The organism is Hymenobacter segetis (genome assembly GCF_054776495.1).
On sequence record NZ_BAAHBV010000002.1, the window covers coordinates 692,057 to 747,274 of the forward strand.

The following is a 55,218-nucleotide window of genomic DNA, read 5'->3' on the forward strand; positions in this document are numbered from 1 at the left end:
TGAGAAGCCGGTGGATTCGCCCAAACCCATTCGCACCCTGCACCCTACGCAGGATACGGTGTATGAGTGCGACGTGCTGGTAATCGGCTCGGGCGCGGGCGGCGGCGTGGTAGCCGGCGAGCTGGCCGAGGCCGGCCATGATGTATTGGTCATCGAAAAAGGCCCTTACTGCCACGGCTGCGACTTTACCCAGCGCGAAGTCGACATGCTGGGCAAGCTCTACGACGCCAAAGGCACCCTCTCAACTCAAGATGGCAGTATCGGCATCCTAGCCGGCTCCTGCCTGGGGGGAGGCACCACCGTGAACTGGGCCGGGGCCTTCCGCACGCCCGATTATGTGCTGCAGGAATGGGCCCGCGAGCACAATGCGCCCCACTTCACCACTCTCGAATTCAAGGAAAGCCTCAACGCCGTGGCCCGCACCATCGGCGTGAACACCAACTACACCCGCCACAACGGCCAGAACCAGGCCCTCTGGGACGGCTCGACCAAGCTGGGCCAGGAAGTAAAGCTGATTCCGCGGAACGAAAAGGGCCTAACTGATTCGGACAGCCACTTTCGCAGCCTCGGCTACACCACATTGGGCGATGCCTACGGCATCAAGCAGGGCACGCTGAATACGTATTTGCTCACCGCCTTCGAGCACGGAGCCCGCATTCTGGCCGATACTAAAGTCGACCGCGTAACTATCAGCCAAGGCCGCGCTACCGGCGCGGCAGCCGTACATACCACTGCCGACGGCCGCGCCATCCATATCACCGTGCGGGCCAAGCGCGTGGTGGTGGCAGGTGGGGCCATCCAGACGCCCGCGTTGCTCCTGCGCTCCGGCCTGAAGCACCCGCACCTGGGCCGCCACCTGCACCTGCACCCCACGGTGGTGGTGGGCGCACGCTACCCGCAGGCCATGAACTCCTGGCACGGCCCCAGCATGAGCGTGGTGAACGACACCTACACCATGCTGCACGGCACCAATTTCGGCGCGAAGCTGGAAACGCCGCCCACCCACCCCGGCCTGCTGAGCATGGTGCTACCCTGGCTCTCAGGCAAGCAACACCACGAGCTACTGCGCGATGCCGACCACCTCGGCTCGTTCATCGTCCTCACCCGCGACCGCGACGGTGGCCGCGTCAGCATCGACAAAAACGGTGCGCCGCTGATTGACTACACCCTCTCAGATTTCGACCGCGCCAACATGCTGGAAGGCGTGCGCGCCGCCGCGCAAATCCACATCGCGGCCGGAGCCGAAAAAGTATATCTGCCCCACGGCACCCTGCCAACTTTAGAAGCTAAAAACGGCGTTTTACTCAATCCCGAAGTGCTCGACAAGCTGCCGCATCTGAGCTGGAAACCCAACCAGTTTGGCCTCTACAGCGCCCACCAGATGAGCACCTGCCGCATGGGCGGCGACGCGGCGACGCACCCGCTCAAGCTCAACGGCGAAACCGTGGAGGTGCAAAACCTCTTCGTAGCCGATGGCTCGGCCTTCCCCGCGTGCAGTGGCGTGAACCCTATGCTGACAATCATGGCGCTGGCCCACTTCACGGCCCAGGGCCTGAAAGCCAGCCGCGCAGTGGAAACACCAGCCGCGGCCCTGGCATGATGCACCCCGCCGGAGGCTACCTTTGAGGTCGATTTTAGGCACTTCATGGGGAAGATTAACGATAAAAACAGGCGGATAATAACCGGCCTGTTTTTCGGGATTTTATTGTTGCTCGGCCCGCTGCTGGTGCGCGACTACGGCATGGGCTGGGACGAGCGCGCCGACCGTATGGTGGGCTACATGAGTCTGCGCTACATGGCGCAGCTGCTGGCCCCGCAGGTGCTGGCCGCCGGCCACTTCACTGGCATCCACGAGCTGGCCACCCACGGCGATGCCGACCACGGCCCGGTCTTCCAGATGCTGCTGGCGGGGCTGGAAATTGCCTTCTTCCGCCACGACCCGCGCGGGGCCGGCTGGATGCGGCACCTGCTCACCTTCGGCGTATTCGTAGCCGGCGTGTGGGCTGTGTACCGGCTGGGGCGGGCGCGGTTTTCCAGCTGGCGTTGGGGCTTGGTGAGCGCGGCCCTGTTGGTGCTCTCGCCGCGCATCTTCGCCGAGGCGTTTTATAACTACAAGGACATTGTGTTCCTGAGCCTGTTTGCGCTGGCCATCCTCACGCTCACACGGTTGCTGCACCGGCCCACGGTGCGCGGGGCGCTACTGCATGCGCTGGTCTGCGCCCTGGCCACCGATGTTCGCACGATGGGCATTCTGTTGCCGGGCCTCACCGTCGCCTTTGGGGCGCTGGAAATGTGGGCGCGGCCGGCCCGGCGGGCGGCCCTTCTGCGGGCCGGAGCGTGGTATTTGGCGGCGCTGGGCCCGCTGGTTGTGCTGTTCTGGCCGTTTTTGTGGGAAGCGCCGGTGGCGCGGTTCTGGGCGTGTTTCGGCAGCTTCCGGCGATACCGGCAGACGATGAAGGTGTTTTATCTGGGCGAACTGATATCCTGCCAGCGGCTGCCGTGGCACTACCTCTCGGTGTGGCTGCTGGTGACCACGCCGGTGGCCTACACCGCACTGGCCGTGGGCGGGGCCTGGGCGGTGCTGCGCGGGCTGCTGGCCCGGCCCACGGCATGGCTGCGCCACACCACCAACCGCCAGGGCCTGCTGTTCGGAGCCTGGCTACTGGGGCCGCTGGTGGTGATAGTAGTCATTCAATCAGTAGTATACGATGGCTGGCGGCACGTATATTTTATCTATCCGGCCTTCGTGCTGCTGGCCGTGCGGGGGCTGCGGGCGGGGGTGCGGGCCTGGCAGGCGGCTCCCCCGGCCTCGGCGGCCCGGCGCATGTGGTGGTTAGCGGGTGGGATGCTGACTTTGGGCATTGCGCACACGGTTTTCCGGCAGGTGCACGACCATCCATATCAGTACGGCTACTTCAGCTTTCTGCCCGGGCCGGTGGCGCAACGCCTGTTCGAGCGGGACTACTGGGGCGTATCGGGCCGCGACGGGCTGGCCTGGGTGCTGGCCCACGACCACAGTGCCACGGTGGCCATCAGCGACACGCTGCCCCAGAAAATCACCCTGCACAACAATTCGCTGCTGCTACCGGCCGCGCAACGGGCCAGGCTGCGCTTCGTGCCCCATGCGCAGGCCCGGTATTTTCTGGGAATTTACCGCTGGCATCCGGGGCCGTATGAGCCGCAGTTTGGCACGCCGGTACACGACATTCGGGTTGATGGCATGACGATTCTGACGGTATTTCGGCGCTGAATTTTTGCGGCTGAATGGACCTTACGGCCCTTTCTTCCGTACTGGTTGGAATATTGCTATTCCCGCTTCTTATGCGTCCAGTTCGTTTTGCCGTGGTGCTGTCATTGAGCCTGACCGCCGCCAGCTGCTCCATCTTTCATCACCGCGACAAGGCTGCGCCCGTGGTCGAGACCGTGCGCACCGCCGATTCGCCCACGCCGCCCACCGCCGCCCGCGACCTCGCCGACGTGATGGCCACCGACCTCCAGCTCACCCCCGAGCAAACCGGCCGGGTCCGCAGCATCCTCAGCAATACCGTGGCCCAGGCCAACGCCGCCAAGGAGAAATTCCCGCCCCAGTCGCCTCAGCTGCTGGCCGAGCAAAAGCGCATCAACGCCGCTTCCCAGCGCGAGCTTCAGCAAACCCTCGGCCCCGTCAAATTCAAGCAATTCATCGCCAACCAGCGCAAAATGGCTGCTGAGATGCAACAGCGCCAGAAGTAGCAACGGAGTAAATTGGACAGCGGCCAAGCACCCGCCAATAACCGGCCAGATAACCGCTACAAGTACTTCACCAGCAGCGCCACCAGCTTCTGTACACGGTCGGTATAAGGCGGGTACATGGCCTTGATGCCGGTGAAGCCCACGCGCTGCCGCATCACGCCCTTCTCGTTGCTGAACGCCAGGAAGCCCGCGTGGCCGTGGGCCTTGCCGAGGCCGGAGTTGCCCACGCCGCCGGTGGGCAGCTCGGGGTGGGCGAAGTGCAGCACGGTTTCGTTCACGCCCGCGCCGCCGGCCGAAACGTTGTTGAGCAAGTAGCTGCGGTTTTCGGCATTGGTGCTGAACACGTATTGCGCCAGCGGCTTGAGGCGGGCGTTGATGTAATCCGTCGTTTCGCTCAAGGTTTTGAAGGTGAGTACGGGCAGCAGCGGGCCGAAAATCTCCTCCTCCAGCACGCGGGCCGTGGCCGGCACGTTGGTCAGAATGGTGGGCTCGATGTAGTTCTGGGTTTCGTCCACGGTGCCGCCGGCGGCTACGGTAGCGCCTTTGGTCTGGGCATCTTCCAACAAGCCGGCGAGGCGGGCGAAGTGCTGCGCGTTCACGATGCGGGCCAGCGAATCGGACTGCTCGATACCCGCGCCATCGGGATTATAGGCCCGTTGGATGGCTGCCGTGAGTTCGGTGAGCAGCGCGGGCTGCACGCTTTCCTGCACCAGCAGGTAGTCGGGGGCCACGCAGGTCTGGCCGTTGTTGAGGAACTTACCCCACACGATTTTCTCGGCGGCATCGCGCAGGTCGGCAGTTTCGTCTACCACGGCGGGGTTTTTGCCGCCCAACTCTAGCGTGATACCTGACAGATGCTCGGCAGCGGCGCGCATCACAATCTTGCCCACTGCCGGGCTGCCGGTGAAGAAAATGTGGTCCCAAGGCAGCTTCAGCAGCTCAGTGGCGACTTCTTTGCCCCCTTCGAGCAGCAGTACTTCATCGGGCCGAAACAGGTCTTCGCACAGTTGGCGCAGCAGCGCGGAGGTGGCGGGCGTTTGCTCGGCGGGCTTGATGACCACGGCGTTGCCGGCCGCGATGGCCGAAATCAACGGCCCTACGGCCAGGTAAAACGGGTAGTTCCAGGGCGCGATGATGAGCACCACGCCCTTGGGCTCCACCTGCACCCAGGAGCGGGTGCCCAGCAGGGCCAGGCTCGCGCCCACTTTGCGCGGGGCCATCCACTTTTTGAGGTGGCTGCTGGTATGCTTGAGTTCGACCAAAGAGGTCCAGATTTCAGTTAAATCAGTTTCGGTCGCGGGCTTGCGGAAATCGGCGTAAAGGGCTTGCTGAATGTCGGTGCGGTGCGCGTGCAGCCAGCTGCTGAGCTTTTGCAGGCGGGCGCGGCGGGCCGCCACGCCTTCACTGCGCAGGACGGGCGTGCGCAGTCGCAGCGCATCGAACTGCGCCTGAAACTGGTTGCCCGGCTTCGCAGCGGCAGCTTGGCCTTCGCCACCATCATTCACTAAAACAGCAGGTTGCATAATAAGCGTCATTAGCTCTGCCGGCCTTCGCGACCAGCCTCGCAGAAAGATACGCGGCGTGCACAACATTTCCCGGAGCTGTGCGTCTGCACACTCGGCTGTGGCCCGCAGGTTCATCCAACATCAAGTAGGTGTTACCTTTGCAGCTTGCTATTTGGGCTCCGGCCCGCGTTTTTTCATCCTATACCACCCGCCGGGCCGGCGCTAAAACCGGCTCAGCCCGCTGATATTACTGGTACTTTTTTTTCGTGATTTCTCTTTATCCCCGTCGCACTTCGCGGCTGTTTGTTGCGCTTCTGGTTCCCTTGCTTGCTACTTCCACCGGCCTTACGCAGGCCCGGGAGCGGCGCGCCGAGAACCCTGACTCGCTCATTGCCAATACCCTGCCCGCCGACACGCTGGCTGTGGAAGCCCAGAAGCCCAAGCCGACCCGCCTGACGCCCCTGCCGATGGACTCGCTGCCGCACATCCACCCGCGCGACGCCAAAGGCCGCATCACCGACTATACCGTGGCCCCGGGCGTGACCTGGCACTACGACAAGCCCAAGCCCTTCGAGTGGGCCTACCACATTCCGCGCGATTTGGGCCAGTTTCCCGGCTTCGCATTCCGCAAGGAGAATAAGGAGACGCTGATTGAGCTGGCGGCGGGCTCGGTGGCGCTGTGGGTGGCCGACCAGGCAATCATCGACTGGAGCCAGGATTTCGGCAAATTCATCGGCCTGAAAGCCGCCAGCACCCAGAAAACCCTGATTCACATTCCGTTCAGTGTAGGCTCGGCCAACCTGCCCTTCGAGTTCAACGTGCCCGATAACCTCAACAGCACGTTTTACTTCCTCGGCGATGGCTGGACGCACCTCACCGTGGCCAGCAGCTTCTGGATTTACGGTGGCATCAAGAAAGACAACCGCGCCCTGCGCACCTCCAGCCAGCTCGGCGAGGCCATTTTCAGCACCGGCCTGGTGGTGCAAACCATGAAGCGCCTCACCGGCCGCCAAAGCCCCTACGTGGCCACCAAGGACCGCGGCGAGTGGCACCTGTTCCCGTCGTACAACACCTACCAGAACTTCGTCCCGAACTACGACGCCTTCCCCACCGGCCACCTGGCCACGGCCATGGCCACGGTCACGGTCATCGCCGAAAACTACCCCGAATACCACTTCATCCGTCCCGTGGGCTACGGCCTGATGGGCCTGCTGGGCTACTCCATGCTCAACAACGGCGTGCACTGGGCCAGCGACTACCCGGTGGGCATCGCGCTGGGCTATGCCTTCGCCAAAATTGCGGTGCGCAACGGCCGCACTCGCGTCGAACAGCCCGAGTCCACCGACCCGGCCGCCCACGGCACTGGCTTCCAGGTGCTGCCGCACCCCAAGCCGTGGTACCGCCGGGGCCTGTTTTCGCCCTACACCTACGGGCCGTTCACGGGGGCCAGCTGGTCGCTGCGCCTCTAAGTCGCGCAATCCTACCGAGGGCTTTTATCGTTGATTAGTTGACCCGGCACGGGCCGGAGGTATGTTCAATCCGCTATTCTATGCCTGATTTGCGCTCCGATTTCCCCAATCCGGACTTGGCCACCTGCCAGTCTGAGCTGACCCGGCAACTGGCCTTGCTGGGCCAGCACTGGCCCACATTTTCGGAGGCTGAATTGGTCGAATTGCCTGGCCCCGGCCGCTGGAGCCGCAAGGAAATTCTGGGACACCTCATCGACTCGGCTACGAATAACTACCGGCGCTTCGTGCTGGCACAGCTCGCCCCTCCCCCGTTGCGCCTCCAGCCCTACGACCAGGAGGCCTGGGTTCGCATCGGAACCTATCAGCACCGCTCGGCTGCCGAGTTGCTCACGCTCTGGACCGGCCTCAACCAGCAGATTCTGCACCTGCTGGCCCGCTTGCCCGAGGCCCTGCTCGACCACGAGTGCCTCACGCTCAACGCCAACCCCGTCACCCTGCACTGGCTCATTGCCGACTACGTGCTGCACCTGGAGCACCACGTCCGGCAGATTATTCATCATTAACCAAACACACAAAAAAGCCCGCTCCAAACTTGGAGCGGGCTTTTTTATGAATTGTCGGAATGACAGTTTAGGCTTATTTAAACAAGCCCTTTTTCACGGTGCGGTTGCCGTTTTCGTCAATTTTAATCTTCGTGCCGTCGGCGCGCTTGATTTTCACCGAGCCGTCGTCGTCACGCTTGATTTTAGCGCCGTTTTCGTATTTCACTTTGTGGTCGCCATCGTTCTGGTTTTCCATTTTCTTCACGCCCGAGCCTTGGCCCACGCTGCCGGTGCGGTGGACAGTGGTGGTCGTGGTGGTTACCGTGCCGGGGGCCAGCGAGTAAGGACCGTCGCCGTAGTTGGCGCGGTTGGCCGAATAGGTGTTGTAGTAAGCCGGGTTGTTCAGGTCGGTGCGAATGGCGTTATCGGCCTCGTCGTTAGCCTGGCGGATGGCGGCGTAACGGCCAGTGGTGTCCGTAGCGTACTGGGTTTGCAGCGCGTTGATTTTGCGGCCGCGGGTGTAGTAGGTGTGCTCAATGCGGCGCACCACCGTGGTGTCGGTCAGCTTGAGGTCTTCGGCCACGCGGGCAGCCATGCGGCGGGCGTCGTCGTAAGCGGCCATCGTGTCGACGGTGGTCGTAGTGGTTGTAGTCGTGGCTTCCGGCGTAGTCGTGGTAGTGGTTTCGACTTTCTTATCCTGCGAGCAGGAGGCGGTGGCCAGCGCGGCGGCGGCCATCAGGCCGAGCAATTTGAAATTCATGGAATCAAAAATTAAGGAATTAAAAACGGCCATGTAGCCATTTTTAGGGGCTGATACGGCGGCGCTTCGCCGGAAGTTGTGCCAGCCGGCACGGTGGGCGGCACTTTTGACGGGCGCAGGGTCCCGTTTTTCAGCGGCGTACCTTTGTCGGGGCGCTCGTGCGCCGCGTTTATTCTTTTTGATTTTTTGCCCATGCCTGCTGCCTCGTACACGCGCCTCAATAAATTCATCAGCGAAAGCGGTCTGTGCTCGCGCCGCGAGGCCGACCGCTACATCGCGCAGGGCGCGGTGCTGCTCAACGGCAAGCCCGCCCAGATTGGCGACCAGGTGGGCCCGCGCGACCGCGTGAGTGTGAACGGCCACAAGCTGGAGCCCAAGCAGGCCGAAGATGCCGTGTACCTGGCCTTTAACAAGCCGGTGGGCGTGACGAGCACCTCAGAGCCGGGCGTGCGCGGCAACATCGTAGACTACGTGAACCACGCCGCCCGCGTGTTCCCCATCGGGCGGCTTGATAAGGACTCGTCGGGCCTGATTTTCCTGACCAGCGATGGCGACATCGTGAACAAGATTCTGCGGGCCGGCAACCAGCACGAAAAGGAGTACGTGGTCACCGTCGACCGCATCCTCACCGACCGGATGCTGGACGAAATGGCCCACGGCATCCCCATGCTGGGCGTGGTCACCAAGCGTTGCGTCATCGTGAAAGAAACACCCTACATCTTCCGCATCACGCTGGTACAGGGGCTGAACCGTCAGATTCGGCGCATGGTGGAGCACTTCGGCTATGAAGTGACAAAGCTGGAGCGCGTCCGCATCATGAACATCAGCCTCAAAGGCCTGCCCGTGGGCGACTGGCGCGAGCTGACCCCGGAAGAAGTAGCCGGCATCATGAAAATGGTGTCCAAATCGAGCGGTACCGAAGAAGCATCCGGCGGCCGCAGCCGACCCAAAACGGCCAAAGCCGCGCCGCAAGACCAACCGATGAGCGAAGGCCGTCCCGCCCCGCGCCCCCGCAAGCCCGGTCCACCCACCATGTTCAACCCCTCGGGCACCGGCTGGTGGGGCCCGCGCCCCGAAAAGCCAGGCGCATCCGGCACCAAGCCCGGCCTGGGCGGCACCAAGCGCCCGGCCAAAGCCGGCCCGGGCGGTGGCGGCTCGCGCCCTAAAAGCGGCGGCGCAGGCGGCCCGGCCCGGCCCAAAACCGGCACGCTGGGCACGCGCCCGGCCGCCAGCGGCAAAGGCAAATCCGGCGGGGGCCGCAAAGGCCCGGCCCGGCCGCGCTAGTGCGGCAGCGGAATTATCACTCCCCGGTTTGCCGTTAGCCTTCGGATGAAGCATTTTTCCCTGCTACTCTGCCTCTGGCTGCCCGGCGTGGCCGCGTGGGCTGGCCCTGCGCCCCTGCCGCCGCTCGTCATTGCTGAGCAGTTTGTGGCCCCCGCCGGATGGCCCGCCATGAAAAGCTACCTCTGCTGCGAGGTGGCCGGCCAGGCCAAACGCCAGACCCTGGGCCAGCAGATTCCGCCCCGTGTGCAGCGCGCCTGCCAGCTGGTGCGGCAGGACTCGGCCACGGCCGTAGTGGCCGTGGAGCTGCGCGATTCGGTAAGCCGGCGCGATTTCTACCTGCACTTCCACCGCGAGGCCGAGGGCTGGAAGCTGAGCGCCATCCGCAACCTGGCCATGACGCACCTGGGGCCGCCCATGGTGGCGCTGCTCTCCGCTATGCCGCCCGCCGAAGTGGCCGACTACAACCGCAAGCACCCCGATGCCAGCCACGACTTCACCATCGGCAATCTGCGCCTCTGGACCAGCGCTGATGCCGACATTGCCGCCCACTTCTACCAGCACCGGGCAGCCTTTCAGGAAGTCCTGAGCCGGGTGCAGAGCGGCCGATTTTTCGACCCCACCATTGGTGCCGACGAAGCCACCGACGAGCAGGCCGCCAACGCCGACCCGGCCGTACACGCCCTGCTGCGACAGCTCTACCTGGGCCGTGTGACGCGGCGCGCCACCGCCTGCGGCAGTTGCCTGGAGTTTGTCATCGGCGGCAAAATCGACAGCACGGTGGGCCTGCTTTACCAGCCCGAGGCGGCCCTGCTGCCCGCCATGCAGCCCGATGGCCTCATCGTGCTCCGGCCGCTGGGCGACGGCTGGTACCTCTACAAAACGACGTAATTATTCCTATTAATGAAGCCCGACGCCACCCCTCCCCTCGCCGAAAAAGACCAGCTGCACCCGCGCAACCCGCACCGCGCGCCCTACGATTTCCCGCTGCTCAGCAAAGTCAGCCCGGAGCTGGCGGCCTTCGTGCGCCCCAACCCCCACGGCAGCCTGTCGATTGATTTCGCCAATCCCGCCGCCGTGAAGGCCCTGAATCGCGCCCTGTTGCGGCATTTCTACGGCATCGAGCACTGGGACATTCCGAAGGGCTACCTCTGCCCGCCTATCCCCGGCCGGGCCGACTACGTGCATTACCTGGCCGATTTGCTGGCCGAAAGCAACGGCGGCGTGCTGCCGCCCGGCGAAGAAATCACGGTACTGGACGTGGGCGTGGGAGCCAACTGCATCTACCCCATCATCGGCCGGCGCGAGTACGGCTGGCACTTCGTGGGCTCCGACATCGACGGCGTGGCCGTGCGCGCCGCCCAGCAGATTGAGGCCGCCAACCCCTCCCTGGCCGGGGCCATCGAGGCGCGCCTGCAACCGGCCCGCACCCGCATTTTCGACGGCCTCATCCAGGCCGGCGAGGTGTTCGATATGACGATGTGCAACCCGCCGTTTCACGCCTCGGCGGCGGCGGCGGCAGCCGGCTCACAGCGCAAAACGGCCGGCCTGGGCACCGGGCGCGGCCCCCGGCCAGTCCTGAATTTCGGCGGCCAGAACAACGAGCTGTGGTGCGAGGGCGGCGAAGCCGGCTTCATCCGGCGCATGGTGCAGGAGAGCGGCCGGCGGCCCCGGGCCTGCTACTGGTTCACCTCTTTGGTTTCTAAAAAAGAAACCCTGCCCGGCGTGTACCGCGCCCTGCAAACGGCCGGAGCTACCACCGTCCGCACCATCGAAATGGCCCAGGGCCAGAAGAAAAGCCGCCTTGTGGCCTGGACTTTCCTCTCGCCCGCGCAGCAGGATGCCTGGCGAAAAACCCGGTGGGCAGATTTGCAATAGCGTTACCTGCCCACGGCCTTTGTATATTGCGTATCTTCGTAACAACACACCTGTCCGTGCTCTTCTACTGCTCCAGAAGCAAGGGCCGGCCACAACAGATTTAGCAGCACAACACTATGGGTAGGTCTCAAGAGACATTTGGTAAGAAAGACAACGAGAAGAAGCGCGCGAAGAAGAAAACCGAGAAGGAGGAGCGCAAAGTTGAGCGGCAGGCCAACGCCAAAAGCGGAGCGGCCCTGGAAGAAATGTTTGCCTACGTGGACGAAAACGGCAACATCACCTCTACCCCACCCGACCCCACCAAGAAGCGTGTCATCAAGGACGAGGACATCCGCATCAGCATAGCCAAGCAGGAAGACCGCGAGCCGGAGGACACCATCCGCACCGGTTCGGTGACGTTCTTCAACGATTCGAAGGGCTACGGCTTCATCAAGGATTCGGTGACGCAGGAGAGCATTTTCGTGCACGCCAACGGCCTGGCCGGCGGCCCCATCTCGGAAGGCGACAAAGTGAACTTTGAAGTAGAAATGGGTGCCAAAGGGCCCAACGCCGTGCGCGTGAAAAAGGCCAGCGCTACGCCGCCGCCTGCCGCCGCCGCACCGGCCGCCGAGTAGCATATCGACTTCTACAGATACAGAAGAGCCCCGTTTCCAAAGCTATTGCAGCTTCGGAAACGGGGCTCTTCTATGAGCAATTAGTTTTAGGCGTTGCCGTCCAGCGCGGCCAGGTTTTCCTCGGCAGCGGCGGTGTCGGTGCTGGTGGCTTTGCCGTTGCGTTTCGCCAGCATGCCCAGGCCCACGGCAGCGAGCGCCGCGCCCGCTAACACCTTCTGGGTGGTGGTGAGCTTGCTTTTGCGCAGCTTTTTGAGCGATTTGGCGGCCCCACCGAGCAGGGTTTGCTTTTTGGCGGGCTTGTTTTTGGCGGCTTTGTCCTTGGTCTTTTTCATAGCGCGGGTTGGTTGAAGGTGACGCGGGAGCGGGCGGGCACTTGCCGCCGGCTATTCTTCGGAAAAATGCTGATGATGCCTAGAGGCTTTGCGGTGGTGGCTGGGCGCATTCGCTTCATTGAGCAGCGCTGGGGTGGCGTGCTCGTTGGGCGCGTCGTCGGTTTCGCGGGTGGCCAGGTAGACCAGGCCGGCAGCGGCCAGGACCAGACTGCCCACCACCTTCTGGCCGGTGCTGAGCCTGGAAATCTCCTTCGTCACCTTCCGAAACTTCTTGAGCGACAGAGCCACAGCATCCAGAATATCTTCCGAGGCCTTGTCCTTTTTCGAGTGCTTCTTTTTATCCTTGCCCATAAGAAGTTGCGGTAAAACGGTTTCCAGCAGGAATTGGAGGGGAAAAGCCATGGCGATAAACAGCAAGCGCAGAACCCGATGAAACCGGTGGCGCAGCTAGCTTAGGGTATTCGCAAGGAGCGGCCCGAAGGTTGCCGTTTTTTGAGTTGATTACACAGGTAATCACAACAGTAGCACATCAATTTTGTGCGCGTGCACCTGCTGCAAGTCGTCGGACCACGCGAAGACCGTGAAAAACCCATCGACCGACGCCACCAGGGCAATGGTATCGTGCTGGTCGTGCACAAACTGGGCGGCGGCCAGGTGGCGGGTGCCGCCGTTCTGAGCCGGGTGCAGGTTGCGCGGCTCGCTGCCCACCACTGGCTCGGTAAGCACCATGGTTTCGACGGGCGTGCTGGTTTTGGCCCGCGCCACCTTCGCCCCAAAGGCTAGCAGGGTGTACTCCTGGGTGATGACGGTAGCCCCATCCACGGCCGTGAAGCCGCCCACGATGCCGATGTTGCGCCGCAGCGCGGCCTGCCACTTGCGCTTCGACTGGCCCGGCCGCTGCACCGCCCGGATGCCGGTGTAGGCCGGAGCCACGGGGTAGTTCAGGGGCTGCACGATGGATTTTTGCCACTGCTCGGAGCCGGGCGGCACCACCAGCACCAGGCCGCCCCGGCCGTGGGCGCGCATGGCGGCGGCCAGCTCCAGCAGCACGTTGTCGGTTTCGCCGGTGTCGGGGGCGGGGAGGCTGCGGCCGGGCAGGAAGGCTTGCAGAGCCGCGCAGTCGTTGAGGCCGCCGTGCTCTTCGTCGATGAGCTGGAGGTGGTCGCCGCGCAGCACGGCCACGTTCACAAACTTGCCGAAGCCGCCGGCGCGGCGGTGCTTCACCACCAGCAGGCCGGGCTCCACCACTTCGAGCACGAAGCACAGCGGCGGCACCCGCGTGGCCGTGCCCCACACGTAGAGGCCGTCGGCATCGTGCCACACGCCGAGGTGCAGGCCGGGCTGCTCCACGGCGGGAGCCAGCTTCAGCAGGTTGGCGGGCGTGAGGCGGCGGCGCTGGCCAAACACCAGCGGCTGCCGGGCCTGCTCCAGCGGGAGCAACGCCAGCGAAATGCGGGGCGGGTGTCCCTCCTCCCGCCGCAGACTGGCCCAGAAGGCGGCGTCAATCACGGCTTCCACCCACTGTGCTTCGGGCGGGGCAGCAAGACGGGCTTCGTCCTCCATGCTGGCCGCCCGGTGCCGCGCAAAGTGGGCTTCAACCATGGGGGCGGCCATACGGGCCGTGAGGTAGGTGGGTTCGGAGAGCATGGGGCAAAGATGGGATAGATGGCGGGAAGCTATAACCCCAAAAAGGCCGAAGCGCTTATCGCCTCGGCCTTTTTAAATTTCTGCCGCAGGGCATTCCGTTATGAAGCTGTTCCGTCAACGGCTCCAGACACCTTCACCCAATGCGAAAGCGAATAGTAAAATGGCTTCCTTCGAATAACCAAATCGCCCAGCGGCGGTAGCGGCTAAAGCAAGCAGCGGTGCTATTCCGGAGGGCTGCGGGCAGCTATTTATTTGTTTGACGAGCGGGCCAGGCGGCGCGCCCGGAGTTGTTTGAGGCCGAAAGCAACCCCACCAGCCAGCAGCAGCGAAGCGCCACCGTCGATGGGCGTTTCGGTGGGCTGGACGGGGTCTGGCACCGGCGTGGGGCCGCCTGAGTTGGGCTGGGCCACTGCGGGCGAGCTGGTTAGCGCACAAAAAAACAGCAGGCTTGCCGCGGAAAAGAGAATGGATTTCATGAGCAGGAAGGCGTTAAGGATAATACCGGGCCGGCCCATAAAGGCCGACCCGAATCAGTTATTGAATCACTACGCGCTTGGCCAGCGTGGCCGCGCCAACCTGCAGGCGCAGGGTGTAGACGCCGGCGGCCAGGCCGTTGGCATCCACAGTCAGACTAGCGCCGGTGGGTGCCAGGACAGCATTCTGACGGCGTACTACCTGGCCCAAGGTGTTGAGCAGGTCGGCGTGCAGCTGCGTAGCACCGGCTACGGCCGGCACGAGAACCGTGAAGGCATTGTGGGCCGGGTTAGGGTAAAGCGTCACCTCGGCGGCCGTAAGCGCCGACGCGGTGGCCAGGGCGGTGCGGGCGGCAAAGTGCAGCGTGAAGCGGCCCGTCATCGTTGCGGCGGCCTGTGCGCTGGTCACACTAAACGAATAGGCCGGCTGCAAGCGCAGGTTCACGGTTTGGCCGGTGGTAGCATCGGTGAGCATGGCATCGAGGCTGGCCGGCAGGTTCCTGAGGGCAGCGGCGGCCAGCATATAGGTGCCGGCGGCGGGCACGCCCACAGACAGCGGCAGCACGGTGGCCGTGGTAAAGCTTGGGCGACCATCAATGGCCAGGGCTTCGCTGGTGGTGGCCACGCTGGTCAGGTTCAGGCCCGAGGGGTTGGGTAGCTTCTGGGCATCGTACTGGGTATCGAAGCCGGCGGTGGCGCTGGTTTCGGCGTAGGCGTAGAGGGGGTCGGCGGCACCGTTGGCGGCGCGCAGCTCCAGTTGCACCAGGGGCCGGGTGTCGGCCGTGGCGCGCTGGAAGGTGGTGTTGTTCAGCGTGGTCAGGCGCTGGCTATTGCGGAAGGTGAGTGAGCCGGTGGTCTGGCCGGCGCTCACGCGGGTAAAGAAGCCTTGGGCCACAGGCAGCACGGGGTTGCCACCTACGCCGTTGACATAGGCGCGATAGGCCCCGACGTACGGGCCGGTGCTGGCGTACACGTAAATGGCAGCATCGAGGCCGGTGCGGTCGGCGGGAGCCACCAGGCTGTAGTCGAGGGGCGCGGGATAGGGGTTGCCCATCAGCTGCCAGCCGGCATCGGCGGTGTTGGCCGAAGCGGCGGCGTTGCGGCTCAGGCTCAGGGCCTGAGTGCCCGTGGTGAGCGCACCCACGAAATCGACCAGCGCCGAGCCGTTGATGTTAACCGTGTAGCCAAGGCCAACGGCCAGCGGCGTAGCCAGGCTGGCGGGCACCACAAAGCCTTTGTCGAAAGCCGGCAGGTTGTTCGTAGTCGTCACCAAGCGGGTTTGGTCGTAGCCAAACACGGTGGGGAAAGGCGTGGTAGCGGCCGGCGAGGCAGCCGTGTTGTAGCTCTGGGTGAGCACCGGCGCGAAACCACTGGTTTGCAGGTCGGCCACGGTGCTGCCCGTAACCGGGGCGCTGTAGTGGCGGTAGCCCTGGCCCGGGTTGCTCGAGGCGATGTAGCGCTGCACGGTAGCCGTGCCGTTTACCGCACCGGTGCCGGTGTTGTCGACCAGCGCCGTGCCGGCGGCATCTGACAACAGCGTCAGCGTGCGGCCGTTGGTGGTGAGGTTGCCGCTGGCGGGGGCCAGCACGCCGTGGATACTCAACGGGCCGCTTTGGATTGCGCCGGAAGCATTGGTAATGGTGAGGCCCCAGAGCTGGGTGCTGCCGCTGCCGCCGAGGAGCTGCGTGGTGGTGCCGCTGAGGCTGGTGGTGCCCGCCGTGGCGCTGATGGTACCGCTGTTGCTCAGCGTAGACTTCACGTCGAGGGTGCCGCCGTTCATGGTCAGGCTAGCGCTGGTACCGATGGTGAGGCCGTTGGCCACGGCGTTGCCGGTGGCAATGATGGGGAAGGGCGAGCGGCCCGTGCCCACGATGGCATCGACCGTGCTAGTGGGCACGCCCGCCGACCAGTTGTTCGAATTGAACCAGTCGGTGTTGATGCCACCCAAAGCGGTGCCCAGCCACGAGGTGGCCGTGATGACCGGCACCACGGCCGCGTTGGGCAGGCTGGCGGTGTTGCTATCAATACTAATAGAGCCGCCGCGCGAGAGGCCGCGGCCAATCAGCGAAGCCCCCTGAATCATGTTGATGGCCCCATCCACCAGCAGGGTACCCCGCATCACGGAGTTCTGGCCCATCGTGACCAAGCCGCCAATCTGCCAGTACACGTTGGCGGGCGTAGCGCCGTTTTGGGTAAGCACCACGGAGTTGGCACCCGTGGTTAAGGCACCCGATACCCGGAGGAAGAACTTCGCGTTGGGGTCGCCACCGCCATCCAGAATCAGGGTACCGGCCAGCGTAGTAGCTCCGCCCACGCAGTACGAGCCGGGAGCCAAGGTCACGGCCGGCGTGCCGCCGTACACGGCCAGCGGCGTCACGCACGGAATGGTCGACATGTAGCCGTAGGCCGTCTGCACGTCCGTGGCGGCCTGCGTCGAATACGTATCGGCTACGTGGATGCTGCCGTTCACGACCACGCCCAGCGGGAAGCCGTTGAACGCGCCGGCATTGGTACCGATGTCGCCGTTGATGATGGTGGGGCCGTTGTTATCAACAGCCCCAACGGCCGTGAACAGGGCAAAGCTGGCGGCGGCTCCCAGGGCTGGGGCCACCTGCGCGGCACCGGCTTGCGGGAAAGCCAAAACAGCTACCGAGGTTAAAATAAACAGGAAATGTTGCTTCATAGGGGGTGGACATTGCGGGTGAATTAGTTCACGTTGCAAAGCTCACGCGCCGCACTTCCAGGGCATTTACACGATTACAGAAAACATTTACATCATTCACACTTTCAGGCTCTATGGTGAGCCTGCCGTCGAGAAGCTTAAACAACGAAGGCGTTAACCCCGTCACTTTCTTGAACTGGTTGGACAAGTGGGCGACACTACTATAGTTGAGTTGATAGGATATCTGGGTAAGGTTGAGCTCGCCCGCCAGGAGCAGCTCTTTTACCCGGTTAATCTTGAACTCAATGATATACTGCTCGATGGTGCTGCCCGTGTTTTCCGAAAACAGGTTGGCGAGGTAGGTGTAGTCGTAATCCAGCCGGCGGCTGAGGTAGTCGGAGTTTTTCGTTCTGGTGGTTTGGCCGGCCACCAGCACGAGGTCGGCCACGGCTTGTTTAATGCCGCTAATCAGCTGGGCCTTTTTGCGCTCCCGGTGGCTGAGGCCATCCGTGGCCCGGTTGCTCATGGGCTGGGCGAAGGGGTGCGACGCGGAGCCCGCGTCGCTTCTGTTTCCGGCTGCTGCGGCTTCGTATCGAAGCGGTTGGGCAGTGCCTGCTGTTGAACCTGTCATGTTGCGGCAATTACTTGCCAGTGTTACGGCATATAAATTCAACGATTGCGCATAAGCACCCGGCAGTTCCTGACAAGAACAACAGCTCGAATTAATTAGAACTATTCTAATAACATGAACGAACAATCTGAATCTAACTATCCAAACGGGGTTTATGCTTAAGAGTTCGTCAATTCCCAATTATGGAAAGCAGCTTTGAGCATTTATCACCTCACAAGCCAATAAACGCACAATTAAAAGTGCGGATTCTCAAAAAAAGAGTTGCAAATAACCTGTACTGTTGTTAAAACATCTCTTACCTGAGTCTTCCCGCACGGTCGAATAATGCAAGTCAGACAATTATAAATTTTCAAATACACCTCGCCATGACTTTGATTCAACAGAATCCCCTGCATACTCCCCCATCGTGGCTTGTATCCTTTCTACTGCGCTGAGCCAATACCTAGATAAGGATTCGCTGCCCACTTATTCCCGGTCGAAGTTCGCCCGCTTGCCTAGCGCGGCCATTCGCACGGCTTAGGCTACGCGGCGGGCACGGGTTTCGGGCTGTTTGGCACCTAGTACCCAGGTCAGAATCTGCTTGCGGGCCGAGGACGAGAAGGCGGCGAAGTGCCGGGCGGCAGTTTCATCAATAGCTAGGGCAGCGGCTAAATCTTCGGGGATGTGGCCGGCTTCGGCGGCATCCAGGCTTTCCCACGCGCCGTTTTGCTTGGCGCGGGCGATGGCGGCCAGCCCGGCGGGCATCAGCAGCTGGGCGGCTTCGAGGCGCTCCAGTCGCTCTTTGTTCACCTTGCTCCAGCCGCTGCGGGGCTTGCGCGGGGTGAAGAGCAGCTGCGTGCGCTCGGCGTCGAGCTTGCGGGGGTGCGAGTCAATCCAGCCGAAGCAGAGGGCTTCTTCCACGGCTTCGGGGTAGGTGACGCTGGGCTGGCCGCTGGCTTTTTTGAAGTAGACCAGCCAAACGCCGGGGGCGGTGGCGTGGTGCTTGGCTAGCCACTGCCGCCACTCGGCGCGGCTGGCGGGCTGGGCCTGGGCGTAGGTATCGGTGCGGGACATAGGAGGTGACTACGTTTAAATTTAGAAGCTGCGGTGGGATTGCAAGGCCGGGGTAGAGACGCATATTTGCGTCTCGCCGTTGGCTGGTTTTGTTCAACGACGAGACGCAAATATGCGTCTCTACATCTTTCCAACCGCTTTCATGTATGCGTAGCACCATTGCCACCCTCCTGCTGCTTTTCGCTCTTTCGGCCACTACCGCCCACGGCCAAAGCACGCCGCGCCAAACGGGGACAACCAGTCCGCCACCAGCGGCTGCTCCAAAGCCCCTTACCAAAGAGGAGCTATACCAAACGGTGGCCCGGCTGGACACGGAAATGTTCGCCGCCTTCAATGCCCACGACGTGAATAAGCTCATGGCCTACTTTGCCGATAACCTGGAGTTTTACCACGACAAAGGCGGCCTGGGCAACTTCGCCCAAACCAAGGAAGGCTTCACGCGCCTATTCACCCAAAGCCCCGACATCACCCGCACGCTGGTGGCGGGCACCCTGGAAGTGTACCCCGTGAAAAACTACGGGGCTATGCACATCGCCACGCAGCGGTTTTGCCACGTAGAAAACGGCCGCGAGGACTGCGGCAACTCCAAGTTCGTGATGGTGTGGCAGCAGCAGGCCGGCACCTGGAAAATCACCCGCGTCGTGAGCTACGACCACTGAGGAAAGGTTTGTTGTCCGGATGGAAGGTTTGTGGTCCGGAGCGAAGGTTTGTTGTCCGGGCCGAAGGTTTGTTGTCCTGAACGAAGGTTTGTGGTCCGGAAACGGTTGGCGGGCATCCGGAAGCGTTTGGCGAGGCTCCGGACGCCAAGGTTTGTGGTCCGGAAGCGTTTGGCGGGCGTCCGGAAACGGTTGGCGAGGGTCCGGAAGGAAAGGTTTGTGGTCGGGAAGCGGTTGGCGGGCATCCGGAAGCCGCTGGCGGGGCTGGGGAAGCGGTGGGCGACTGCGCTGTACGAAACTTATGCAGCAGAAACGTAGCGCTATCCATAGTAGCGGGGGGGTGGGCCTGCGCCATGGATGGAAGCTTGAATTTATTCCGTACTTTTCTCCGACATAGTGAAAGCTCTCTCGGCTTTTGCAGTGGTGGAGTCCAGAACCCACTTTAAAAAACGGGGCGTTACCGAAAAGCCTTACGAGTAGGAACTGCTACCCCAGATTGCAAATGGAATACTTTTTACAGGTTTTAAAAAAATATGCTGTATTCAGCGGCCGCGCTCGCAGAAAAGAATACTGGATGTTTGTATTGTTTAACCTCCTTTTCTCGATTGCGGCAGGAGTGGCCGATTACGTTTTGACTGGCACTGGTAGCGGCGCTATCTCTGGTCTGTACGCTATTGCGATGCTCATTCCCAGCTTGGCTGTAGGAGTCAGGAGGCTCCACGATGTAGGCAAAAGCGGCTGGTTCACGCTGATTCTTTTCGTGCCGCTGGTTGGCGTTATTTGGCTGCTGGTATTAGACTGCACCGAAGGCAATGCAGGCGAGAACGAATATGGTCCCGACCCGAAGGCGATGTTTGCTTATTAGTCACTAGGACATAATCCTCAAATAAAAAGAGGCTGAAGCTACCGTAGCTTCAGCCTCTTTTTATTTCTGCCGCAGGGCGGCTATTTCCTGATTCGAATCATCTTGCCGTGGCGGTAACGGTAGGTTCCGGGCGGTACCGAATGCAATGCGTACTGGCCGTCCTCAACAGCAGGCTCAACTACGATAAGCTGATTGCGCACCTTTATCGACTGCGATTGAACGACTTCGAAGGAATGCTCTTCGCGTTGGGTGTCGGTGGAATCAGTTTCATCATCGCCAGTGTAGCCACCTTCGTGGCTGGCGGTTCCTGCTTTGAGTAATAGTACCGGCTCTGCGGATACGTCGATAATGTTGATGCCCTCGTTGGAAATGGACCAATGATGCAGGCTCGTTTCGGAACTGAACTTCAGGAGCACCGCTGGTGGCCCGGTGGGTGCCAGTCGCACCGTGTCTAGGGTCACTGCGCTATTCCAGAGCCATTCCCCTACCAGTTCCAGCCGTGTTTCTATCCAGCCGTTGGGGCAGCTAGGCGACCGATAATAGAGGAGCGTGGGCTTGTGCCATTCAGCACTTATCAGAAAGCGCTGCTGCAAGGTGTCGACCATGATGTTGCCTATCGCAATTTCCTGCTGAAAATCCTCTTCGCTGATACACCGAAACTGCATTGGGCGCGCCTCTACGCTGCCTTGCGATGGCTCGCGTTGAATCGCCTGCTCGGCTTGTTCGTGGGTAGCAGGCGTGGCTGTTCGCGCAACAGAATCTTTCGTCTGCGGTGTCACCGGGGGTGCTACAGCCGTGTTGCGGGCTGGTTTTTCTTCCGTTTTCGGCTGGGTTCCGCAAGCAGTCAATAAGGCCAGTAGCAAAAGCGGTAATGTGTATCCTGGCATGAGCTACATAAAAAAAGAGCCTAAAGCTATGCAAGCTTCAGGCTCTTTTTCAGCATGAAATAACAACCGGCAATTACATGTGAATGGCGCGGTTCTCCGTGGCGGCGAGGCAGGCTTCTTTCATGGCCTCGGCGTAGGTGGGGTGCGAGTGGCTCATGCGGGCCACGTCCTCGGCGGAGGCGCGGAACTCCATGGCGGTCACGGCTTCGGCGATGAGGTCGGCGATGCGCGGGCCAATCATGTGGACGCCCAGGATTTCGTCGGTGGTTTTGTCGGCCAGCACCTTCACGAAGCCGTCGGTGTCGCCGCTGGCACGGGCCCGGCCGCTGGCTTTGAAGGGGAAGCTGCCGATTTTGTAGGCCTTGCCCTGCTCCTTGAGTTGCTCCTCGGTGTAGCCCACGCCGGCCACTTCGGGCCAGGTGTACACCACGCCGGGGATGAGCAGGTAGTTGATGTGCGGCTTCTGGCCCACGATGGTTTCGGCCACGAACACGCCTTCTTCCTCGGCCTTGTGGGCCAGCATGGCGCCCCGAATCACGTCGCCGATGGCGTAGATGCCGGGCACGTTGGTTTGCAGGTGGGCATCGACCTTGATGCGGCCGCGCTCTTCCATTTCCACGCCCGCAGCTTCCAGGTTGAGGCCGGCGGTGTAGGGCACGCGGCCCACGGCTACGAGGCAGTAATCGCCCTCAAACTTCACCTCCTCCCCTTTCGGGTTGAGGGCGGTCACGGTCACGCTGTCGCCTTCGCGGGTGGCACCGGTCACTTTGTGGCTCAGGAAAAACTCGATGCCGATTTTGCCCAGCACGCGCTTCAGCTCCTTGCCGAGGCCGCGGTCCATGGTCGGGATGAGCGAATCCATGAATTCCACCACCGAGACTTTCGCGCCGAGGCGGGCGTAGACGGAGGCCATTTCGAGGCCAATCACGCCGCCGCCAATCACAATCATGTGCCGGGGCACTTCGCGGATGTTCAGGGCCTCGGTGCTGGTGATGATGCGCTCCTTGTCCTGGGCGATGAACGGCAGTACCGTGGGCTTGGAGCCGGTGGCGATGATGACGTTTTTGGTTTCAATCTGCTGCGCCTCGCCGCCCGCAGTGGGCGCGATGCTGATGTGCGTTTTGTCGATGAACGAGCCGACGCCGGTGATGACGTCGATTTTGTTCTTCTTCATCAGGTAGGAAATGCCGTCCACGTTGGCCTTCACCACGCCGGCCTTGCGGTCAATCATGCGGTTCATGTCGACGGTCAGGTTGTCGAGGCCGATGCCGTGGTCCTGGAACACCGAATGGGCGTTGTGGTAGTGCTCGGAGGAGTCGAGCAGGGCCTTGCTGGGGATGCAGCCCACGTTGAGGCAGGTGCCGCCCAGGGTGGGGTATTTCTCGATAATGGCCGTTTTGAGGCCAAGCTGGGCACAACGGATGGCCGCTACATAGCCGCCCGGGCCGGAGCCGATGACGGTGACGTCGTATTGATTCATGAGGAAGTATTCTATGATTGTACGCTCGTGCGAAGGTAAGGCACAGCGGCGGCGGGTGAGGCGGTTTTTTGCGGGAAAGCGTGGCGTGGGTTCAGATGGCGCGGGCCTGCGGCCCGTGCCGACTATTAGCGGGCCTCTGGCCCGCAGTCGCCCGCGCCATTCAAGTATTATTCAACGATTGCAGGCCTGGAGGCCTGCTAATAGTCGGCACGGGCCGCAGGCCCGCGCCATCGCCTTAATCAACCAGCACGCCGATGTAATAGTTGAACGTGTCCACCTCCAGCGTCTCCTTAGTAGCCCCGGCCAGTTCCTTCATCTCCGCAAACCGGGTGGTGGGCTTGATAAACTGGTATTCGCCGCCTTTCAGCCGCACGCGCACCGGCATGTCGAACTTGTCCACATCGGCCACCCAGCGGGCCAGGGTTTTGCCGTCCTCGAAGCGGATTTCCAGCGTGGGGATGTTGCGGTGGCGCTGGTACTGAGCGAATATTTTGGTGAAGTCGCGGCCGCTTTCCTGGTTGAAATAGTCGATGACTTGCTGGCCGGTCACGGTCTGGTGGTAGAATTTGGCGGAGAGGCCGCGCAACAGCTGCCGCCACTTCGCGTCGTCGTTGAGCACGGTGCGGATGGTGTTGAGCATCATGCTGCCCTTGTCGTACATGTCGCCGGAGCCTTCCTTGTTCACGCCGTAGGCGCCGATGATGGGCGAGTCGTTCGAGATGTTGCGGCGCTGGCCGTGGATGTACTCCTGGCCGGCCTGCTTGCCAAACTGGGTTTCCACAAACAGCGCTTCGGAGTACGTAGTGAAGCTTTCGTGCACCCACATATCGGCAATGTCCTGGCTGGTGATGTTGTTGCCGAACCACTCGTGGCCGCTTTCGTGGATGATGATGAAGTCCCATTTCAGGCCCCAGCCGGTGTTGCTGCGGTCCTTGCCGAGGTAGCCGTTCTGGTATTTGTTGCCGTAGGCCACAGCGCTTTGGTGCTCCATGCCGAGGTGCGGGGCGTCCACCAGCTTGTAGCCGTCCTGGTACCACGGGTAGGGGCCGAACCACGATTCCATGCTCTTGAGCATGGGCTTCACGTTGGCGGCAAACTGGGTTTTGGCCTTAGCGAGGTTCTCGGGCAATACCCAATAATCAAGGGTCAAAGGCCCTTTTTCGCCTTGGTACTGGTCGGAAAAATGCTGGTAGTCGCCCACGTTCAGGGCCACGTCGTAGTTGTTAATGGGGTTGCGCACGGCCCAATCGAAGCGGGTGTAGCCGTCTTTCAGCTTAGTCGTTTTGCGCAGGCGGCCGTTGGAAACGTCTTTCAAACCCTGCGGCACGCTCACGCTGATGAGCATGGAATCGACTTCATCGGCCTGCTGGTCCTTGGTGGGCCACCAGATGCTGGCCCCCACGCCCTGGCAGGCCGAGGCCACCCAGGGCTTGCCGGCAGCATCGGTGGTAAAGACCAGGCCACCATCCCAGGGCGCTTTTTTGGCCACCGTAGGGTTACCGGAATACTGGACGGTGAACTCATCCTTACTGTCCTGCTGAATGGTTTTCGGAAAGGTTACGAATACCGCGTTGACCTCGCGGGTGAACGGTACGTCCTTGCCCTTATACATCACCTTATCCACTTGCAGGTTGGCAAAGAGGTCGAACTGCAGCCGCGTAAAATCCCGCGTGGCGGTGAAGCGGAAGAGGTTGGAGCCGCTGATGAAGCGCTTGGCCGGGTCCAGCTTCACATCGAGGTGGTAGTAGTTGATGTCGTAGCAGGTGCGCAGCGGTGTGGTGAGGCTGCCGCGTAATGTGTCGGCCCGGGTGAAATCGGCCTTGGGCTGGAGTAGCTGGGCGGCGGCGGGATTCAGCAGCGCTAGCGAAGCCAGCAGCAGCAGGAGAAATTTCGCTTTGTTCATCATGCAAAGCAACAACAGCAAGGCGCAAGGCCGGCGTTTCCGTGGCGCGAACTTTAGCTGCGCTGGCCTTCGCGCTACAAGTCGGGCGTAATTTTGCGGCAGTTCTTCGTGATTTTATGTCTGACTCTTCTTCTACCGCCGCGCCTTCACGGGCTGCGTTGTTCACGGCCTTTGCGCTGGTTTACCTCATATGGGGCTCCACTTATCTGGTGATGAAATTTGCCGTGGCCAGCATGCCGCCGCTGCTCATGGCCGGCACGCGCTACGCGATGGCGGGCGGGCTGCTCTACGGCTTCATGCGCTGGCGGGGCGAGCCCGCGCCCACCCTGCGCGGCTGGGGCTATGCGGTGTTTATCGGCGTGTGCTTGCTGGGGTTTGGCAACGGCGGCACCACGCTGGGGGTGATGTACCTGCCCAGCGGTATCACAGCGCTGCTAGTGGCCACGGTGCCCATGTTTCTGGCGGTGCTGGGGTGGCTGAGCGGCATTTCGGCCCGGCCCACCAAGTGGGTGGCGCTGGGGCTGGGCGCGGGCATGACGGGCATGTACCTGCTGGCCGCCCACCCCACGGCCACGGCCGTGAAGGAACCGGGGCACCAGGGCCTGGGCATGGGCATCGTGCTGCTGGCCTCACTGGTGTGGTCCATCGGCTCGCTCTACGCCAAGAACCACCAGCCCGCGCCGTCGCCCTTCGCCTCGGGCGGCATACAGATGCTGTGCGGCGGCGTGGCCATGCTCATCGTGGGCTTCGTGCGGGGCGAGGCCGATGGCTTCACGCTGGCGCAGGTCACCACCAAGTCGTGGGTGGCGTATGTTTATCTGGTCACGTTCGGCTCCATTGTGGCATTCACGGCCTACATCTGGCTGCTACGGGCCGTGGAGCCGGCTCTGGCGGGCACGTATGCTTTCGTGAATCCGGTGGTGGCGGTGCTGCTGGGCTGGGCCTTCGCTGGCGAAAGCCTGAACCCTGAGATGCTGGGCGGCGCGGCGCTCATCGTGCTGGCTGTAGCGCTGGTGCTGCTGGGCGGCCGGAAAGTAGGGGCGGGGCCTGCCCCCGCCCGTCATTGAACGGAATCGTTGCAACGGTGCGAGCGTCCGGGCGGGGGCAGGCCCCGCCCCTACATCGTATACTGAGCACCGCTCTAAAAAGCACTATCATGCCCCTCCTCCCCGACCTGCATAACGAAGCCGATATCATTCAGTTGGTCGATGCTTTCTACGCCCGCGTCGATGCCGACGACCTACTGCGGCCCATCTTCCACGACGTGGCGCAGGTGGACTGGCAGGCCCATTTGCCCAAGATGTACGATTTCTGGAGCAGCGTGCTGCTGGGCACCAGCCGCTACAAAGGGCGACCCATGGCCCGGCATTTCCCGCTGCCCATCCAATCAGCCCACTTCCAGCGGTGGCTGGCGCTGTTCACCGCCACCGTCGATGCCCTTTTCCTCGGCCCCAAAGCCGACGAGGCCAAAACCAAAGCCCAAAACATCGGGGCCATGTTCGAGCACCGCATGACGCCCAACCCGCTGTCGCTGCTCGGCGGCTAGAGTTTTACAGCGGCCGCCATTCGCCGTGCGCGGGCTGCACGCCGCGCAACAGCGCCGCGCCGCCGCCCACCACTAACGCATCCTCGCCCACGCCCACCAGCGCGATGGGCGTATCCGTCTGCTGGCTGATGCCCGTGCGCAGCGCGTAGCTCACAAACGTGGCAGCCACGGCGGCCAAACCGCCCAGCACGCCGCCACTCAGGGCGCTGCCGTGGCGCGACTTATACCAGGCCGCCCCCACCAGCGCACCCGAAAGCAGCCGGCCCAGTAGCACCGGCGGAGCCGTGCGGTTGGGCGTGGTGGGCAGCTTGTCCATTACCATTTCGCCAGCGGCCAGGGCCTTCAGAATTTGCGCAGTCACGGGCTTTTGCAAAAAACGCAGTGGCGACCTCTCCAGGCCGGCATGCGGCTGCCGCGAGAAATAATGGCTGAGGAAGGCCGGTGCGCTCATGCTGCGCATCCCGGCGATGGTGGCGAAGCCCATCACGGGCCAGAATTTAGCGGAACGATGCTTAGGAGCTGGGGCTTGGGGCTTTCTTTTCATCAGGCAGGAGAATGGCGAAATCGCATGAATTCAGCTTAACGAAATTGCCCAATCAAAGGCCACCACAGCCCACAAAAAAGGCCCATCCAATACCGGACGGGCCTTTTTGAAAAGCAGCGAGTGGCGCTTAGTTGATTTCGTCAACGTGCGTGCGCAGTACCTCGCGGGCGATGGCCAGGTTGGTTTCGCGCGAGTTCACCACCAGGTAGATGAATTTGTTGCCAGCCGAGTTCAGCTTGAGCAGGTGCGACTGGTTGGTAAGCGTAATGAGAATATCCTCGATTTTTTCCCCGGTCAGTTTCAGGGCCGACATGGCTTTTTGCTTTTGCTTCACCACTTCGGTGTTGTAGGCAGCGGCCGTTTCGGGATTGATGCTCGGCGAGTTCGAATGCGAAGCCAGCGCCATGCCCGAGGTGATGTCGACTACGGCCACAGCCACCAAGCTGGGCAAATCGTTGATAATTGCTTCAACTGCCTTGCCGGCAGCGGTGTTATTAGAATAGGCCATGTTGGCTGAGGGGGAAGGAGAAGTGGATAAAGAAGATTCTTGGAGCTTATTCGCAACGTGCTTTCGGTAGGTCCTTGCTTTCACTTAGGATAACCCGGATAGACAACTAACAAACAATGAATTAGAAAAACAGCCAGTGCTTGCGCTTGGTGGCGCGGGGCTGCAGGGTCACGCCGTGCTGGGCGGCGGTGCCGGCCTGCACTTCCTGGTCCTGATAGCCGGCGTAGCCGTATTGCAGCGTGGCCGAAGCGGCTTCGGCGGCGGGCACGCGCAGGGCGTAGTTGCCGCTGGCATCGGTGCTGGCCCCGAAGCGGGTGCCTTTGCGCAGCACGGTAGCACCCACCAGCGGCTGGCCACTCTCGTTCAGAATGCGGCCCGATACCGTGACCATGCGCGTGGCGCTGGCTTCGGCGGCGGCGGCACTGGCGGTTTCCAGGTTAGCCAGGGTAGTAACTGAGGTGGTGGGCAGCACCACGGCCTCGTGCGAGGGCAGGCGGGTGCCGGCCATCGACACGCCGGCCACCAGCGCGGCGCCGGTCACCATGGTCAGGGCCCGGCGGCGGAACCGCTGGGGCTGCTCCCGGATAAACAGCATCTGCTTCTGCACCCAATTGGTGGGGGCGGCGGCATCGGCCTCCTGGGTGGTCATTTCGTGCCAGCGCGTCACGGTGCTGTGGGCCTGCGTGGCATCTTTGCGCAGGTAGTCTTCCACGGCGCGGGCCGAAGACCGGGCGAGGTCGCCGCGCAGGTAGGCGTCGCGATACACCGGCAGCAGTTCGCCGGTCTGCGGGTCGAAGGGAGTAGCGGTAAGCTTCATGGGGGTTGAGAAAAAAAGGGTGAAAAGTAGATTTGTGGCTTAACCGGCCAGCCACGGGCCTTACTACTCCGCTTCGGCGGGCTCGGCCCGAGCCATGCCGCCGCGCATCACGGCCCGGGCAATGCCCAGGTTGGTATCCCGGCAGTCCACGGCCAGGTACACAAATACCCGCCCGCTGGGCACCACCCCCAGCAAATGCAGCTGCGAGGGCAGCGTAAACAGCATTTCTTCCAGGCTTTCGTGCGCCGCGCCCTGGGCCGCCAGCGAGGCCTGCACCTGCCGCACCGCTTCGGCATTGAAGCCGGCCACAGCCGCCGGGCGCAGCTCGCGGGCCGTGGTGTAGGTGGCCAAGGGCTTGCCGGTTGCCACTTCCACCACGGCCGCCATCAGCAGGTCGGGCAGCTCGGCCAGCAGGTGTTGCATGGCCTGCTCAATGGGGCCATTGGCCGGCCCCGCCGCCAGCTCTACTTCATTGGCCACCGGCCCCGTCAAGCGCTGTAAATGCTTGAGAAAGGGAATTTTCATAGTATTCGGCGTGGCCCCGGCCCGGCCCGCTGCCAAGCCTCGTATTCAGGACCTCCTTAGTTAAGTTGGTCGGCGCTGGCGCGCAGCACTTCGCGGGCAATGGCCAGATTGGTTTCGCGCGAGTTCACCACCAAGTAGATAAACTTGGTGCCGTTGTGGGCCAGCTTAATCAGGTGCAGTTGGTTGGTGAGGGTGATGAGGATGTCCTCGATGTTCTCGCCGCTGAGTTTGAGGGCCGACATGGCTTTCTGCTTCTGCTTCACCACTTCGGTATTATAAGCAGCGGCCGTTTCGGGGTTGAGGGTCGGCGAGTTGGTGTGCGAAGCTAGGGCCATGCCCGAGGTGATGTCGACCACGGCAATGGCCACCAGGCCGGGCAGGTCGTCCATCACGCTCTGTACTACTTTGCCGGCGGGGGAATTGGTTGAGTAAGCCATTATCAATAAGAAAAAAAGGTTGGGTTGGGATTGATTAAAATTTGCTAGTCAAGGAATTATCGATTTCAGAATTTCGCGGGCCAGCGCCAGGCTGGTATCCTGCACTTTCACGGCGAGGTAGCCAAACCACTGCCCGTTTTTGGCCAGCCGAATGAGGTGCAGCTGCTTGCGAAAGGGAATCAGAATGTCTTCCAGCCGCTCGCCGCGCATCTTCAGGGCCGCCATGGCCAGCTGCTGCTGGCGCACAGTTTCGGCGTTGTGAGCCGCCACTGTAGCCGCCCTAAAGCTGCGCGAATGGCTCCGGTGCGCTAGGCACGCGCCCGTGGTTACTTCCATCACCGCCACGGTAATCAAAGCCGGCAGCTAAGCCGATACACTTTTTATCACTTTTTCTATCACCGAAACTGATACACCAGCTGTTGTCGGCGTATCACCCCAGACAATTCTGGCCTTGCTACCGGCGCGTTCTGCGGGCAACTCAGTGGAAAAAGCCAGGGTATTCATCCGGTTAAGCTGGGGGATTAACTAACTTATAAAACACGTTAACCGGCCTTTATGATTAATTATCACGGCCTATTATCTATTACAAAGCTCCTCCATCCCACCCCCTATTAAAAATGACCTACGTCATTTTTGGTTATGATTTAGGTTAACATTATCATTCTTTCGACTTAATACAAAACATAATTAAACCAATAACACAGTGCAGCTAAATTCCCCAAAAATCAGCAAAGCCCAGCGGAGTCCCACTTAACTAAGTGGAGCTCCGCTGGGCTTCGGCCAAACTATGTATTCAGGATTAAAAAGTCGGCTAATTACGTCCGCTTCTCATCTTAACAATCAATCATATAGCGCAGCTATCTGGCTCAACTCGCCAATATTCAGGATAGTGACTTCGCTGCCACGCGAAGCAATAATGCCGGCTTCTTTGAACTCCGAAAGCAACCGGATGGCCGTTTCCTTGGCCGTGCCCACTAGGGAGGCCAGGTCTTCACGCGAGATGGACATACTGAAATGCGCCGCGTCATCGCCCTTGCGAAAGGTGCGGGCCAGCAACAGCAGGGCACCGGCCAGGCGCTCGCGCACCGGCTTGTAGGCCAAGTGCAGCATCTGCACTTCGGCCGCGCCCAGAGCCCGGGCCATCATTTGCATCAACGACGTGGAAAACTGCACGTTGGATTGCCATACCCGGAAAAAATCGGCCCGCGGAATGAAGCATACCACGCAGTCTTCGAGGGCCACGGCTGACGTTGAATACCGGGTTTCGGTGAGCACCGACTGGAAGCCTAGCACGTCGCCGCCCTTGGCCAGCTGCACGATTTGCTCCTTGCCCTCGCCGCTGGCTTTGGTTACCTTGATTTTGCCCTGATTCACGCAGTGCAGCCCCAGCGCCGGGCTGCCTTCATAGAAAATGCGCTGGCCCTTCTGATAACTCTGCGACACTTTGCTGCCGGCAATAAAATCTAATTCCTCCAGCTGACAGCACCCCATCAGCGGCCCCTTGCTATTAGGGCAATTCTGGCAAACCGGCGTAATAAATTTTCCCATGACGTATCGATAGAGCTTCCTAAATCAGGCTCAAATATAATACACCCCGGAATAAATCAATTACTCATTTTTATTTAACGGGCCACAAATCCGTTTTATCGTGCATTTCGCTAGTTTCAACGACTATAAAGCAAAAATGCCAATTCCCATAACGGGAATTGGCATTTAAAAAATCCTAAATCTGGAATTACACTCCCAGTAAGAGACGAGTCGGGTCTTCGAGCAATTCCTTCACGCGCACCAGGAACGAAACCGACTCGCGGCCGTCGATGATGCGGTGGTCGTAGCTCAGGGCGAGGTACATCATGGGGCGAATCACGACTTGGCCGTTTTCGGCGATGGGGCGCTGGATGATGTTGTGCATGCCCAGGATGGCCGACTGCGGCGCGTTAATAATCGGCGTGCTGAGCATGGAGCCGAAAATGCCGCCGTTGGTGAGCGTGAACGTGCCACCGGTCATCTGCTCGATGGTGAGCTTGTTGTCGCGGGCCAGGCCGGCCAGGCGCACCACTTCCTTCTCGATGCCATCGAACGAGAGTTGCTCGGCGTTGCGAATTACGGGCACTACCAGGCCTTTCGGAGCCGATACAGCGATGCTGATGTCGCAGAAATTGTTGAACACGATGTCCGTGCCGTCAATCTGCGCATTCACCGAGGGCCACTCCTGCAGGGCCACGCACACGGCCTTCGTGAAGAAGGACATGAAGCCCAGGCCCACGCCATTCTTGGCCTTGAACTGGTCTTTGAACTTGGCGCGCAGGTCCATGATGGGCTGCATGTTCACCTCGTTGAAGGTGGTGAGCATAGCAGTTTCGTTTTTCACCGATACCAGGCGGCGGGCCACCGTTTTGCGTAGGTTGCTCATGCGCTCGCGGCGCACTTCGCGGCTGCCACCGGCAGCGGGTGCGGCGGTCGGAGCAGTAGCAGCGGGTGCAGATGCAACTGGAGCAGCTACCGGAGCGGCGGGCTTGGCCTGCGCATTCTGGGCATCTTCCTTAGTGATGCGACCATCGCGACCAGTACCGGCTACGTTGCTAGCGGCAATGCCTTTCTCATCGAGAATCTTACCAGCAGCCGGCGAGGGCACGCCGGTAGCATAAGTGGCAGCACCGCCAGCAGCGGGGGCGGAAGCCAGCGCCGCCACGGGAGCCGCAGCAGAAGCTGCAGGAGCAGCCGCCGGAGCCGGAGCAGCCGAAGCGCCGCTACCGCCTTCGATGCGCGCAATCACGGCACCGATGCTGATGGTTTCGCCTTCCTTCACGGCGTGGCGCAGAGTACCGGCCGCTTCGGCGGGCAGCTCAAACGTGGCTTTGTCCGATTCCAGCTCGGCAATCACCTCGTCGCGGCTCACCTGGGCACCGTCTTCCTTCAGCCACTTGGCCACCGTCACTTCCGTGATGGATTCGCCCACGGTGGGAATTTTCATCTCTACCGAGCCACCGCCAGCGGCGGGAGCGGCGGCCGGAGCAGCCGTTGCGGCACCACCTGCCGGCGTGCCACCGTAGCCGGCCTGGTCGCTGGCGGCGGGGTTTTCCTCGCCTTTGTTGATGGGGTCAGCAGCCGGGGCGCTGGCGGCGGCCGGGGCGGGCGCAGCGGCGGCCGGAGCCGGGGCAGCACCCGCAGCAGCGCCATCCAAATCAGCAATCACGGTGCCGATACCGATGGTTTCGCCCTCGGCTACGCGGATTTTCAGGACGCCATCGGCTTCGGCGGGCAGCTCAAACGTGGCTTTGTCCGATTCAAGCTCGGCAATCACCTCGTCGCGCTTCACGGCCTCGCCGTCTTTCTTGAGCCACTTGGCAATGGTGACTTCGGTGATGGATTCGCCAACGGCGGGAATTTTGATTTCGAGGGCCATAAACTAGGGTGGCGTGGGAAAGTGTAGTTTCTTCTGATGTTGATGTGAAATAAGCAGCGCAGGGGGTCGGCGGGCGCAAGCTAAAGCATGCGCTACACCGGCTATTCCTCCTTCTTGGCTACTTCTACCGTGGCTTTGATGTTGGCATCGGCCACAGCCTCTTTGGGCTTGTCGAAGGCGCGGGCCACAAGGTCTTTCTGCTCCTTAACGTGGATTTTGTTGTAGCCGGTGGCTGGCGAGGCCGAGGGCTTGCGCGAAATCACGTCCTCCAGCTCGCGGCGCATGTAGCGCAGCATGAAGTTCCAGTAGCCCATGTTTTCGGGCTCTTCCTGCACCCAGTACAGCTTGGCTTTGGGGTATTTGGCCAGCTCGGCATCGAGCTGCTTTTTGGGGAAGGGGTGCAACTGCTCCATGCGCACGATGGCCACGTCCTTGCGGTCGGAAGCACGCTGCTCGTCCAGCAGGTCGTAATAGACCTTGCCCGAGCACAGCAGCACACGCTTCACCTTTTTGGCCTCGGCAAAGTCGTCGCCCAGCACCTCGCGAAAACGGCCGCTGGTGAACTCCTCCACCGGCGACACGCACAGCGGGTGGCGCAGCATCGATTTCGGCGACATCACCACCAGCGGCTTGCGGAAGCTCCAGGTGAGCTGGCGGCGCAGGGCGTGGAAGAAGTTGGCCGGCGTGGTGATGTTGGCCACCACAATGTTGTTCTCGGCCGCGAGTTGCAGGAACCGCTCGGGGCGGGCGTTGGAGTGCTCGGGGCCCTGGCCTTCGTAGCCGTGGGGCAGCTGCATCACGAGGCCGTTCATGCGCTGCCACTTGCTCTCGGAGCTCACCACAAACTGGTCAATCATGGTCTGGGCACCGTTGGCGAAGTCGCCGAACTGCGCTTCCCAAATCACCAGGGCCGTGGGGTTGGCCATGCCGTAGCCGAATTCAAAGCCCAGCACCGCGTACTCGCTCAGCAGCGAATTGTAGATGCTCAGCTTCTCATTGTCGCCCTCCATGAAGTTGAGCGAGTTGTACGGGGCCGACGTTTCGGCATCGTGCAGCACCGCGTGGCGGTGCGAGAACGTGCCGCGCTGCACGTCCTGGCCGCTCACGCGCACAATGTGCTTCTCGCTCAGCAGCGAGCCGTAGGCCAGCAATTCGCCGGCAGCCCAGTTCAGCATGCGGGTTTCGTAGAACATCTTGCGGCGCTCCTTCAGCAGGTTATCAATCTGCTTGATGGGCTTGAAGCCGTCCGGAATCGTAGTCAGGGCCTTAGCCACTTTCTCCACCGTTTCGGCCGAAATACCGGTTTCGGGCGACTGCTCGAAATCCTCCGGCGTGCTGCGGCGCAGGCTGCGCCACTCGTTTTCGAGGGCCTGGTACTTATAAGGAAGGGCTTTCTGCTTCACCATATCCAGGCGGGCCTGGAGCATATCGCGGAATTCGCGGTCCATCTGGTTGGCCAGCTCGGCATCCACGTCGCCGCGCTCCACCAGCATGGTGTTGTACACCTCGCGCGGGTTCTGGTGCTTCGAGATGAGGTTGTAGAGCGTGGGCTGGGTGAATTTGGGCTCGTCCGACTCGTTGTGGCCGTGGCGGCGGTAGCACACCATATCGATAAAGATATCGGCGTGGAACTGCTGGCGGTATTCGGTGGCCAGCTGCACGGCAAATACCACCGCCTCAGGATTGTCGCCGTTCACGTGTACCACCGGCGCATCGATGATTTTGGCTAAGTCCGTCGAGTAAATCGACGAGCGGGCATCCTCAAAATCCGTCGTGAAGCCAACCTGGTTGTTAATCACGAAATGAATCGTGCCACCCGTTTTGTAGCCTTCCAGAAGCGACATCTGGGTCAGCTCGTAGCCAATCCCCTGGCCAGCCAGCGCCGCATCGCCGTGGATGAGAATGGGCAGAATCTGGTGGTAATCACCGCCATATTGGTGCTCGATTTTGGCGCGCACGAAGCCTTCCACCACCGGGTTCACCGCTTCAAGGTGCGAGGGGTTGGGGGCCAGTTTCAGGTTGACTTTCTGGCCGGTGCTGGTTTCTACCTCCGAGCTGTAGCCCATGTGGTACTTCACGTCGCCGTCGCCCATGGTCAGGTCGGGTACGGCCGTACCTTCAAACTCCGAGAAAATCTGCTCGTAGGTCTTGCCCATGATGTTGGCCAGCACGTTGAGACGGCCGCGGTGGGCCATGCCAATCATCACCTCTTTCACGCCCAGCTCTGCGCCCTTGCCGATGATGGCATCCAGCGCGGGAATGGTCGTTTCGCCGCCTTCGAGCGAGAAGCGTTTCTGCCCCAAGAATTTGGTATGCAGGAAGTTCTCGAATACCACGGCTTCGTTTAGCTTCTTCAGAATGCGCTTTTTGTACTCCACGCCGGGGTTGAAGGCCAGTGAGTCGTGCTCTACTTTCTCACGGAACCAGTCCAGCACCTGCGGGTCGCGGATGTACATGTACTCGAAGCCGATGGCCCCAGTGTAAATCTTCTCCAGCGCCGCCACGATGTCGCGCAGTTTGGCCTGGCCGCCGAGGCCCAGCACTTCGCCGTTGCGGAACACGGTGTCCAAATCGGCTTCGCCCAAGCCGAAATCGGCGAGGTCGAGGCGGGGCTTGCGGTCCTTGCGCTCGCGTACCGGGTTGGTTTTGGCGCGGAGGTGACCGCGGCTGCGGTAGGCGTGGATGAGGTTGCGCACGGCCGTTTCCTTGTCGGCAGCCACTTCGCCGCTGGCCAGGCCGGCGGGCGCGTTGTTAGTCGAGGCGGAGGTGTTGAGTACGCCATAATCATCGGCCTGGGGGGCGGCAGGGGCCGCTTTAGCCGCTCCGTTAGTAGCGGCGGGTGCGCCATTGGTGGCCGCGCCGGGCACTACGGGTGCGCCTTCGGGGAACTGCTGCGAGAAGTCAAACCCTTCAAAAAACTTGCGCCAGCCGAAATCCACCGATTCCGGGTTCTGCTGGTACGCCTGATACAGGGTTTCGATGGCCGCCGCGTCGGCGTTGGCGATATAGGAATAAGAGTCCATTGGGAATTCAGCTTAGGTAAGGCCGCGTAAAAGTAAGATGCTTCTGGCACAGGCAAAAACCTACATTCGGGTATGCAAATTTTCCTGATAATCAACCCAATTGCATTCAACTTATTTGGCCCGCACGTTGACTTGGCTGGTCAATTTATCGAAAAAACAGCAGGATGGCCGGGTTTATTTCTACGCAAGCCGGGCGATGATGGTCCAGCTTGCCGACACGGCCAGCGATAAAACGCGGGTGCGGATGGTACTAAAAGGAGTCTGTTTTATATAAACTTTTTACTATATAATACCCTCACGCACCGTCAGGCTATTTCCGAATTGCACATTCTTATTTATCAGAACTTATCTACTAATCAAACCGTTAATAACTTTCTGTCCGTTTTTCAAGCCCGGACAGGGCCTATACCGCCGGGCATTTTGGCGGGTGGACGAATATCATTTGGATGAACAATGTTAAGTTATTAGCCGACCTACTTATTGCTGCTGCGGCCCTGACTACGCCGCTATTTCGGAGCGCCCCCGCTGCCGAAGCCAAGGGACTCAAGGAGTTTCTGATACCGCACCGAACGATGCTGCGGCACGTTGCCAAGGCCAAGAAACTGGCCACCCACGCCCTCACTTATACGGTGACGGCCACCGCCTACCAGGCGGTACCCGGCCAAACGGACAGCGAGCCGTTTATCACAGCCGATAATTCTCGCATTAAACCGCATTACGGGAGCAAAAAGCGCTGGATGGCTCTGTCGCGCGACTTGCTGAAGCCCTGGGGCGGCCCTTTCAACTTTGGCGATAAGGTGCGCGTGCGCGGCATCTCCCCCAAACTCGACGGCGTGTACACTATTCATGACACCATGAACCGCCGCCACCACCACTGCATGGACGTACTGACCCACCCCAGTGAGAAATACGATATTTTTCAGCCTGGCGTGAAGATTCAGCCCATTGCAATGCTGTAAAAACAATTATTGCTATTCTATAAAGGCACAAAAAAGCCGCTCCTTAGTCAGGAGCGGCTTTTTTGATTTTACGTTGAGGCAGATTGGGTAAGCTCCCCCGTAAAAACAGCTGGTTTATTGGCGCGCAGCCGAATCTGAGGCAGCTGGCGGCGCAGTTTCAGCAGAATCGGAACGCGTGGGCGCGGTGCGGGGCTGAATGACCGGCGCGGGATGCGCGGGGGCCACGCGCACGGTTTCGGGGGCGGCTACGGTGCTGGGCAACGGCTCGGCCTGGGGGCCGGTTTCGATGGTGGTAGAAACGGAGTCGGCGGCCGTCTGACTGGTGCTGGAAATGTGTTCCGACGGCGGCCGGTTCAGGTTCAGATACAGCACTACCGCCAGAAACGCGAGCACGCCGCCAATGGCAAAAATCAGGGCCAGCGGGTTGCGGGCGGGCTCTTCGGCCAAGGGCGGAAACTCGTCGCGGGTTCGCCAAGCGGGTTCGTGCTCGGGTTCGGACAGTGGCAGCAGCAGTGGCTCAGGTAGCGGCTCGGGACCGGCCGTGAAATAGACGGGAGCGGGTTCGGGCAGCTCTTCGGCAAGCGGCAAAACGGGCTCTGAGGCCACGGGCGGGCGGTCGAACACGACTGGCGTGGGTGGCACTACTGGCTCGGGAGCGATGGATTCAGGAGTAACCGGAGCCGTGGGCGCAGCGGGCGCGGTGAACACCAACCGCTGCTTCAGGGCTTCGAACTCGGTGGGCGTGATGGCCCCGGAATCCAGCATTTCCTTGAGCTGGCGGAGGGTGTCGAGGGGCGAATTGGGGTTGTCCATGACCAGAGTACGGCCGGCGGCGGGGCTAGTTTTTGCGGTCGAGGGCTGAGAGGCGGTCGCGGCGGCGTTGCAGGCGCAGGCGGCTTTCGTCGAGCAGCTTGTTGTTTTTGGTTTGCGAGGCCGAATCGGTGCGCGATTGCAGCAGGTTTTCGGCGTTCTTTTTCTTCAGCTCCTCAATGCGGGCCAGGTTGGCGGCGGTGTTGGTTTTGAGGGCAGCCTGCTCTTTTTCGAGGCGGTCTTTCTCTTTTTCGGTGGCTTTGAGTTTCTTCTCGGCTTCGGCAATCATGTCGCGGTAGGCCTTGAGGCGGGCGGCACCGGCGAAGTTCTGGGCCACAGCGCGCAGGGCGTCGTACTCGGCCTTGGTGCTGCTGGGGTCGAAGAAGGTGTTGTCATCGAAGCCCCCGAAAATGGCCACTTCGGCCACCGAATCCGACGGCGCGATGATGGTGGCGTAAAGGTCTACGAGCTTGCCGGAAATGGTGCTGGCGGGGGTTTGGCGGGCCACCAGCACGTCGCTTTTGCCCATGCCCAGCACACCGCCGGTCTTGAATTTCACGTTGTAGCTGCTCTTCATCCAGTCCTGGAAAAACTCGCGCACGTCGGTGGCCTTGCCATCGACCTGCACTTTGAGAGCGGCGCGGGGCTTTTTGTTGTAGTTCACGTCGCCGGGGCGCACGTCGTAGAGCTGGGCCGAGGCCGGAGCGGCCGAAAGCAGGCCGGCCAGCATCAGCAGCAGAAAGTAAATTTTAGACATAAGTCGGAGTGGTTGAAATCAGCGGTTAGCGCAGCTCGTGGCGGTCGAAGGCGGCCTGTAAATCGTCGCGCATGGCCTGGAAACGGGCAATGGCGGCGGCCAGGAACTCATCATCCAGCAACTCCCGAACCTCGGCATCGGAGCCGGTGAGCAGGTCGAGTTCGGCCACTTTATAGGTCTGCTCCAGGTTGCCCTGCTCCAGTTTCAGCAGAAACTTGCCGTTCCAGGCCAGGAGCGTGATTTTGACGGCGGGATGGGGGATGTCGGCGACGTGGCGCATAGAAAAGAAAATGGCCGGAACCGGGCACGAAGGTAGTAAGCTCGGCCTAACTCCCCTCCTGCTCCGTGCGTAAAAAACCCGGTGGCCCGGCACTACGGGCCGTGTTCTTTCCATTTTTATTTCACTACAGCCATGCCTCAGGGAGATAAATCGAAGTACACCGACAAGCAGAAGCGTCAGGCCGAGCACATCGAGGAAAGCTACGAGAAGAAAGGCCTTTCGGAAAAAGAAGCCGAGGCCCGCGCCTGGGCCACGGTGAACAAAAACGATGGCGGCGGGAAGCAACCTGGCGGCTCAGGCCGTAAAAAGGCCGATATTTGACTTCTTGGTCCGTTTCGACGACACCAAGTGGCTGTCACCCTACAAAAGAAAAACCTCCTGCAAACGATTGTGGGAGGTTTTTCTTTGAATTTGCGGTTGGCTAAAGCGGCTTTTGGGCCACCATTTTCACTAGCCGCAGTTGCTGCTTGGTGAAGTCGGCGGTGCCAATTGGCTCTTCGTAGCGCACTATTTTGAGGCCGGCGGCGGTATATAATTTTGGCAATTCGTTGGTCTTAAAAAACACACGGTAGTCGCCACCTACTACCTGCAGCTTCTCGGTGGCGTCCATGTGGAAGGCTTCGAGCACGACTAGGCCGCCAGGCTTCAGGGCGCGCATGATGCGGGCGGCGTAGTCGCGGCCGCCAGCGTAGCTCAGCACGATGAGGTCCCATTTATTGGTCCCCCAGTCATATTTGGCCATGTCGGCTACTTCGGTGGTGATTTTTACGCCCAACTTGGCGGCGCGTTTTTGGGCATAATCGAGGGCTTTTTCAGCTACGTCGGCCCCCGTTACCTGCCAGCCGTGCTGGGCCAGATAAATGGCGTTGCGGCCCTCGCCCATGTCGGCATCGAGGGCGGTGCCGGGCTTGAGGTTTTTCACGGTTTCGACCAGCAGGGCGTTGGGCTGCTCGTTGAGCACCCGGGCGCGCATCAGCGAATCGGTGAGCAGGTAGTTCCAGCGCTGGCGGGTGCGCTCGGCCATTTCGCGGTTGTAGGCGGCCTGCTGGGCGGCAGTGGGGTTGGCGGGCAAAACAGGGTCGGGGCCGAGGCCGGGGATGGGCGGCAGACTGCGCTTGGCAGGCGCGGGGCTAGCGGGCTGCTGGGCACGGGCCGAAGCGGTAAGCAGCAGCAAGGCTACGGCCAATAACAGGCTGGCGGGCAGGAACCGGCGGAGGAAGGTTGATTTCATAGCACGTTCAGGGCAAATGGATTAGTATAAACGTAGTCATTAAATATCGCATTACATATATTAACTCTGTCAGCCCGTTCGCGTGCCATGTGCCGGCAGTCCGTAATTTTCGGGCATGAACAAGCTCTTTCTTAGCGCGCTGGCTTTGCTCCCACTCGCGGCAGCCGCCCAAACCCCTCCCCCATCCTCCGTGCTCACCCCCGAAAAGCTGTGGCAGTTGGGCCGGCTGGGCGAAATGCAGGTATCGCCCGATGGCAAGACCGTGGCCTACACCGTGACCAAATACAACCTAGCCGAGAACAAGGGCAATGCCGACATCTGGACGGTGCCGGTGGCCGGTGGTACGCCGAAGAAAATCACCGATACGCCCGGCTCGGAAAACACCCTGAACTGGCGGCCCGATGGCAAGCTGACCTTTATTTCAGGTGAAAGCGGCACCGACCAGCTCTACGTAATGAGTGCCGACGGCAGCGGCAAAGCCAAGCTCAGCGACTTCCCCGACCAGGGCCTGAGCAATTTGAAATACGCGCCAAAGGCCAATTTCATCCTCTACACGCAGGACGTAAAATCGAGCCCGACCACGCTCGATATGTTCCCGGACCTGCCCAAGGCCGACGCCAAAATCATCGACGACCTGAACTACCGCCACTGGAACGTGTGGGACGACCACCTCGCCAGCCACGTTTTCTTCCAGCCAATTAATGCTGACGGCAAGCCAGAAGGATACGGCAAGGACGTAATGGCAGGCGAAAAATTCGACTCCCCGCTGATGCCTGATGGCGGCTCGGAGCAACTGGCTTTCTCGCCCGATGGCTACCGCATTGCCTACACCAGCCGCAAGCTGACGGGGCGCGCCGAGGCCGAAAGCACGAATTCCGACATCTACCTCTACGACATTCACGACCAGAAAACCGTGAACCTGAGCGAGGGTCTGGGCGGCTATGACACCGAGCCCGCCTTCGCCCCCGACGGCAAGCAAGTGGCCTGGCTGAGCATGGCCACGCCCGGCTTCGAATCGGACCGTAACGGCATTGTGGTCTACGATTTCGCCAGCAAAAAGCGCGTCGACATCACCAAGGGCTCGGAGCTGAGCGCGGCCAACGTGCGCTGGAGCGCCGATGGCAAAACCATCTATTTCATGGCCGTGGTGACGGGTGCCGAGCAGCTGTTCTCGGTGCCGGGCAAGGGCGGTAAAATCCGCCAGATTACCACTGGTGCGCAGAACTACAACGCGTTTGAGCTGGTGGGCAAGGACCAGGCCGTGGCCAACCGCACCACCCTTTCGGCCTTCGCTGATATCGTGCGGCTCGACTTGAAAACGGGTAAGGAAACGCCGCTCACCACCATCAACCAGCAGGAGCTGGCGGGCATCAAAATGGGCAAGGTGGAGGACCGCCGCGTGACCACCACCGACGGCAAGCAGATGCAGGTGTACGTGATTTGCCCGCCCGATTTCGACCCCGCCAAGAAGTACCCCACGCTGCTCTACTGCCAGGGCGGGCCGCAGTCGCCCATTACCCAGAGCCAGAGCTACCGCTGGAATTTCCAGCTGATGGCAGCCAACGGCTACATCATCGTAGCGCCCAATCGGCGCGGGCTGCCCGGCTTCGGGCGGGAGTGGAACGATGCGATTTCGGGCGACTGGGGCGGCCAGCCGATTAAGGATTACCTCTCAGCGATTGATGCGGTGAGCAAGGAAAGCTACGTTGACAAGGACCGGCGCGGCTGCGTGGGGGCCAGCTACGGCGGCTACTCGGTGTACTACCTGGCCGGCCACCATGAGGGCCGTTTCAAGACCTTCATTGCCCACGACGGCCTCTACAACCTCACCAGCTGGTACCCCAGCACCGAGGAAATGTTCTTTGCCAAACACGACATGGGCGGTGCGCCCTGGGATGCCACGCCAAATAAATCCTACCAGGAATTCAACCCCCAGCAGTTCGCCGGCAAATGGGACACGCCCATTCTGGTCATCACGGGCGGCAAGGATTTCCGGGTGCCCGAGGGGCAGGCGATGGAGGCCTTCGGCACGGCGCAATTGCGCGGCATTCCGAGCCGGTTTCTGTACCTGCCCAACGAGGGGCACTGGGTGATGAAGCCGCAGAACTCGGTGCTCTGGCAGCGGGTGTTTTTTGAGTGGCTGGGCCGCACGCTCAAGCCCGATGGCACGGCGGCGAAGTAGCCTTTGAGAATAAGCATGAGAAAGCCCACCTGGTCATCCAAGTGGGCTTTCTGGCGTAGCAAGGTATCGTTTCAACCCGCTTGGATTGCCTGCTTGCGTTTAACTCTGTTTCCCGAACTAGATAACTACCAGGGCTATGGTGCTCGAGCAACGGTAACAACGGCCAGCACTTGGGCAAAAAGCCGTACCTTGCATACAGCTATTTTTCTGAAAAACAATTATTTAGTATTTAGCTTATAGCTACCTGCGGTATACCGGGTTTTTCAGTATGTGGACGCTTTTTTGCTTTGCTGTCAAACTGGCCCACGCCATTATAAATCAAGCAAAAACTTGCCTTCCGGGCTAGTCCAACACTCCCATGAAGGAAAGCGAAAAACGTTACCGCCGGCTGATGGAAGCCAGCCAGGATTTACTGGTCACCGTTGACCTGAAGGGCAACATTATCGACACCAACGAGGCGGCGGTCAACAGTACCGGTGTGAACCGCGACGCGCTGATGGGCTCCAGCTTCTTTGCCTATTTCGCCGAGCCGGCCGTGGTGGAGCACATGTACCGGCAGGTGCTGGCTACCGGCACGGTTACCAACGTGGCCTGCACGCTGCTGCACGCCAATGGCGCACCGACGGAGGTGCTGCTCGACGGGACGGTGAACAAGGACGACCACGGCCTGGTGCTGGGCGGTGTGCTGGTGGCCCGCGAGGTGGCCGAAAAAAACTGGGCCACGGAGCTGGGCATTGCCAATAAAGAAATTGCCTTCCAGCACAACGAGAAGGAAAAGCGGGCCGACGAGCTGAGCATTGCCAACGAGGAATTGGCGTTTCAGAATGACGAGAAGGAAAAGCGCGCCGCCGAGCTGGTGATTGCCAACAAGGAGCTGGCGTTTCAGAACGACGAGAAGGAAAAGCGGGCCCAGGAGCTGGGCGTAGCCAACACCGAGCTGGCCTTCCAAAATGACGAGAAGGAGAAGCGCGCGGCCGAGTTAAGCATTGCCAATGAGGAGCTCGCTTTCCAGAATGATGAGAAAGAAAAACGCGCCCAGGAGCTGAGCGTAGCCAACGAAGAGCTGGCGTTTCAAAACAACGAAAAGGAAAAGCGTGCCCAGGAGCTGAGCATTGCCAACACCGAACTGGCGTTCCAGAACGATGAAAAGGAGAAACGCGCCCAGGAATTGAGCGTGGCCAATACCGAACTGGCTTTCCAGAATGATGAGAAGGAAAAGCGCGCCGCCGAGTTGGGCATTGCTAACATCGAGTTAGCCTTCCAAAACGACGAAAAGGAAAAACGGGCGCAGGAATTGGGCATCGCCAATACGGAGCTGGCTTTCCAAAACGACGAGAAGGAGAAGCGCGCGCAGGAGCTGAGCGTGGCGAATACCGAGCTGGCCTTCCAGAACGACGAGAAGGAGAAGCGGGCGCAGGAACTGAGTGTGGCCAATACCGAGCTGGCGTTCCAGAACGACGAGAAGGAAAAGCGGGCGCAGGAGTTGAGCATTGCCAACATCGAGCTGGCGTTTCAGAACGACGAGAAGGAAAAGCGGGCGGCCGAGCTGGTGATTGCCAATAAAGAGCTGGCGTTTCAGAACGATGAGAAGGTGAAGCGGGCTGCCGAGCTGCGCATTGCCAACTACGCCCGCAGCCTGATTGAGGCCAGCCGCGACCCGCTGGTGACCATCAGCCCGGAGGGCAAGATTACGGACATGAACTCGGCCACGATGTACATCACCGGCATTGCGCGGGAGCAGCTGCTGGGGTCCGATTTCTTCGCCTACTTCACCGAGCCGCAGATGGCGCGGGAGGTGTACCAGGAGGTATTTGCCAAGGGCACGGTGGCCGACTCGCCGCTCACGCTGCGGCACAAGGATGGCAAGCTGACCGACGTGCTGTTCAACGGCTCGGTGTATAAAAACGACGAAGGGCACGTGCTGGGCGTGGTGATTGTGGCCCGCGACGTGACCGACCAGAAGCGCATCGCTACGGAGCTGACGGAGGCCAAAATCGCGGCCGAGCGCGCCACCGTGCTGGCCGAGGAAGCCCAGGCCAAGGCCGAAAGCGCTACCCAGATTGCCGAAGACGCCGTGAAGGCCAAACAGCAATTTCTCAGCAACATGAGCCACGAAATCCGCACCCCGATGAATGCCATCATCGGCTTCACGAAGGTGGTGCTGAAAACGGAGCTTACCGACAAGCAGCAGGAATACCTGACGGCCATCAAGCTGAGCGGCGACACGCTGATTGTGCTGATTAACGACATTTTGGACCTGGCTAAGGTGGACGCGGGCCGCATGACGTTTGAGCAGATTCCGTTCAAGCTCTCGGCCTCGGTATCGGCCATGGTGCACTTGTTCGAAACCAAAATCCAGGAAAAAAACCTGGAACTGGTGATGGAATACGACGAGAAAATCCCGGAAGTGCTGGTGGGCGACCCCGTGCGCCTGCACCAGATTATCCTGAACCTGGTGAGCAACGCGGTGAAATTCACCAGCGAAGGCAGCATCACGGTGGGCGTGCGGATGCTGGTACAGGATGCCGAAAAGGTCATCCTGGAGTTCGCCGTGACCGATACCGGCATCGGCATCGAGCAGTCGAAGCTGGGCACGGTGTTCGACAATTTTCAACAGGCCACCAGCGGCACCAGCCGCTTGTTCGGCGGCACGGGCCTGGGCCTGGCCATCGTGAAAAACCTGGTGGAGCCGCAAGGGGGCACCATCAACGTGAAGAGCAAGGTGGGCAAGGGCTCCACGTTCAGCTTCATTCTGAGCTTTAATAAAACGCTGGAAAAGGCCGACGCGGAATCCAACCTGACCGTGGAGCTGGAAGATGGTTTCAAAAACGTGAAAATCCTGGTGGTGGAAGACATTGCCCTCAACCAGCTGCTGATGAAGACCTTGCTGGAAGATTTCGGCTTCGAGATGGAAGTGGCCGGCAACGGGCAGATTGCCATCGACAAGATGCGCACCACGCATTTCGACATCGTACTGATGGACTTACAGATGCCCGTGATGAACGGATTTGACGCCACCGAATACATCCGCACGCAGCTGCATTCCAAGGTGCCCATCATCGCCCTCACGGCCGACGTGACCACCGTGGACGTGGAGAAATGTAAGGCCGTGGGCATGAACGACTACATCTCCAAACCCATCGACGACAAGCTGCTCTACAGCAAAATCATCAAGTACCTGAAAAGCTCAGGCTACAACAAGCCGGCCATCGAGCCGGGCCACGTGGAGCCCGAGCCGCAGCCCATGATTACCTGCGTCAATTTCGATTACCTGCGTCGCATCACCAAGAGCGATTCGCGCATGGCCGAGATGATTTACCTCTATCTCCAGGAAATTCCGCAGCTGGTGCAAACCATGAAAAAGGCCATTGAGGATAATAAATGGCGCGCCCTGAAATTGGCCACGCATTCCATCATTCCCACGTTTGCTACCATGGGCATCAACCCGGAGTTTGAGGATAATGCCAAGGACCTGCAAGCGCTGGCCGCCATCCTGATTGCCAACGAGCCCAGCGATGATGGCAGCGCCGAAACCGTGGCCCAGGTGCACGTCCTGTTCTCCAAAATCGAAGCTGTGTGTGAGCTGGCGGCCCGGGAGCTGGAGGAGAAGCTCCAGCGGCTCTCGCAAACGCTGCACGGGGGCCGGGTGCAGGCCTAGACCGAACCAGTTGGAATAGCACGGTTTTTCTTTCTTATAAAAAATGAATTTATAAATGAATTAATTGTTATTTGCCGCTTCAGCAGTCTTTAGCATCGGCCTATGCGGTTTTGTCTATTCATGGCGTTTCTGCTGTGCTGGTGGAGGCCGGGAGCCGCCCAGCCCGCGCCACCGCACGTCCTGCGCGACACGCTGCTACTGAAGGACCCCAAGGGCGCGCACATCTCGGAAGCCTACCGCTACTACACCGAGCCCTTCGGCTCAGCACCCGACCCCGAGCGCGCCGAAGCCGCGTGGCGCGCCGGCCGGTTCCGGCCCGGCCCCTGGCACGAGCCGCTCAACCTGGGCATGCTGCACCGCCGCGTGTGGATGCGGCTGCCCGTGCGCAACACCGAGCCCCAGCGCCTGCGCTTCCTGTGGAGCATTTTCAATTTCACCGACAGCGCGGCGCTGTATTGCCGGCGGGCGGGCGAGGCAAAGTTTACCCGCCTGGGCGAGGCCAGCTCCTGGGTGCCGGCCGCTGAGCGGGCTTTTCCGGCCCGCTCGCTCAGCTTCCCCTTTGCGCTGGAGCCCGGCGAAGCCGCCGTGCTCTACCTGCGCGTGGACGCCCACACCGGCGGCATCTACCTGCCCACCTACATCGAAACCACCGAGCATTTCCTGGCCTGGGAAATGGGCTTTCCGTTTGAGCGGCACTGGGTGTGGCTGCTGGGCTTTTACCTGAGCAGTGCCTTGTTCAACCTGGTGCTGTATGCGTTTCTGCGCGACCGCATTCACCTGTGGTATGTGGCCTACGTGCTGGCCGTGACGCTGTTTTTGATGATGGAGGACGGGCTGGACGCCATGTTGCTGCCGGCCGGGCCGTACCGGCTGCTGTGGTCGGTGGGGCAATACAATTTTATGCTGCTGGCAGCAGCAGCGGGCATTCGCATCATGCAATTGTTCCTGCGGCTGCGCATTGCCTGGCCGCGTCTATACCGGGCCGGCAACTGGCTGGCGGGCACGGCCGTGGTGTTTGTGGCGGGCTATGCCGGCCTGTTTCCGTGGGCCGTGCGCCACAGCCTGTCCACCGTAGAAGCGCTGAACTGGGCGCGCGAGCTGCTGATGGTGCTGGTGTTCGGCTACGGCTGGGTGGTGCTGATAACGCTGCTCCGGCACCGGCGCTGGCAGCGGCTGGCGGCCTACTACGCCCTCACGTATCTGTTCTTTTTTATCGGCTACGGCATCTTCTGGCTCAATCATCTGGGATTTACCAGCTTCAACCCCATCTACCCCAACCCGCTGGCCTGGGGCCTGCTGCTTGAACTGCTGATATTGAGCGCGCTGCTCACCGGCCGCTTCCGGCACACGCTGCGCCACAATGCCCGGCTGCGCGTGCAGCACCTGCGCCAGCGCAATGCCCACAGCGCCCGCCTCATCGCGGCGCAGGACGATGAGCGCGAGCAGCTGGCCCGCGAGCTGCACGATGCCCTCGGCCCCAACCTGGCCGCCCTGCACATGGCCTGGCAAAGCGAGGCCGTGCGCGCCGCCCTGGCATCGGCCCCCGCTGCCGCCGCCGTGGGCCAGCTCAGCGAGGAAATTCTGGGTGAGCTCTACAACCAGGTGCGGCAGCTCAGCCATGTGCTGCTGCCGGCCGAGTCGGTCACCAACCGCCTCACCACATCCATCAGCACGCTGCGCGACATGCTGAACCTGCACGGTAGCCCGCAGGTGCACACCGATTTCGGCCCCGGACTCGATGAATTGCCGCCGGCCGTGCAGTCGGCCGCCTTCCGTATTGTGGCCGAGCTGGTGAACAACGCCGTGCGCCACGCCCAGGCCCGCAAGGTGCGGGTGTACTTGCGCCGCCACTCCACCGCCCTGGAGCTGTGCGTGTCAGACGACGGCCGCGGCTTCGGGCGGGGCGAGGACACGCCACTCACCGGCATTGGCCTGCGCGGCGTGCGGACCCGGGCGGCGTACCTGGGCGGCAGCGTGGTTATTGAGGTGCCGAAGGTGGGCACACGGGTGCGGGTGCGGCTGCCGTGCTGAGTGGAGGGTATGAGGGTATGAACGTCATGCAGAGCGCAGCGAAGCATCTTTACCGCCACCAGTAATCATTTCGATTGGATTGCGTTGCGCGGTAAAGATGCTTCGCTGCGCTCTGCATGACCGGCTACTGAGGACGTTCCGAAGCCCCGCCCCTACCCCGCCAGCACCTCCGTTACCTTTCCGATATCCCCGCTCACCTTCTGCAGAAACGTGAGCTGCTCCAGCAGCAGCTTGTCGTCGGCGGCAGCTACGGAGATGTTGGGTTCGGGCGCGGCCAGCTCCACGGCGGGCGGGGCACTGGCGGGCGCGATGCGGGCCAGGCTTTTGCTGAGGGCGGCCACGGCGCTGGTGAGGGCGCGGCGGCTATCGGGCGGGAAGGGCGGCACTGCGGGCGCGGCCTCGCGCAGGGTGCCGGTGAGGGCCGCGATGTTGGAGGAAAGAATGTGGTTCAGCACCACGAATTCGTGGGTTTCGGTGGGGTGGTGCTGCTTGCTTTTGGGCTCGGTGAGCATGCGCTGGAATGCCGCCGCGAGGTTGGCCCCGCTCACGTACACGTTTTTGCGGAGCAGGCGGTACTCGTTGGCCGTGAGGGGGCGGCCGGCGAGGCGGTCGGCCAGCTGGCGCAGGTAGGCCAGGTTGGCGCGCAGGGCGGCAGCCATGTAATCGGTCAATTGCTCCGATTCCCAGCTCGGAAACAGGAAATAGCCGGCCGAAAACGCAATGGCGCAACCCATCAGGGTATCGATGATGCGCTCCTGGGCCACGCCCAAATAGCTCAGCCCCAGAAACCGGAACATGATGAGCAGATAGGCCGTCAGAAACACCACCGTAACCAGATAAACGGTGCGCTGGAAGCTATACGCCACCACCATAAACACCACCAGAATGGCAAACCGGGCCTCGGGCCACGGCACCGCCCACAGGATAAGGCCACCCAGCGCCCCGCCCGCCAGCGTGCCGATGATGCGCTCGGTGTTCCGCTGCCGCGTGAGGCTGAAGCCGGGCTTGAGCATGATGGTCACCGTCATCAGAATCCAGTAGTTGTGCTGGCCGTGCCACAGGGTTTCGGCCACGGCGTAGGCCACCAGGCAGGCCACCATCATCCGCACGGCGTGGCGGAACACGGCCGATTTCATGGTGAAATTCTGGCCCAGGGCGCGCAGCTCGATTTCCTGGCGGGCCACAAATTGGGTGTGCTCGGCGGCGCGGCTGGCGGCGGGCGCGGCGGCCGAGAGGGCTTCATCAAAGTAGCGGCGGATGTTGCCCACGCGCCGGATGATGTCGCGCAGGTTCACCAAGATTTTTTTCAATACCAGCGTATTCCCGTTGCCTGCCGAAGACGCTTCCAGAGCACTGATGCGGGCTTGCAGGCGGTCCCACTCGGCGGTGAGCACGGGGCCGGTGCCGGGGTGCGCGTGGTTGGTCTGGATGGCCACGCCGAGGTGGTCGAGCTCGGTAGCGACGTGGCGGATGAGCCGGGCCACGTCATCCAGAATCCCCGTTGTCCCGAAGCTTTCGCGCACGGCCGAGTAGTCGTAGTAGCCCACCGTGATGCGCTCGTAGAGGTCCACCGTTTCGACGAAGGTGAGGACCAGGCGGCGGCCGGTAGTGGTGGTTTCGTTCACAATCTGGCGGGTGCGGAAGAGCAGGTCGCGCACGGCTTCCTGCTTTTCATTCACCACGATTTGCTGGGCTACGAGCTGGCGGTAGTCCTCATCGAGGGCGGTGGCGGTGTTGTAGAACTTGGCTTTGAGGTCCAGAAAGCGCGCCAGGGCGTGAATGCACTCGCCCAGCGCCTGCTGGGCCGGGCGGTAGGGCCGCACCTGGTAGGCCACCATGGCCAGCCCCGCGTACCAGATGCCGCCCAGCAGCAGCAGCCCCGCATGAAACGGGGCATCGGCCAGCGCGGGCGGGTGGGCCAGCAGCAGTACCACGTTGAGCAGGGCGGCGGTGCCCACGGCTCCGGCCCGCGCCCCCCACACCAGCAGCATGGTCAGCCCGAAGCTGAGTACCCCGATTTCGAGGGCCAGCGTCCAGACGTTGAGGGCGGCCACGCTCGTGAGCAGGGCGGTGGTGCCCACCAGCACCAGGGCGGCCAGCATGCCGTTGCGGCGGTGGGCAGCGGGGCCAGGCGTATCGGTCACGCTCACGCACACGGCTCCGGTCGAGATGCTCAGCCCTTCGGCAAAGTGCCCCCACTGGCCCAGCAGCACGGCCGGCAATAGGATGGATACCGTGATGCGCACCCCATCGGAAAAATTCTGGCCGGAAAAGAAGTAGCGGAGGCGGCGCGTCTGGTGGTTCATGCGGCGGGGGCGGGTGATGCGGCAATTAACGCGAAGATGGGCCAAATGGTAGGGCCGTAGCGCGAACTTTTAGTTCGCGCCCCCTCCAGATGGCCCAGATGGCGCGGGCCTGCGGCCCGTGCCTACTATTAGCATGCCTCTGGCCTGCAATCGTTGAACAGGTTGCCTGGGTATCGTCTGACGCCGCGGGCCAGAGGCCCGCTATTATTCGGCACGGGGCACAGCCCCGCGCCATCCTGTCGTGCTATAGCTGCTTCAGCGCGGGGCGCTCATCATCGTCGTAGGCCGTGGAGTCTCCGTCGTCATACACGGCGCTTTCCAGGTCACCCACGCAGGTTTCGAGCTCGGCTACTTCTTCTTCCTTTTCGGCCAACTGGCGGCGCAGGCGGGCCAACTCCTGGGCCTGCTGCTGCTGCACGGCTTCGAGGCGGGCCAGGCGTTGCTGGTCGGCCTGGCAGGCGGGCAGCGCGAGGGCCAGGCCGGCCAGCAGCACAGCCCGGCGGGCCGGAGCAAAAGTCAGGGGAAGTTTCATTGGGCCAAAATTACGGTTCCTACCGCGTAGGGGCGGCCGGTTTGTAATGGTTAGTCGGCGGACGTAGGGGCGGGGCTTGCCCCCGCCCGCCATTTGAAAGGGGGCGTTGAAACGGTGCGAACGGCGGGCGGGGGCAGGCCCCGCCCCTACTGCCCCTTCACCACGGCCAGCAGCCAGTCCTCGCCTTCGCGGCTGAGGCGGTAGGCCCGGCGGCGGCCGGCCGGCACCAGCTCCACCAGGCCCGATTCGCGCAATTCGCGCCAGCTACGGGTGAGGCTGACCGGGGCCAGCCCCAGCGTTTCCACCAGCCACGCATCGGTGCTGTGCTGCTCCGGCACGGCCAGAAACCGGTGGCAGATGATGGCCAGCGTGCGCTGGCGGCGCGGGTCGCGCTGGCCAAGGCGCTGGCGCAGGGCCCGGCGCAGGCGCTCCTGCACGCTGGCTGCGTCCAGCGGCGGCGGGGCGGGCACCCGGGGCTCATCGCGGGTGAGGACGCGCTGCTCAAAGGCAGCCAGCGCAACGGCTTCAGGGGAAATATCAGGGCTCATGGGTTGAATGGGCTGTAGAGACGCATGCTTGCGTCGCGTCGTTGAACGAAATTGCTGAAGCAGCGCGCCCGCAAGCCGTTCAACGACGCGACGCAAGCATGCGTCTCTACTTCGTTTCCCCGGCCGCTTCAGTCCCAGCGCGGCACAAGGTAGTCAATCGGCTGATATCAATCATTCCGCCTGTAATATCAATCGTTTCTACACCAACACCAATCAGCGCGCTAACCATGTCAATCTGCGCGCTAATAATATCAATCTGCGCGCTGATGAGAGCAATCTGCGCTGTCACGAATTAAATCATTGCACGTAAAAACTCAATCATTGCTCAATTGAACCCAATCATTGATGCCCTGATACCAATCACCGCACCCACATATTAGTACAGCACGTCGTTCACCGCCTCAATCTTGGGCGGCAGCGTGGTTTCTTCGAGGAGCTCGCGCAGGTCGATTTCGATGCTGCGGCAGATGGAGCTCATCGGCACGTCGTAGATGTCGTTTTCGAAGGGGTTTTCGCTGGTGTGGCCCACCACTTCAATCACGTTGAATACCCACGACACCAGCACCGAAAACGGCACCATCAGCCACACGTGGTACTGGCCCAAGGCCAGGCGGCTGTCGAACTCCTCCACCAACCCCAGCGGCAGAATGGCCGCGAACACCCACACGAATACGAAGCTGAAATAGGCAAACTGGCGCGGAAACGGCGTGTTCTTGATGCGCTCGCAGCCCCCCTGCGCGTTGAGCAGGTCCTGAATGGTCTGCATCAGGGCCACCTGGCGGAACTCGGTGAGGAGGCCGCGCTTGTATAATTCGCGCAGCTCCACGCTCTGGCGGCGCAGCAGGTGGGTGGGCGGGTTGCTGAGGTTTTTGGCCTGCTCGGCTTCGGCCGGGGGCAGGAAGGGGGCTACTTCGGTGTCCCAGAGGGCGGCGGTCTGGCGGCGCAGGTGTAGGCGCAGGGCATTCACCCAGGCAATCTGGCGGTAGAGGAGGCGGCGGTGCAGCTCGGTGATGTAGCGCGGGTCGGGGCCCACGCCATCGGGCACGGCCTGCACAAAATCGAAGGTGCGGATGGCCCACACGCGGCTCGTGTTCACGATGGTGCCCCACAGCTGCCGCCCCTCCCAGAACCGGTCGTAGGAGCCGTTGCTTTTGAAGCCGATGTAGAAGGCCACCGCCGTACCAAGCAGCGCCACGGGCTGCCACGGAATATCCAGTACGTGCACGTTGAGCGGCCCGTAGAGCAGGCATATCAACGTGTTGTAAATGGTAAAAATGAGCAGGCTGCGGCGCGTGAGCTGCCACACTACTTCCCAGCGGAGGTTTTTGCGAACGTACATTGGGGGTAATAACCGCTAATTTTCCCGGCGTGTTGCGCTGCGGGCATTAATTCCCCATTAATTCGGCAGCGCGGCAATGCACTTCAGCTCGATGGCGATGGGCGTGGGCAAGCAGTTTATTTCGAGGGTGGTGCGGCAGGGCTGGGCCGTGGCGAAGTACTCGGCGTAGAGGCGGTTGTAGGTGGGGAAGTCGTCCTTCATGTTGGTCAGGAACACGGTCACATCCACCAAATTGTCCCACTCGGCCCCGGCTTCTTCCAGAATGTAGCGCACGTTTTGGAACACAGCGCGGCACTGGCTTTCAAAGTCATAGCTGAGGATATTCCCGTCGCCGTCCAATTCCACGCCGGGAATAGCCTTCTGGCCGCGCTGGCGCGGCCCCACGCCGGAAAGGAACAACAGGTTGCCCACGCGGCGGGTGTAGGGGTAAGCGCCTACAGGTTCGGGGGCGCGGCTTTCGGTGGTCATGCTAAATTATGCGTTGAGGGATGCGGTATTTCGCTTCAAAGAACGTCATAGAGAAGGGAAGGCGAAACCAGACGGGGCGCGGGCTGCCGTTCTTTGCAAAGCACGCCGGCACTATTTCGGCGGGCACGGCCTTTGCGCTGCAACCGTCTTTTTAATCCCCCATCCCCTTCCCCCCTATTCTACGCATGAAAATTCCGATGTTTCTGCTGCTTGGCGGCCTTAGTTTCTTCAGCCTGTCGGCCCACGCCCAGAAGCGCAAAATGCCGCCCAAGCCCTCGGCCAATGCCGTGTACGACTCGGTGCAGCAGCCCGCCGTGCCCCTGGGCGGCACCGAGCGCTACGCCCAGTTCCTGGCCGCGCACCAGAAATACCCCGCCACGGCCATGCAAAAAGGCATTCAGGGGACGGTAAAAGTGAGCTTCGTGGTAGAAAAAACCGGCACCGTGAACGAGGTGAAGGTGGAAACGCCCGTTTCGCCCGAGCTCGATGCCGAAGCCGTCCGCCTCATCAAAAGCGGCCCGAAATGGACGCCCGCCAAACACCGCAACGCCGTGGTGCGCCAGCGCGTGGTGGTGCCCGTGTCGTTCGTGATGTCGCCGGGCAGCACCGTCACCATCGGCGGGCCGGCCAAGGAGCGGCCCATCACCACCTCCGCCGCCGACATCGCCGCCTCAGCCAACCCCGACCGCCCCGCCGTGGTGGCCCCCGACCGCCCCACCCAGCCCGTGGGCGGCAACCAGGCTTTTTTCGAGTGGATTGAAAAAAATCAGAAGTACCCCGACCTGGCCCGCAAGCGCAAAATCCAGGGTAAGGTGATGGTCGAATTCATGGTGCAAAAGGATGGCAGCCTGACCGATGCCCGCGTCATCAAGAAGATGGGCTCCGGCCTGGATGAGGAGGCCCTGCGCCTGATAAAGGCAGCCCCGAAGTGGGAGCCGGCCATGTTTCAGGGCAAGCCGATGAAGCAAAAGATGGTGTTGCCGGTTCTATTCCAGCTGTAGGCTGCAACTCCCCTCCTTACCAAGGAGGGGACGTGGCCGCGAAGCGTTGGCTGGGGTGGTTGTGGGCGTTGGTTGACAACTGCTGACACTACTGCGAAAACTGTTCAACGCCCACAACCACCCCCGTTTCAGCTTCGCTGAAACATCCCCTCCTTGGTAAGGAGGGGAGTTTTTTCGCTTGCCACCCCTCGCCTCTCTCCTGCCCCACCCATGCTCTCCTCCTGCTCCTTCACTGCATCTAAGTTGCCCGCCGTTATTACCCCGCCCGCCCAAATCTGGCCCCACCAGGTGCGCTACCGCGAGGGTGCCCAGGCCTTGGCCCAGGACTTATTCGATGCCCTCGATGACGACCTGAAGCCCTTTGTACTGCTGCTGGCCCTGCCCGCCGACGACGCGCACCCCGCCCGCTGCCTCGAGCCCGTGGATACCGGCCTGCCCGCCGCCGCATTTTCCGATGCCGTGGCGCGGGGCCGCGTGAAGCAACTCACCACTCCCTGGCCCTTCCCCGACCGCGACGACGTGACGGCCGCCACCATCCGGCGCAAGCACCAGGGCATCGGCATCCGGGACGCGGTGCAGGAAACCCTCAACGAAATTGACGAGCAGGGCAACTACGTGCATTTTTCCGGCTGGCCGGTGGAAATCAACGGCTACTTCGTGGTGACGGTGCTGCGCCTGCTGCGCAAGCCGCTGCGGACGTATCCGTCGCTGCAACCGGCCCGCTACTACACCGACGGTAAGCCGCTTGCCGCGTCGCTGCTGCTGGCGGCCGTGCACCGCTTCACCGAGGAAGGCGTGAAGGCCCTGAGCGAGGCCGAGCCGGGGGCCAGCATCTTCGTGCGGCCCCGCGAGAGCGAGGAGCTGCTACGCGCCGCCGGCAAGACTTTTCTCGACACGCCCGCCCAAGCCCTGGGCCTCGACCCTTCCGTTATCAAGCTGTTTGCTACCTGCAACACAATCAGCAGCCTGCGCTACGAGGGGGCAGAGGGTGTGGGCAAGCTGCTGCTGGCCCGCCGCGGCCACCCCAACATCGAGGAAATCTTCGCCCTCACCTGCCCCACCGAGCTCACCGACTACCGCGCCGTGCGCAAGCTCCTGGAGATGACCACGCCCGACGTGCACCTGCTCGCCGACGGCGAAAACGTGTACGCCCTGGGCAAGCAAATAGGCCATTACGATGCCGTGCGCGAGGATTTGTTCGTCATCAGCTTCGTAACGCACTACGCCTGGGAGCTTCAGCACGCGGGGCACGTCCTCATGCGCTCGCACTACGGCCTGCCCGGCCTGCCGCGCACCCGCCTCAGCCGCACAGCCTTCCGCAAGTCGCTTAAGCGCACCTTCGCCCTCACCGATGCGCCCAAAGTGGAGCGCCTCTGGGACGTAGTCCTCGAAGCCAGCCGCCAAAAGCACGGCACGCTTCTGGTCATCACCACCGAGGCCCTGGCCGAAGCCGACCGCCTCAAGCTCCAATGCACGCTCATCGAGCCCGTGCCGCTCACGCCGCTCATCACCCGCCTCGTCACCAGCATCGATGGGGCCGTGCTGCTCGACCCCGAAGGCTACTGCTACTCCATCGGCGTCATTCTCGACGGCCGTGCCTCCGGCCGGGGCGACGGCACGCGGGGGGCGCGCTACAATTCGGCCCTGCGCTACGTGGAGAGCTCGGATTATCCCTGCATCGCCGTGGTGGTGAGCGAAGACGGGATGGTGGACGTGATTTCGTCGGTGCAGGAGTAAGCACCTGTCATTGCGAGCGAAGCACGGCAATCCGTCCTCTCATCCGCGACCAGCCATGAGATGTGACAACCGAAGGTCAGCGAAGCTAAAGTTTTTTTTACCAACAGAAAGCCCCGATACTGCGAAGTGTCGGGGCTTTCTGGTATAAGAAGGTGTCTGTCTTTGACAGGACGGATTGCCGCGTTCCGCTGCGCTCCACTCGC

At 61.5% G+C, this 55,218-nt stretch carries 52 protein-coding genes (1 of these 52 running past the window's edge); 20 read left to right on the plus strand and 32 right to left on the minus strand.

The features are described from left to right. From ACYU70_RS13405 to ACYU70_RS13415, 3 genes are all read left to right on the plus strand, one after another. Positions 1-1,600, plus strand: the 3' portion of a protein-coding gene (locus tag ACYU70_RS13405) for an FAD-dependent oxidoreductase (protein ID WP_342298081.1). Its footprint begins 407 nt before the window's first position; the window shows 1,600 of its 2,007 coding nt (coding positions 408-2,007); the start codon falls outside the window, past its left edge; its stop codon occupies positions 1,598-1,600. A gap of 45 nt (positions 1,601-1,645) precedes the next feature. Further along, complete coding sequence (locus ACYU70_RS13410) at positions 1,646-3,250, plus strand: hypothetical protein (protein ID WP_460616020.1); 1,605 nt, start codon at positions 1,646-1,648, stop codon at positions 3,248-3,250. 71 nt (positions 3,251-3,321) lie between these two features. Beyond that, entirely contained in the window at positions 3,322-3,732 is a 411-nt protein-coding gene (locus ACYU70_RS13415; protein ID WP_342298083.1) for a hypothetical protein, read from the plus strand. Between the two features lie 56 nt (positions 3,733-3,788). Here the strand turns inward: ACYU70_RS13415 and ACYU70_RS13420 are convergent, their stop codons facing one another. Then, entirely contained in the window at positions 3,789-5,255 is a 1,467-nt protein-coding gene (locus tag ACYU70_RS13420; RefSeq protein WP_342298085.1) for an aldehyde dehydrogenase family protein, read from the minus strand. A 305-nt stretch (positions 5,256-5,560) separates the two neighbouring features. On the opposite strand from ACYU70_RS13420, the gene ACYU70_RS13425 reads away from it, so the two are divergent. Together ACYU70_RS13425 and ACYU70_RS13430 are read left to right on the plus strand one after the other, a co-directional pair. Continuing rightward, entirely contained in the window at positions 5,561-6,706 is a 1,146-nt protein-coding gene (locus ACYU70_RS13425) for a phosphatase PAP2 family protein (RefSeq protein WP_342298087.1), read from the plus strand. A gap of 80 nt (positions 6,707-6,786) precedes the next feature. After that, on the plus strand, positions 6,787-7,269 hold the full coding sequence (locus tag ACYU70_RS13430; RefSeq protein WP_342298089.1) for a DinB family protein: 483 nt from the start codon (positions 6,787-6,789) through the stop codon (positions 7,267-7,269). Positions 7,270-7,342: 73 nt separating this feature from the next. Here the strand turns inward: ACYU70_RS13430 and ACYU70_RS13435 are convergent, their stop codons facing one another. After that, positions 7,343-8,008, minus strand: coding sequence for a hypothetical protein (locus tag ACYU70_RS13435; RefSeq protein ID WP_342298091.1), 666 nt, complete (start codon positions 8,006-8,008; stop codon positions 7,343-7,345). A 192-nt stretch (positions 8,009-8,200) separates the two neighbouring features. Between ACYU70_RS13435 and rluF the strand changes: the two genes are divergently transcribed. From rluF to ACYU70_RS13455, 4 genes are all read left to right on the plus strand, one after another. Further along, the gene (gene rluF / locus ACYU70_RS13440) at positions 8,201-9,292 is read left to right on the plus strand and encodes a 23S rRNA pseudouridine(2604) synthase RluF (protein ID WP_342298093.1); all 1,092 of its coding nucleotides are present in this window, start codon (positions 8,201-8,203) and stop codon (positions 9,290-9,292) included. 45 nt (positions 9,293-9,337) lie between these two features. Continuing rightward, positions 9,338-10,180, plus strand: a complete 843-nt coding sequence (locus ACYU70_RS13445) for a hypothetical protein (protein WP_342298095.1) — start codon at positions 9,338-9,340, stop codon at positions 10,178-10,180. A 12-nt stretch (positions 10,181-10,192) separates the two neighbouring features. Continuing rightward, entirely contained in the window at positions 10,193-11,167 is a 975-nt protein-coding gene (rlmF, locus tag ACYU70_RS13450) for a 23S rRNA (adenine(1618)-N(6))-methyltransferase RlmF (RefSeq protein ID WP_342298096.1), read from the plus strand. Between the two features lie 116 nt (positions 11,168-11,283). Then, positions 11,284-11,781, plus strand: coding sequence for a cold-shock protein (locus ACYU70_RS13455; protein ID WP_342298098.1), 498 nt, complete (start codon positions 11,284-11,286; stop codon positions 11,779-11,781). An 86-nt stretch (positions 11,782-11,867) separates the two neighbouring features. Here ACYU70_RS13455 and ACYU70_RS13460 read toward each other — a convergent pair whose 3' ends face one another. From ACYU70_RS13460 to ACYU70_RS13490, 7 genes are all read right to left on the minus strand, one after another. After that, positions 11,868-12,113 carry a hypothetical protein gene (locus ACYU70_RS13460; RefSeq protein ID WP_342298099.1) on the minus strand — a complete coding sequence of 82 codons (246 nt, stop codon included), beginning with the start codon at positions 12,111-12,113 and terminating at the stop codon, positions 11,868-11,870. A 51-nt stretch (positions 12,114-12,164) separates the two neighbouring features. Then, entirely contained in the window at positions 12,165-12,515 is a 351-nt protein-coding gene (locus ACYU70_RS13465; protein ID WP_342298101.1) for a hypothetical protein, read from the minus strand. Between the two features lie 111 nt (positions 12,516-12,626). After that, positions 12,627-13,760 carry a putative sensor domain DACNV-containing protein gene (locus ACYU70_RS13470; RefSeq protein WP_342298103.1) on the minus strand — a complete coding sequence of 378 codons (1,134 nt, stop codon included), beginning with the start codon at positions 13,758-13,760 and terminating at the stop codon, positions 12,627-12,629. A 248-nt stretch (positions 13,761-14,008) separates the two neighbouring features. After that, complete coding sequence (locus ACYU70_RS13475) at positions 14,009-14,236, minus strand: PID-CTERM protein-sorting domain-containing protein (RefSeq protein WP_342298105.1); 228 nt, start codon at positions 14,234-14,236, stop codon at positions 14,009-14,011. A gap of 58 nt (positions 14,237-14,294) precedes the next feature. Further along, positions 14,295-16,916, minus strand: a complete 2,622-nt coding sequence (locus ACYU70_RS13480) for an ice-binding family protein (protein WP_342298107.1) — start codon at positions 16,914-16,916, stop codon at positions 14,295-14,297. A 28-nt stretch (positions 16,917-16,944) separates the two neighbouring features. Continuing rightward, positions 16,945-17,421 carry a helix-turn-helix domain-containing protein gene (locus tag ACYU70_RS13485; protein ID WP_342298109.1) on the minus strand — a complete coding sequence of 159 codons (477 nt, stop codon included), beginning with the start codon at positions 17,419-17,421 and terminating at the stop codon, positions 16,945-16,947. Between the two features lie 621 nt (positions 17,422-18,042). Next, entirely contained in the window at positions 18,043-18,579 is a 537-nt protein-coding gene (locus ACYU70_RS13490) for a YdeI/OmpD-associated family protein (protein ID WP_342298111.1), read from the minus strand. Between the two features lie 146 nt (positions 18,580-18,725). Here ACYU70_RS13490 and ACYU70_RS13495 point away from each other — a divergent pair, with 146 nt between their 5' ends. Both ACYU70_RS13495 and ACYU70_RS13500 read left to right on the plus strand, forming a co-directional pair. Next, complete coding sequence (locus ACYU70_RS13495; protein ID WP_342298113.1) at positions 18,726-19,238, plus strand: nuclear transport factor 2 family protein; 513 nt, start codon at positions 18,726-18,728, stop codon at positions 19,236-19,238. A gap of 499 nt (positions 19,239-19,737) precedes the next feature. Further along, positions 19,738-20,100 (plus strand): DUF805 domain-containing protein, encoded by a 363-nt coding sequence (locus ACYU70_RS13500; protein ID WP_342298114.1) that lies wholly within the window; start codon positions 19,738-19,740, stop codon positions 20,098-20,100. A gap of 80 nt (positions 20,101-20,180) precedes the next feature. On the opposite strand, the gene ACYU70_RS13505 is transcribed toward ACYU70_RS13500, so the two are convergent. The 3 genes from ACYU70_RS13505 to ACYU70_RS13515 all read right to left on the minus strand — a co-directional run bounded on the left by ACYU70_RS13505 (position 20,181) and on the right by ACYU70_RS13515 (position 24,373). Further along, entirely contained in the window at positions 20,181-20,987 is an 807-nt protein-coding gene (locus ACYU70_RS13505) for a hypothetical protein (protein ID WP_342298115.1), read from the minus strand. 73 nt (positions 20,988-21,060) lie between these two features. Further along, positions 21,061-22,467: a dihydrolipoyl dehydrogenase gene (gene lpdA / locus ACYU70_RS13510; protein ID WP_342298116.1), complete on the minus strand. Its 1,407-nt coding sequence runs from the start codon at positions 22,465-22,467 to the stop codon at positions 21,061-21,063. 235 nt (positions 22,468-22,702) lie between these two features. Then, on the minus strand, positions 22,703-24,373 hold the full coding sequence (locus tag ACYU70_RS13515; RefSeq protein ID WP_460616021.1) for a M1 family metallopeptidase: 1,671 nt from the start codon (positions 24,371-24,373) through the stop codon (positions 22,703-22,705). Positions 24,374-24,486: 113 nt separating this feature from the next. On the opposite strand from ACYU70_RS13515, the gene ACYU70_RS13520 reads away from it, so the two are divergent. Further along, positions 24,487-25,437: an EamA family transporter gene (locus ACYU70_RS13520; protein ID WP_342298120.1), complete on the plus strand. Its 951-nt coding sequence runs from the start codon at positions 24,487-24,489 to the stop codon at positions 25,435-25,437. Between the two features lie 89 nt (positions 25,438-25,526). Further along, positions 25,527-25,916 carry a group III truncated hemoglobin gene (locus ACYU70_RS13525; RefSeq protein WP_342298122.1) on the plus strand — a complete coding sequence of 130 codons (390 nt, stop codon included), beginning with the start codon at positions 25,527-25,529 and terminating at the stop codon, positions 25,914-25,916. Positions 25,917-25,920: 4 nt separating this feature from the next. Here the strand turns inward: ACYU70_RS13525 and ACYU70_RS13530 are convergent, their stop codons facing one another. The 10 genes from ACYU70_RS13530 to ACYU70_RS13575 form a co-directional block, all read right to left on the minus strand. Next, positions 25,921-26,460, minus strand: a complete 540-nt coding sequence (locus ACYU70_RS13530; RefSeq protein ID WP_342298123.1) for a DUF4126 family protein — start codon at positions 26,458-26,460, stop codon at positions 25,921-25,923. A gap of 127 nt (positions 26,461-26,587) precedes the next feature. Continuing rightward, positions 26,588-26,968: a hypothetical protein gene (locus tag ACYU70_RS13535; protein ID WP_342298125.1), complete on the minus strand. Its 381-nt coding sequence runs from the start codon at positions 26,966-26,968 to the stop codon at positions 26,588-26,590. Between the two features lie 121 nt (positions 26,969-27,089). Next, positions 27,090-27,785 carry a carboxypeptidase-like regulatory domain-containing protein gene (locus ACYU70_RS13540; protein WP_342298126.1) on the minus strand — a complete coding sequence of 232 codons (696 nt, stop codon included), beginning with the start codon at positions 27,783-27,785 and terminating at the stop codon, positions 27,090-27,092. Between the two features lie 63 nt (positions 27,786-27,848). Next, positions 27,849-28,310, minus strand: coding sequence for a hypothetical protein (locus ACYU70_RS13545; RefSeq protein WP_342301549.1), 462 nt, complete (start codon positions 28,308-28,310; stop codon positions 27,849-27,851). A 56-nt stretch (positions 28,311-28,366) separates the two neighbouring features. Further along, positions 28,367-28,747, minus strand: a complete 381-nt coding sequence (locus ACYU70_RS13550; RefSeq protein WP_342301550.1) for a hypothetical protein — start codon at positions 28,745-28,747, stop codon at positions 28,367-28,369. A gap of 48 nt (positions 28,748-28,795) precedes the next feature. Further along, a complete protein-coding gene (locus ACYU70_RS13555; RefSeq protein ID WP_342301552.1) occupies positions 28,796-29,083 on the minus strand; it encodes a hypothetical protein in 288 nt (95 codons plus the stop codon). Between the two features lie 27 nt (positions 29,084-29,110). Continuing rightward, positions 29,111-29,251, minus strand: a complete 141-nt coding sequence (locus ACYU70_RS13560) for a hypothetical protein (protein ID WP_342301554.1) — start codon at positions 29,249-29,251, stop codon at positions 29,111-29,113. Positions 29,252-29,587: 336 nt separating this feature from the next. Continuing rightward, a complete protein-coding gene (locus ACYU70_RS13565; protein ID WP_342301556.1) occupies positions 29,588-30,190 on the minus strand; it encodes a Crp/Fnr family transcriptional regulator in 603 nt (200 codons plus the stop codon). 292 nt (positions 30,191-30,482) lie between these two features. Continuing rightward, entirely contained in the window at positions 30,483-32,153 is a 1,671-nt protein-coding gene (gene odhB / locus ACYU70_RS13570) for a 2-oxoglutarate dehydrogenase complex dihydrolipoyllysine-residue succinyltransferase (protein WP_342301558.1), read from the minus strand. Positions 32,154-32,254: 101 nt separating this feature from the next. Then, entirely contained in the window at positions 32,255-35,176 is a 2,922-nt protein-coding gene (locus ACYU70_RS13575) for a 2-oxoglutarate dehydrogenase E1 component (protein ID WP_342301560.1), read from the minus strand. Between the two features lie 446 nt (positions 35,177-35,622). On the opposite strand from ACYU70_RS13575, the gene ACYU70_RS13580 reads away from it, so the two are divergent. Then, the gene (locus tag ACYU70_RS13580; protein WP_342301561.1) at positions 35,623-36,135 is read left to right on the plus strand and encodes an RlpA-like double-psi beta-barrel domain-containing protein; all 513 of its coding nucleotides are present in this window, start codon (positions 35,623-35,625) and stop codon (positions 36,133-36,135) included. A gap of 114 nt (positions 36,136-36,249) precedes the next feature. Here ACYU70_RS13580 and ACYU70_RS13585 read toward each other — a convergent pair whose 3' ends face one another. From ACYU70_RS13585 to ACYU70_RS13595, 3 genes are read right to left on the minus strand one after another with little or no spacing between them, the layout of a single operon-like run. Further along, positions 36,250-36,948, minus strand: coding sequence for an SHOCT domain-containing protein (locus tag ACYU70_RS13585; protein ID WP_342301563.1), 699 nt, complete (start codon positions 36,946-36,948; stop codon positions 36,250-36,252). Between the two features lie 25 nt (positions 36,949-36,973). Further along, positions 36,974-37,702: a hypothetical protein gene (locus ACYU70_RS13590; protein ID WP_342301564.1), complete on the minus strand. Its 729-nt coding sequence runs from the start codon at positions 37,700-37,702 to the stop codon at positions 36,974-36,976. 25 nt (positions 37,703-37,727) lie between these two features. Then, entirely contained in the window at positions 37,728-37,982 is a 255-nt protein-coding gene (locus tag ACYU70_RS13595; RefSeq protein ID WP_198075081.1) for a hypothetical protein, read from the minus strand. Positions 37,983-38,114: 132 nt separating this feature from the next. On the opposite strand from ACYU70_RS13595, the gene ACYU70_RS13600 reads away from it, so the two are divergent. Next, positions 38,115-38,303 carry a hypothetical protein gene (locus ACYU70_RS13600; RefSeq protein ID WP_342301568.1) on the plus strand — a complete coding sequence of 63 codons (189 nt, stop codon included), beginning with the start codon at positions 38,115-38,117 and terminating at the stop codon, positions 38,301-38,303. Positions 38,304-38,403: 100 nt separating this feature from the next. On the opposite strand, the gene ACYU70_RS13605 is transcribed toward ACYU70_RS13600, so the two are convergent. Beyond that, complete coding sequence (locus ACYU70_RS13605; RefSeq protein ID WP_342301570.1) at positions 38,404-39,213, minus strand: class I SAM-dependent methyltransferase; 810 nt, start codon at positions 39,211-39,213, stop codon at positions 38,404-38,406. A gap of 115 nt (positions 39,214-39,328) precedes the next feature. Between ACYU70_RS13605 and ACYU70_RS13610 the strand changes: the two genes are divergently transcribed. From ACYU70_RS13610 to ACYU70_RS13620, 3 genes are all read left to right on the plus strand, one after another. Beyond that, on the plus strand, positions 39,329-41,395 hold the full coding sequence (locus ACYU70_RS13610; RefSeq protein WP_460616022.1) for an alpha/beta hydrolase family protein: 2,067 nt from the start codon (positions 39,329-39,331) through the stop codon (positions 41,393-41,395). Between the two features lie 358 nt (positions 41,396-41,753). Next, positions 41,754-45,053 carry a PAS domain S-box protein gene (locus ACYU70_RS13615; protein ID WP_342300876.1) on the plus strand — a complete coding sequence of 1,100 codons (3,300 nt, stop codon included), beginning with the start codon at positions 41,754-41,756 and terminating at the stop codon, positions 45,051-45,053. A gap of 102 nt (positions 45,054-45,155) precedes the next feature. Beyond that, the gene (locus ACYU70_RS13620; protein ID WP_460616023.1) at positions 45,156-47,084 is read left to right on the plus strand and encodes a sensor histidine kinase; all 1,929 of its coding nucleotides are present in this window, start codon (positions 45,156-45,158) and stop codon (positions 47,082-47,084) included. A 152-nt stretch (positions 47,085-47,236) separates the two neighbouring features. On the opposite strand, the gene ACYU70_RS13625 is transcribed toward ACYU70_RS13620, so the two are convergent. The 6 genes from ACYU70_RS13625 to ACYU70_RS13650 form a co-directional block, all read right to left on the minus strand. Further along, positions 47,237-49,390, minus strand: a complete 2,154-nt coding sequence (locus ACYU70_RS13625) for an FUSC family membrane protein (protein ID WP_342300872.1) — start codon at positions 49,388-49,390, stop codon at positions 47,237-47,239. A 244-nt stretch (positions 49,391-49,634) separates the two neighbouring features. Further along, positions 49,635-49,922: a hypothetical protein gene (locus ACYU70_RS13630; protein WP_342300870.1), complete on the minus strand. Its 288-nt coding sequence runs from the start codon at positions 49,920-49,922 to the stop codon at positions 49,635-49,637. A 146-nt stretch (positions 49,923-50,068) separates the two neighbouring features. Beyond that, on the minus strand, positions 50,069-50,470 hold the full coding sequence (locus tag ACYU70_RS13635; protein WP_342300868.1) for a hypothetical protein: 402 nt from the start codon (positions 50,468-50,470) through the stop codon (positions 50,069-50,071). Between the two features lie 106 nt (positions 50,471-50,576). Continuing rightward, a complete protein-coding gene (locus ACYU70_RS13640) occupies positions 50,577-50,759 on the minus strand; it encodes a hypothetical protein (RefSeq protein ID WP_342300866.1) in 183 nt (60 codons plus the stop codon). Positions 50,760-50,846: 87 nt separating this feature from the next. After that, the gene (locus tag ACYU70_RS13645) at positions 50,847-51,809 is read right to left on the minus strand and encodes a bestrophin family protein (RefSeq protein ID WP_342300865.1); all 963 of its coding nucleotides are present in this window, start codon (positions 51,807-51,809) and stop codon (positions 50,847-50,849) included. Between the two features lie 57 nt (positions 51,810-51,866). Then, the gene (locus tag ACYU70_RS13650) at positions 51,867-52,277 is read right to left on the minus strand and encodes a RidA family protein (protein WP_342300864.1); all 411 of its coding nucleotides are present in this window, start codon (positions 52,275-52,277) and stop codon (positions 51,867-51,869) included. A 185-nt stretch (positions 52,278-52,462) separates the two neighbouring features. On the opposite strand from ACYU70_RS13650, the gene ACYU70_RS13655 reads away from it, so the two are divergent. Both ACYU70_RS13655 and ACYU70_RS13660 read left to right on the plus strand, forming a co-directional pair. Next, positions 52,463-53,278 (plus strand): energy transducer TonB, encoded by an 816-nt coding sequence (locus ACYU70_RS13655; protein WP_342300862.1) that lies wholly within the window; start codon positions 52,463-52,465, stop codon positions 53,276-53,278. Positions 53,279-53,488: 210 nt separating this feature from the next. Next, a complete protein-coding gene (locus ACYU70_RS13660) occupies positions 53,489-55,015 on the plus strand; it encodes a DNA integrity scanning protein DisA nucleotide-binding domain protein (RefSeq protein ID WP_342300860.1) in 1,527 nt (508 codons plus the stop codon). Positions 55,016-55,218 lie beyond the last annotated feature (203 nt).

Bases quoted from the DNA above. Each gene is read 5' to 3' on its own strand.
- ACYU70_RS13530 (WP_342298123.1), bottom strand. From the start codon at position 26,460: ATGAAAAGAAAGCCCCAAGCCCCAGCTCCTAAGCATCGTTCCGCTAAA.
- ACYU70_RS13495 (WP_342298113.1), top strand. From the start codon at position 18,726: ATGCGTAGCACCATTGCCACCCTCCTGCTGCTTTTCGCTCTTTCGGCC.
- ACYU70_RS13560 (WP_342301554.1), bottom strand. From the start codon at position 29,251: ATGAATACCCTGGCTTTTTCCACTGAGTTGCCCGCAGAACGCGCCGGT.
- ACYU70_RS13635 (WP_342300868.1), bottom strand. From the start codon at position 50,470: ATGAGCCCTGATATTTCCCCTGAAGCCGTTGCGCTGGCTGCCTTTGAG.
- ACYU70_RS13600 (WP_342301568.1), top strand. From the start codon at position 38,115: ATGCCTCAGGGAGATAAATCGAAGTACACCGACAAGCAGAAGCGTCAG.
- ACYU70_RS13595 (WP_198075081.1), bottom strand. From the start codon at position 37,982: ATGCGCCACGTCGCCGACATCCCCCATCCCGCCGTCAAAATCACGCTC.
- ACYU70_RS13620 (WP_460616023.1), top strand. From the start codon at position 45,156: ATGCGGTTTTGTCTATTCATGGCGTTTCTGCTGTGCTGGTGGAGGCCG.
- ACYU70_RS13445 (WP_342298095.1), top strand. From the start codon at position 9,338: ATGAAGCATTTTTCCCTGCTACTCTGCCTCTGGCTGCCCGGCGTGGCC.
- ACYU70_RS13475 (WP_342298105.1), bottom strand. From the start codon at position 14,236: ATGAAATCCATTCTCTTTTCCGCGGCAAGCCTGCTGTTTTTTTGTGCG.
- ACYU70_RS13535 (WP_342298125.1), bottom strand. From the start codon at position 26,968: ATGGCCTATTCTAATAACACCGCTGCCGGCAAGGCAGTTGAAGCAATT.
- ACYU70_RS13525 (WP_342298122.1), top strand. From the start codon at position 25,527: ATGCCCCTCCTCCCCGACCTGCATAACGAAGCCGATATCATTCAGTTG.
- ACYU70_RS13585 (WP_342301563.1), bottom strand. From the start codon at position 36,948: ATGGACAACCCCAATTCGCCCCTCGACACCCTCCGCCAGCTCAAGGAA.
- ACYU70_RS13470 (WP_342298103.1), bottom strand. From the start codon at position 13,760: ATGCTCTCCGAACCCACCTACCTCACGGCCCGTATGGCCGCCCCCATG.
- ACYU70_RS13485 (WP_342298109.1), bottom strand. From the start codon at position 17,421: ATGAGCAACCGGGCCACGGATGGCCTCAGCCACCGGGAGCGCAAAAAG.
- ACYU70_RS13605 (WP_342301570.1), bottom strand. From the start codon at position 39,213: ATGAAATCAACCTTCCTCCGCCGGTTCCTGCCCGCCAGCCTGTTATTG.
- rluF (WP_342298093.1), top strand. From the start codon at position 8,201: ATGCCTGCTGCCTCGTACACGCGCCTCAATAAATTCATCAGCGAAAGC.
- ACYU70_RS13645 (WP_342300865.1), bottom strand. From the start codon at position 51,809: ATGTACGTTCGCAAAAACCTCCGCTGGGAAGTAGTGTGGCAGCTCACG.
- ACYU70_RS13520 (WP_342298120.1), top strand. From the start codon at position 24,487: ATGTCTGACTCTTCTTCTACCGCCGCGCCTTCACGGGCTGCGTTGTTC.
- ACYU70_RS13660 (WP_342300860.1), top strand. From the start codon at position 53,489: ATGCTCTCCTCCTGCTCCTTCACTGCATCTAAGTTGCCCGCCGTTATT.
- ACYU70_RS13435 (WP_342298091.1), bottom strand. From the start codon at position 8,008: ATGAATTTCAAATTGCTCGGCCTGATGGCCGCCGCCGCGCTGGCCACC.
- ACYU70_RS13655 (WP_342300862.1), top strand. From the start codon at position 52,463: ATGAAAATTCCGATGTTTCTGCTGCTTGGCGGCCTTAGTTTCTTCAGC.
- ACYU70_RS13575 (WP_342301560.1), bottom strand. From the start codon at position 35,176: ATGGACTCTTATTCCTATATCGCCAACGCCGACGCGGCGGCCATCGAA.
- ACYU70_RS13630 (WP_342300870.1), bottom strand. From the start codon at position 49,922: ATGAAACTTCCCCTGACTTTTGCTCCGGCCCGCCGGGCTGTGCTGCTG.
- ACYU70_RS13455 (WP_342298098.1), top strand. From the start codon at position 11,284: ATGGGTAGGTCTCAAGAGACATTTGGTAAGAAAGACAACGAGAAGAAG.
- ACYU70_RS13420 (WP_342298085.1), bottom strand. From the start codon at position 5,255: ATGCAACCTGCTGTTTTAGTGAATGATGGTGGCGAAGGCCAAGCTGCC.
- ACYU70_RS13590 (WP_342301564.1), bottom strand. From the start codon at position 37,702: ATGTCTAAAATTTACTTTCTGCTGCTGATGCTGGCCGGCCTGCTTTCG.
- ACYU70_RS13625 (WP_342300872.1), bottom strand. From the start codon at position 49,390: ATGAACCACCAGACGCGCCGCCTCCGCTACTTCTTTTCCGGCCAGAAT.
- ACYU70_RS13465 (WP_342298101.1), bottom strand. From the start codon at position 12,515: ATGGCTTTTCCCCTCCAATTCCTGCTGGAAACCGTTTTACCGCAACTT.
- ACYU70_RS13430 (WP_342298089.1), top strand. From the start codon at position 6,787: ATGCCTGATTTGCGCTCCGATTTCCCCAATCCGGACTTGGCCACCTGC.
- rlmF (WP_342298096.1), top strand. From the start codon at position 10,193: ATGAAGCCCGACGCCACCCCTCCCCTCGCCGAAAAAGACCAGCTGCAC.
- ACYU70_RS13490 (WP_342298111.1), bottom strand. From the start codon at position 18,579: ATGTCCCGCACCGATACCTACGCCCAGGCCCAGCCCGCCAGCCGCGCC.
- ACYU70_RS13540 (WP_342298126.1), bottom strand. From the start codon at position 27,785: ATGAAGCTTACCGCTACTCCCTTCGACCCGCAGACCGGCGAACTGCTG.
- ACYU70_RS13545 (WP_342301549.1), bottom strand. From the start codon at position 28,310: ATGAAAATTCCCTTTCTCAAGCATTTACAGCGCTTGACGGGGCCGGTG.
- lpdA (WP_342298116.1), bottom strand. From the start codon at position 22,467: ATGAATCAATACGACGTCACCGTCATCGGCTCCGGCCCGGGCGGCTAT.
- ACYU70_RS13460 (WP_342298099.1), bottom strand. From the start codon at position 12,113: ATGAAAAAGACCAAGGACAAAGCCGCCAAAAACAAGCCCGCCAAAAAG.
- ACYU70_RS13505 (WP_342298115.1), bottom strand. From the start codon at position 20,987: ATGCCAGGATACACATTACCGCTTTTGCTACTGGCCTTATTGACTGCT.
- ACYU70_RS13410 (WP_460616020.1), top strand. From the start codon at position 1,646: ATGGGGAAGATTAACGATAAAAACAGGCGGATAATAACCGGCCTGTTT.
- ACYU70_RS13650 (WP_342300864.1), bottom strand. From the start codon at position 52,277: ATGACCACCGAAAGCCGCGCCCCCGAACCTGTAGGCGCTTACCCCTAC.
- ACYU70_RS13480 (WP_342298107.1), bottom strand. From the start codon at position 16,916: ATGAAGCAACATTTCCTGTTTATTTTAACCTCGGTAGCTGTTTTGGCT.
- odhB (WP_342301558.1), bottom strand. From the start codon at position 32,153: ATGGCCCTCGAAATCAAAATTCCCGCCGTTGGCGAATCCATCACCGAA.
- ACYU70_RS13610 (WP_460616022.1), top strand. From the start codon at position 39,329: ATGAACAAGCTCTTTCTTAGCGCGCTGGCTTTGCTCCCACTCGCGGCA.
- ACYU70_RS13615 (WP_342300876.1), top strand. From the start codon at position 41,754: ATGAAGGAAAGCGAAAAACGTTACCGCCGGCTGATGGAAGCCAGCCAG.
- ACYU70_RS13415 (WP_342298083.1), top strand. From the start codon at position 3,322: ATGCGTCCAGTTCGTTTTGCCGTGGTGCTGTCATTGAGCCTGACCGCC.
- ACYU70_RS13500 (WP_342298114.1), top strand. From the start codon at position 19,738: ATGGAATACTTTTTACAGGTTTTAAAAAAATATGCTGTATTCAGCGGC.
- ACYU70_RS13580 (WP_342301561.1), top strand. From the start codon at position 35,623: ATGAACAATGTTAAGTTATTAGCCGACCTACTTATTGCTGCTGCGGCC.
- ACYU70_RS13555 (WP_342301552.1), bottom strand. From the start codon at position 29,083: ATGGAAGTAACCACGGGCGCGTGCCTAGCGCACCGGAGCCATTCGCGC.
- ACYU70_RS13550 (WP_342301550.1), bottom strand. From the start codon at position 28,747: ATGGCTTACTCAACCAATTCCCCCGCCGGCAAAGTAGTACAGAGCGTG.
- ACYU70_RS13515 (WP_460616021.1), bottom strand. From the start codon at position 24,373: ATGATGAACAAAGCGAAATTTCTCCTGCTGCTGCTGGCTTCGCTAGCG.